This window comes from Actinophytocola sp. (assembly GCF_036378875.1).
GTDB lineage: Bacteria > Actinomycetota > Actinomycetes > Mycobacteriales > Pseudonocardiaceae > Actinophytocola.
In genome coordinates, this window is record NZ_DASUVO010000081.1 from 55291 (window position 1) to 112961 (window position 57671).

Here is a 57671-nt window from a genome sequence, read left to right on the forward strand (position 1 = left end):
GAAGTACTCCATGGCCCAGCCCAGCCCGTTGGCCAGCAACGCGCTGATCGGGTCCAGCGCGGACGCGGCGAGCTCGACCCCGAGTCCGGCGCCGGCGAGCGCGTCGTCGACCCAGCCGTCGGTCTTGATGGCGTCGACCAGGCCCTCGATGCTGTCCGCGAGGCTCGACCCGGTCCACACCTCGCGGGACGACTGGACCGGCGCGACGAGGGTGTTGTCGGTCATCGTGGTGCTCCCCGTCCGGTGAGTTCGCCCTCGATCTCACCCATCACGGTCGCCGCGCCGCCGTCGGAGTCCTCGTAGTCGTCGGCGCTGTCACGCAGCGACCGCGCGGCGAGGGACAGGTTCTCCTCGACGTAGGCGACCAGCTCGTCCTGCCGCCGGTGCCGACCTTCCAGCACGGCGGCGATCCACCCGCACAGCAGCCCGTACGCCTGGCTGTCCTGGGTGATGTGCGTGCTCGCGGACTTGACGGCCGCGAAGCGATCCCTCAGTGCCTCGAGTTTCGCGGCGTGGGCACGCAGCTCGTCGGGTTTGACCGTGTAACCGTCGCCCATCGGGTCACCGCCAGATGTTGGGGTCGTTGTTGTCGTCGTCTTCGTCGTCGCGGGCCCTGGGGCGCGGTGCCGCCTGTTCGGCAGGCTGGCCACGCAGGTGCTGGCCGACCCTTTCGGCGATGGCGCGTGCCGCGGGGGATTCCGTGCCCATGGTCTCCGCGATGATCTCCTGTGACCGGTCGGCCAGGTCGGACTTGGCATCGCGGATCGTGCTCATGATCGTGGCGGCGAGAACGTCCGGCGAGGACCGGTCGATCTCCCGGGACAGTTTCAGCGCGAGGAGCGAACCGGAGGAGTCCACGGTGACCTCGACCAACCCGTCACGGTCCTTCCTGGTCACCTGGAGCTGCTGGAAGCGGTCGCTCATGGTCTTGGTGTCCGCGGCGAGCTGGTCGATCCGCCCCTTCCACGCGGCAATGCGCTCCTTGGCGTCGTCGGGGTTCAAGACGCGGTCATCCATGACCCCGGACAATAGCCAGAAGGCACGGGCAAAAACGGCGAACGAAAAATCATTCACGACCGCGAAGACATCGCGATCAACGCAACGGACCACCCACCAATACGGACCAACCGGCGTCCACCCGAATGGCCGAACCGGTTGCCGTCCGCAGGTCGTCGCTCGCCGCGGCGGCGATGGCCGCCGCGACGTCCGCCGGTTCCAGTACTCTGCCGAGGACGGAGTTCGCGGCCAGTTTCTCTTCCGCCGCACCGGTGATGACGTGTGCGCTGGCCTCTGTGCGCACGGCGCCGACCACGACGGTGAGCACGGTGATGCCGTCCCTCGCGGTCTCGGCGGCGACGTGCCGGGCGAACGCGGCGAGTGCGTTCTTGGCGATGCCGTGTGCCATCCGCCCGCCACCGACATAGTCCGCCGCCGTGCTGCCGACGAACACGATCCTCCCTTTTCCGTTGGCACGCATGACTTCCACGACCCGCTTGGTGACGTGGAACGCGCCGGCCAGCTCACCGGTCACCTTCGTGTTGAACTCGTCCCACGTCAGCTCGGCGAGACTCGTGAACCGCGGCTGCACCGTGTTCGCGTTGACCACCAGGACATCGATTCGACCGTGCTCGGCGAGCACCCGGTCGACCATCCTGTCCACGTCACCCGCGTCCGTCACGTCCGCCTGGACGGCGCTGCCCACCTCCGCCGCGACCTCCTTGGCGCGGGCGGCATCCTGGCGATAGTTGACGACCACGTGGTGCCCGCGTGCGGCCAGTTCCCTCGCTGTGGCCGCACCGAGCCCGCGACCGCCTCCGGTGATCAAAGCGACTGTCATGGCGCCAAAGTAGGGTGGGCGCGCCGGGGGCGTAAGGGACTCACCCGGAGGTGAGCAGCGAACCGGCGGGTGAGCGCACAGGCCGGGCGGGAGGGCGGAGCGTGCGACGTGACGTGTTCAACACCGACTGTCCGGCGCGACATGTGCTCGAACACATGTCGAGCCGGTGGGCGGTGCTCGTGTTGCGGGCCCTGTCGGCGCGACCGCACCGCTACCACGAGCTGCGTGCCGAGGTGTCCGGCATCAGCGACAAGATGCTGGCGGCCACGCTCCAGACGCTCGCGGGTGACGGGTTGGTGCGCCGCGAGGTCGGTGACGGGCAACCGCCGTGGGTCACCTACTCGATCACCGAGTTGGGTCGGGGCGCGATGACAGCCCTGCAACCTTTTCTTGACTGGATCAGGGGCAACGCGGACGCCATCACCGCGCACCAGGCGACTTTCGCCAGGTCGTGAGGTCCGTGTGTGCGTGCGCGGCCGCGCGTCCCACTGTGGACGGTCACTCGCCCGATCGGGGTACTGTGGCCGGCAGAAACCCCTTTTCGTGAGGAAGGTCCATGGCAGAAGGACGCAGGACGCCCAGGCTCAAGGTCGCACAAGTGGACCGCGTCGAGCAGCTCACCCCGCACATGACGCGGCTCGTGCTCGGTGGTCCGGGGCTGGCGGACTTCGGCGCGGGTGAGTACACCGACCACTACGTCAAGCTGCACTTCCCTGTCGACGGCGTCGAGTACCCGCGACCGTTCGACCTCCAGCGGATTCGCGAGGAGCTGCCCCGCGAGCAGTGGCCCCGCATGCGCACCTACACCGTGCGGCGCTGGGATCCGGAGGTCCGCGAGCTGACCATCGACGTGGTCATCCACGGCGACGAGGGCGTCGCCGGGCCGTGGGCGAGCCGGGTGCGGCCGGGGGAGGACGTCTACTTCGCCGGCCCTGGCGGTGCGTACGCCCCGTCGACGGACGCCGCCTGGCACCTGCTCGTCGGTGACGAGAGCGCGCTGCCGGCCATCGCCGCCTCGCTCGAGCGGCTACCGGCCGGCGCGCGTGCCCACGTGTTCGTCGAGGTCAGCGACCCCGACGAGGAACAGAAACTGGAGACGGCCGGCGACGCCACCATCACGTGGCTGCACCGGGGCGACGCGCGGGTCGGCGACCTGCTCGTCAAGGCGGTCACCGAACTGGAGTTCCCGCCCGGCGCCGTCCACGCGTTCGTCCACGGCGAGGCCGGTTTCGTCAAGGAACTGCGCCGGCTCCTCTTCAAGGAACGCGGTGTCCCGCGGGACCAGGTGTCCATCTCCGGCTACTGGCGACTCGGCCACGACGAGGACGGCTGGCAGGCGACCAAACGAGACTGGAACCGCCAGGTCGAGGAGGAACAGGACAGCTAGATCGCGGGCGGGTCGAGGTAGAAGACCTCCTCGCGGGTGATCACGCCGCCGGCCACGGTGTAGAGGGACATCTTCGCCGAGGTCGTCCGCTGTCCGGTCGGCTTGTGGGTGACGTCGAAGGAGAACCGCACCGCGAACCGGTCATCCTGGACAAACGGCCCGTCGACCGTCACCCCGTGGATGTCCAGGTCCCGGTTGAGCCGTTCGGCGTTGGCCATGATCTCGGTCAGTCCACGCAGTTCGACGTGCTTGCCGTCGTTCTCGAGCGGCGCCACCCGCACCACGTCGGACGCGGCCAACCGGGTCGCCGCATCCATCCGGCCGGCACGGAAGGCCGCCACGTACTGTTCGGCGACCTCGCTCGCCGGTAGCGGGCGGAAGTCGTCGGCGTGGTCGTGGGCCCACTGCGTGAACGACCGGGCCGGGCGACCCGTGAGCTCCTCCACGGTCGGCAGCACCGGCTCGGGCGTCTCGATGATCGACTGCCAGTAGTCGAGCGCGGCGTCGGCCATGTCGCCCCAGCCGGCCATCGCGGCCCTGGCTTCCTCGCGGGACATCTCCTCGACGGTCGCGGGTCGTCCCACCGCGGTGCCGATGATGTGCACCTGTTCGGCCTGCGTGATCGCCGAGGGCCCGGTCAGCGGATACGTTCTGCCGGTGTGCCCGTCCTCGGTGAGCGCCAGGATGGCCACGTCGGCGATGTCGCGCTCGTGGATCAGCGAGCGGGACGCCTGTGTGTAGGGCATGCGCGCGGGCTGACCGGCGCGGATCGCGGACGCCCATTCGAAAGTGTTGGTGGCGAACCCGCCCGGTCGCAGGAACGTCCACTCGAGACCACTGTGGCGGATCAGGTCCTCCACCTCCTTCCACACGCCGCCGTTCTCGGCGCTGAGCGCCGACACGTACACCACGCGCCGGGCATGTCGCGCGACGACGTCGACCACCTCGGCAGCCCCATCCGCGGACATGAAGGGCCACAACAGAAACACCGTGTCTGTTCCCGACAGTGCACTGTGGAGTGTCGCGGGGTCGGTCAGGTCTCCGGTCACCGAGTCCGGTCCGCCAGGGAAGCGGGACAACGTGCGTAGGGCGTGGCCACGCTCGCGCAGCCCGGCCACCACGTGGCGGCCGATGTTGCCGGTAGCGCCAGTAACGAGGATCGTCATGTGTCCAGCCTCAAACTTAAACAAAGGTTCAAGTCAAGCTAGGCTGGTGTCGTGGTGACCGAGATCCCTTCCGAGCTGACGATCGGTCAGCTGTCCGAACGCAGCGGCGTGCCGACCTCCGCGCTGCGGTTCTACGAGCGCGAAGGGTTGATCAACAGCCGTCGCACCACCGGTAACCAGCGCCGTTACCACCGGACCACGTTGCGGCGGGTCGCGTTCGTCCGCGCGTCGCAGAGCGTCGGCATCCCGCTCGCGCTGATCCGCGAGGTGCTCGGCTTCCTGCCCGAGGACACGCCGCCGACCAAGGAGTTCTGGGCCCGCGCCTCCCACTGCTGGACCGAGGCGATCAACGACCGCATCACGAAGCTGGAACGCATGCGTGACCGCTTCACAGCCTGCGTCGGCTGCGGCTGCCTGTCGTTCACCGAGTGCGCACTGATCAACCCACAGGACAAACTCGCCGAACGAGGCCCGGGCGCCCACCTGCTCGCGTGAGCTGGTCATGTCTGGCGGCCGTGTAGCCAGGTCCGGTACGCGGGGGAGGAGTCCACGGCGGCACGGTGTGTGTCGATCAGGGCGTCCCGCAGTTTCGGGGCGTGCTCGGCCTGTGGGCCGCGTGTTGGCCAGATCAGGCGTTGCCGCACCCACATGGGGTCGCCTGCCAGTGGGCGGATGGCCACGTTGTCCCGCGCCGCCGCGAGGGGGTGGCACAGCGACACCCCGTGCCCCTGTCCGATCAGCGGGAAGCTGATGTTGTCGTTCATCCGTTGCACGCGGCGCGGGCTGAACCCGGCGCGCCGGCACGCGTCGTGGAACTGTGCGCGCATCCGGACGTCCTTGCCCTCGCCGGGAAACCACTGCTCCCCGGCGAGGGCTTCCAGTGGCACCTCCGCACGCGCGGCCAACGGATGGTCCTTGGACAGCAACACGAACACCGGTTGGACGGCGAGCACGGCCTCGTCCAGTCCGACCGGGATCGGGAGTTCGTAGCCGGGGTAGTCCATGCCCAGTCCGAACTCCAGCCTGCCGGTGGCGAGCAGTTCCAGTAGCTCCTCTTCGGACCCGTTGACGTGCAACGAAACCTCGGACACCAACTCGCGCGCGGCGGTGACCATCGCGGCGGTGAGCGGGCTCGGGGTCGACCCAAGACGGACCTCCACGAGTGCTTCGTCGGGGTCGCGGCGGCGCACGTCCCGCATCAGGTCGTCGTGCATGGCCAGTATGTTCTGCGCGTGGGTGAGGACGATCGTGCCGAGTGCGGTCGGCCGGGCGCCGCTGCCGTCGCGGGCGAACAGCGGGTTGCCGAGCGCGCGCTCGATTCGCTGCAGCTGCGCGGTGATCGCCGGCTGGGTGTAGCCGAGCGCCGCCGCGGCCTTGCTGATGCTGCCCGCCTCCGCCACCGCGGTCAGCACCCGGAGATGACGGATCTCCAGATCCATAACATGATCGTACGTGCCGCCGGGCACATCAACTGGAGCCGGCAGGTAGGAGGACTTTCCTTCCGGGCGTCGGCCGCGTGGCCGAGTACGCGCGTCCCACACGGACCAGCCACTCGATGTCGTCGTCGAGGTCGGTGGTCTCGAGCCGTTCCAGTTGGCTGGCGCCCGATTCCTCGTTGGGGCCCAGCCGGCGGACTTGGCGGCCATGGTAGGGGCGCTGGGCACCCGATGCTGGTGCATCTGGCCACCAACTCGGGCGGTGTGCTCGACGCGTAGGGTCAGTAGGTGACGACGGACCAGGGTCCGCGTCTGCGACCAGGCCCCACACCTCGATGCCGCACCGGCGACAGAACCGGAACTCGCCCGCTCGACGTCTCGATCGGTCGATCCGCATGACGCCCGCAGGGAAGGTGATGATCATGGACGACGTACCTGCCCCGAATGCCGCCCGACGCGACCAGTACGCCCAGATCGAAGCACGGTTGGTCGACGAGTACGGCGCCGGCCGTGCGGCTGCCGTGCGCCACGTGATAGCCGAGGAGCGACGCCGGTTCACCGACGCCCGGATACATGCGTTCGTTCCCATCCTGGTGGAACGCTCGGTGCGAGTTCGGCTCGGGCACCGCGCGGCGGTCGTGGCCGACAGCGCCCCGTGACAAGAAGCCGGTTCGTGTTCGCTTGGGCGCGCGGATCAGAGTGTGGAGGACGGTCGTCTGAGGGATTTGCGGCGGACGGCGCCGATCACGGCGGTTCCGACGAACAGAACGATGCCGACGATTCCCAGCCAGATCAGTCCCTCCATGGCGAACCCGACTATCGAGACGATGAGCCACGCGGCCAGTAGTACGACTACGAGTATGAGCATGTCTGCCTCCACAGTTTTCGGTCACTTCGTGTTACCGGCCGTGACGGGGCCTCCGCCGAGGTCTGGGGCAGCCTTTCCGGATACCCGTTGACCGTCGCGCCAAACGTGTACGACTCGTCGAGTCGCTGGACGGTGAACGAGGCGTGGGCCGTCGTATTTGGCGGTAGCCATCGGTGCCGCGGGGTAGTAGGTTCGTGTCGTTACCCCGGACCTCGGTGGCGCAGCCGACGAGTCTGGGGTCTTTTGCGCTCCGGGTGTCCTCTCTGTTCTTCGGGAAGGGAAGGCGCGCCATGCGACGCACCCCCGTCGGTTAGTCCCGTGTTGCGCGCCAACGACCGTTTGCGCGCGGGCTGGTCAATGCGGGGAAAGGTTCACATTCGTGCCTGCCATCGAAACCGGGCAGCTAGGAAAAGTGTTCGTCGGCCTGGCGCGACGGCATTGCGTTCCATCCGCCCAACTCGCCATCCATGTGGACGGCCGGACAGTGGCCATGACAGCCGGTGAGGTCAGCGCTGACGCCAAGTTCCCGGTTGGGTCGATCACGAAGGCGTTCACCGCCTCCTTGGCGATGCTTCTGGTAGCCGACGACGACCTCGATGTGGACGATCGGATCGGTACCCACCTCGCCGAGCTCGGAACCAATGCGGACAGTCTCGGCGGCAAACTGACCGTACGCCAGATCATGAGCCATACCAGTGGGTTGCCGTCGAGCTTCGGTGAGGGTCTCCAGGAGGCCGCGTCGCGACGCAGGTATCTGCTCGACTGCCGTGAGCAGAGCCTCGTCCACCCTCCCGGCTCCGGGTTCTCCTATTCCAACGTGGGATTCGTGCTCGTCGGACGGATCGTCGAGGAGATCACCGGGATGAGCTGGTGGGACGCGATCGATGCGCTCCTGCTCAAGCCGCTGAGTATCGTGCCGGCGTTCGTCGTGCGGCCGGACTCACGGTTTCCGCTCGACTCCTTCGTTTCCGGACATGCCGTGAGCGAATCGACCGGCAAGGCTCTCGCGGTCGCGCAGACGATTCGGGTGACTGATGCTCCATGCGGCGCGCTTGCGTTGAGCGCCAAGGATCTCGTCGCGTTCGGGCATGCGCACGTGACCGGCTGCACGGATCCTTCGGTTTCCGCGCCGCTCGATCCTGACGTGTTCCGAGAGATGCGGCGAGTCATCTCCGTCGCTGAACCGTTCGGTCTCGCCGATGGTTGGGGGCTTGGTTTGGCGGTGTTCCGGGGGCCCGACACAGACTGGTTCGGTCACGACGGCAACGCCGACGGCACGTCATGCCATCTCCGTATCGATCCGACGAACGACCGGGTGGTCGCGCTCACCACGAACGCGAACACCGGTGCGGCCTTGTGGGAGGACCTGGTCGATGAGTTGCGTGCGCTGGATATCCCGGTGGGTGACTACGTCGCTCCCGAACTGAAGCAGCGGATGCCGGCCTCCGGCGACGTGTTGGGCAGATACGCGAATGGCGACATAGAGTACGCGGTAGACGCGGGGGATGACGACAAGATCATCCTCAGGATCGACGGCGAGACCTACCCGGAGTTGATCCTGCACGAGGACTGGCTTTTCTCGGTCCAGCAGCCTGCTTCCGGACGTCGGATCCTCGGCGGGCGTTTCCTCAGGGATCCGTCGGGAGGACGGGTGAGCGGGATCCAGACCGGCGGTCGCGTCGCCAGCCGTAGGAAGAGTTCTACTCACGCATCTTGACGCCACGTTGCCGGTGCTGCCCGAAGGGCACTGGTCGCTCGACCACGCCCGGAAGGTTCGAGATCTGCCATGGCCCATCACACGCTGCCGCACGAGACGGTGACGGCACGGACGTACGGACTGCCTGTTCCCGCGGGCCTTGCGGAACTTCTGGACGCCAACGTGATCGACATAGTCATCGCCGCCACGGCGATCGTGCGGTCCCGTTGGACGGGGCAGCGCGACGTCGGAGTCGGTGTGCTGTTCGACGACGACGGTGGGCCCGACACCGCCGCTGACGCGATCGCGACGGTACGGTCCATAGTGGACGACACGCGCGAGTTCGCCGCTTTCCTGGCTCAGATAAGCGGCTCGGCGCACGAAACAGATCCGCACGACTCACCGCCGGCCGTGGTGGTCGTCTCGCGTCGGATCGCTGGTTCTCCCGCGTTCGCGGGACTGCGTCTCGCCGATCTCGATCCCCTCGCGGCGGAAAGGTTCGCCGGGCACCTGGCCCGAGTGCTCGAGCTCGTCGCCGGCAACCCGACTGTCCCGTTGGGCGGCATCGACATCCTGACCATGGACGAGTGTGATCAGATTGTGTTGGCGTGGAACGACACTGCTCGGGACGTGCCCGCGCTGAACTTGCCGGAGTTGTTCGAAGCGCAGGTGGCACGGACGCCGGAGGCTCCGGCCGTGGTGTTCGACGGCGGGTCGTTGAGTTTCGCGGAGTTGGACGCGCGGGCGAACCGGTTGGCGCATGTGCTGATCGGGCGTGGTGTCGGGCCGGAGGGGATCGTCGCGTTGGTCCTGCCGCGGTCGGTGGACATCGTGACGGCGCAGTTGGCTGTGACGAAGGCCGGCGGCGCCTACCTGCCGGTGGATCCCGCCTATCCGGCGGAGCGGATCACGTTCATGCTGGCGGACTCACGTCCGGTGTTGGCGATCACGACGGCGGAGTTCGCCGGTGTGGTGCCCGATGTCGACAGTGTCCTGCTCGATGACCTGTCGGCCGCTGTCGGTGTGGATCGTCGACCGACCGAAGCGGATCGGTTGACTCCCTTGACGTTGGCCAATGCCGCGTACGTGATCTACACCTCCGGTTCGACCGGACGACCCAAGGGCGTGGTGGTCCCGCATCAGGGGCTGGCGAGCTTCTCCGCCGCGGAGGCTGACCACTACCGGGTGGGTCCGGGAGATCGGGTGTTGCAGTTCTCGTCGCCGAGTTTCGACGCGTCGGTGTTGGAGCTGTGCATGTCGTTGCCGGTGGGAGCGGCGTTGGTGGTCCCACCGCCCGGGCCGTTGCTGGGCGAGTACCTCGCCGATGTCGTGGCGTCCCATGGCGTGACGCACGCGCTGGTGCCCCCGGTGGCGCTCGCGACCGTGCCGGAGGGCTCGGAGTTACCGGGTTTGCGGATGCTGACAGTCGGTGGGGACGCGTGTTCGGCGGAGTTGGTGGCGCGGTGGGCGCCGGGCCGGCGGTTGGTCAACTCGTATGGTCCGACCGAGTCCACGGTGGTGTCGACGTGGAGTGAGCCGTTGTCGCCGGGGGATGAGCCCACGATCGGCGGGCCGATCTGGAACACCAGGGTTTACGTCGTGGACGAAAGGTTGCGTCCGGTTCCGGTTGGTGTCGCGGGTGAGTTGTACGTGTCGGGCCTGGGACTGGCCAGAGGTTATCTGGGTCGACCGGGTCTGACGGCGGAACGTTTCGTGGCCTGTCCGTTCGGGCCGGCCGGGTCCCGGATGTATCGGACCGGGGATCGGGTGCGCTGGAACTCGTTGGGGGAGTTGGAGTTTCTCGGGCGGATAGATCACCAGGTGAAGGTCCGCGGGTTCCGGATCGAGCCCGGTGAGATCGAGACGGCGCTGCGCCGGCATGCGCTGGTCGTCGACGCCGTCGTCGTCGCGCGTGAGGACCAGCCCGGCGTCAAACGACTGGTGGCCTATGTGGTGGCGCCGGCCGGCGGTGAGGGCCTGGCGGGGGATCTCCGGGCACTGGCTGACGAGGTCCTGCCTCAGCACATGGTTCCTTCCGTGTTCGTGGTGTTGGACCGGTTGCCGTTGAGTCCCAACGGGAAGCTGGATCGACGTGCATTACCCGAACCGCCCGCGATCGTGTCGGGCACGGCACAGGTGGAACCAAGATCCGACACCGAACAGGTTCTGGCCGGGATCTGGGCTGATGTGCTTGGTCTGCAGCGGGTCGGGGTCGACGACAGCTTCGTCGGCCTCGGCGGCGACTCGATCCTGAGCGCCCAGGTGCTGGCACGCGTGCGTACGACCTTCGGGGTCGAACTGTCCGCGCGTGCGGTGTTCGACGCCAGCACCGTGGCGGAGCTCGCCGAGTTGCTGCCCGCCGCCGAGCACTCGACGGACATCGTCCCCGTCCGGCGAGACCGTGCCCTACCCCTTTCCTCCGCACAGCAGCGGCTGTGGTTCCTCGACCACCTGACCGGTGGGGGAACGGAATACAACACGGGTGTCGGACTCCGCCTGTCGGGCCGGTTGGACATCGCCGCGTTGCGCGCCGCGCTGACCGCGCTGAGTGCCCGCCACGAGTCGCTGCGTACCACGTTCCAGACAGTGGACGGTCGCGGAGTCCAGGTCGTGGCGGCGGAAGCCGAGCTGCCACTGCGGACCGTCGATCTGTCTAATGTGGACGACAGGCTGCGGGACAGTGTGCTGCGGGAGGAACTGTCCGGCGAGCTGACCCTGCCGTTCGACCTCGGGCGCGGCCCGCTGACCCGAGCGGTGCTGGTGCGGCTCGCGGCCGCCGACCACGTGCTGATGCTCAGCCAGCACCACATCGTGACCGACGGCTGGTCGGTCGGCGTGCTCGTGGCGGAGTTCGGCCGGCTGTATGCCGCGCAAACCCGAGGCGGCACGGCCGCACTGGCCGACCTGCCGATCCAGTACGCGGACTTCGCGGCGTGGCAACGATCTGCGCTGTCCACTTCGACCACGGCCCGTGACCTGGACTACTGGCGGCAGAAGCTGGCCGGCATCCAGGCGCTCGAACTCCCGACCGACCGGCCCCGCCCGCTGCTGCGGACCAGCTCCGGCGCCATCCACCGTGCGTCCCTGCCGCCCGGACTGCTCGGGCAGCTGACGGCGATGAGTCATGAGCACGGTGCCACCGCCTTCATGGCCCTGACCGCGGCCGTGCAGGTGCTGTTCTCCCGCTACAGCAACCAGCAGGACATCCCGGTGGGCACCGCCGTCGCCGGTCGTGGCAGAGCCGAGCTGGAGAACGTCGTCGGGTTCTTCGTCAACACCCTTGTCCTGCGTTCCCAGGTCGAGCCAACCCAGCCGTTCACCGAGTTCCTCGGTGCGGTCCGCGAAACCGTGCTGGCGGCGTTCGCCCACGGAGAGGTGCCCTTCGACAGCGTGGTCGAGGAGCTGCGACCCGAACGCGACCCCAGCCGGACGCCGCTCGTCCAGGCCCTGGTCGTGCTGCAGACCGCGATGGTCCGACCGCACGAGGCAGGCGGATTGCGGATCACCGAGCACGACCTGCCGCGCCCGTCGGCCAGGTTCGACCTCGTCGTCGAGTTCTGGCCCCGTGGCGACTCGATGGACGTGGCGATCGAGTACAACACCGACCTGTTCGACGCCGCGACCGTGGAGCGGATGACCGGCCACCTCCTGGTGCTGCTGAAGGGCATCGTCGCCGAGCCGGAACGGCCCCTCGCCCAGCTCCCGCTGCTGAGCGACGCCGAGCTGCATCGGGTGGTGGTGGAGTGGAACGACACCACACGGTACGCGCCCGTGGTGACGTTGCCGGCCCTGTTCGAGGCGCAGGTGGAGCGGACGCCGGAGGGCATCGCCGTGGTCTGCGACGACGTCCAGCTCACCTACGCGGAGGTCGACGAACGCGCCAACCGGCTCGCGCACCTGCTGATCAGCCAGGGTGTCGGTCCTGAGGCATGTGTGGCGTTGACGCTGCCCCGATCGGCCGATCTCGTCGTCGCGGCCATGGCGGTGCTGAAGGCCGGCGCCGCCTACCTGCCGATCGACCTCGCCTACCCGGCGGAGCGGCTCGCTCTGATCATCGACGATGCGCGGCCCGTGCTGGTGCTGACGACGACCGACGCCAGCGACCGGACGGACGTGGCTCAGCTGGTCCTCGATGAGCCGACGGTCATCGACGCACTCGCGGGGAGTCCGACCGGTGATCCGACGGACAGCGACCGGGTGCGTCCGCTCTCGCCGGCCAACGCGGCTTACGTGATCTACACGTCGGGCTCGACCGGCCGCCCCAAAGGCGTCGCCGTCGAGCACCAGAGTGTGGTCGACCTCGCGGCCTGGGCGACGGCCGAGTTCGGTCAGGCCGGCCTGTCGCGGGTCGTGGCGTCGACCTCGCTCACCTTCGACGTGTCGGTGTTCGAGATCTTCTGCCCCTTGTTCGTCGGTGGAACCGTCCACATCGTGCGTGACCTGTTGGCGCTCGGCGAGGTGGCCGGTCGCGTCAGCCTGATCAGCGGAGTTCCTTCGGCCTTCACCCAGCTGCTCGCGCACGGCGCGTTGCCGGTGACCGCGGACACCGTGGTTCTCGCCGGCGAGGCGGTGCCAGCGAAGCTGGTTCGGGACATCCACTCCGCCCTGCCCGGCAGCAGGGTCGCCAACATCTACGGTCCGACCGAGGCGACGGTGTACGCGGCCGCTTGGTACTCCGACGGCGGCGACCAGCGCCAGCCTCCACCCATCGGGTGCCCCATCGCCAACACCACCGCCTACGTGCTCGACGCGTCGCTGCGACCCACCCCGGTCGGCGTCTCCGGCGAGCTTCACCTGGGTGGTCGGGGCCTGGCCCGCGGTTACCTGGACCGGCCGGGCCTGACCGCGGACCGCTTCATCGCCGACCCGTTCGGTGCGCCGGGGGCGCGGATGTACCGCACCGGAGACGTGGTGCGCTGGAACGTCGCGGGCGAGCTGGAGTACCTCGGACGCCTGGACCACCAGGTGAAGATCCGCGGCTTCCGGATCGAGCTGGGTGAGATCGAGGCCGCGCTGCTCGGCCACGGTGACGTCGCGGACGCGGTCGTGACGGTGCGGCAGGAGGAGTCCGGACACAAACGCCTGGTCGCCTACGTCGTCGCGCCGGCCCTGGACGTCGCCGACCTGCGCGGGTTCCTCGGCCGGACGCTGCCGGACTACATGGTCCCGTCGGCGTTCGTCGCCCTCGACGAACTCCCGCTCAACACGAGCGGGAAGTTGGACCGCGCCGCGCTACCGGCGCCGGACTTCGGCGCGGGCCGGACCGGCTACACGGAACCCAGGACCGAGGTGGAGCGTGCGCTCGCCCAGGTCTGGGCAGACGTGCTCGGCCTGGAGCGGGTTGGCGTCCAGGACAACTTCTTCGGGCTCGGCGGCGACTCGATCCTGAGCATCCAGGTCGTGTCCCAGGCGCGCCGAGCGGGTCTGACGCTGCTGTCGAGGGACCTGTTCCTCCACCAGACCATCGCCTCCCTCGCACCGCACGTGACGGAGGCACCGGCCGCCGAGGTCGACCAGGGGCCGGTCGCCGGCCCCGTCCCGTTGACACCGATCCAGCACTGGCTGTTCGAGACCCGGACGACCCGACCGGAGCACTTCGACCACTCACTCGCCGTGGAGCTGGCCGACAATGTCGACCACGACACGCTTCGGCGCGCCCTGAACACCGTGATCGCCCACCACGACGCGCTGCGGATGCGGTTCGACCTCGTGGACGGTCAGTGGTCGCAGCACAACGCGGTCGCCGAAGAAGTGGACGTTCTCGAGGTGCGGGAGCACGCCGAGGTGACCGGCGCCGGACCCGCGATCTTCGACCTCGGCAAAGGGCCGTTGCTCAAGGCGGTGCTGTTCGGCGGTGGCGAGCGGCCCGTGTTGTTGTTGACCGTGCATCACCTCGTGGTGGACGGCGTGTCGTGGCGGATCCTCCTGGAGGACATCGACACCGCCTACCGGAACGTCGCTCTACCACCGAAGACCACCTCGTTCCAGGAGTGGTCGCGCAAACTCACCGAGCACACGCTCGGCGGCGGGTTCGACGACGAGCAGGCACACTGGGACACCTTCGTGCCGACGGACGGTGCCGAGCCGGACGTCGTCGCCTCGACCCGGACGGTGTCGTTGGGGTTGAGCGCCGACGAGACCACGGCGTTGGTGCAGGACGTTCCCGAGGTGTACCAGACGCAGATCAACGACGTGCTGCTGGCGGCGTTGGGTCGGGTTCTCGGTCGGTGGACCGGCCGTGACCGGGTCGTCGTGGATGTCGAGGGGCACGGTCGCGAGGACGTGCTGGCGGATGTCGATCTGTCCCGCACCGTGGGGTGGTTCACCAGCATGTTCCCGGTGTCACTCGACGCGTCGGCCGGCGACTGGGGCACGGCGGTGAAGGCTGCCAAGGAAGGGTTGCGTTCGATACCGCGCCGTGGCCTGGGATATGGCGCCCTGCGTTACCTCGCCGACTGGCTGCCGTGCCTTCCCGCGTCGCCTGTGCGGTTCAACTACCTCGGTCAGGCCGACTGGGTAACTGATGGTGGCATCTACCGTGGAATCCACAGTGGACTCGCGTTGGACGAGGACCCCGCAGCGACTCGTACCCACCTGCTCGACATCGTCGGCAAGGTAGAGAAGCGGTCCTTGGAGTTCACCTGGTTCTACTCGGAGAACGTGCATGACGAGGGCCTGATTCGTGCGATGGCCGAGGATTTGGTCGCGGCGCTGCGAGAGATCATCGCGCACTGTGCTCTGCCCGGAGTGGGCGGACGCACCTCGTCGGACTTCCCCCTGGCCCGCCTCGATCAGTCCACTGTGGATCTATTGGTCGGCGACGGTCGTGCGATCGAGGACGTCTACCCGCTCACGCCGGCGCAACGCGGAATGGTGTTCCACGGCGTCGCCCAGCACGACCAGAGCGTCTACTTCCAGCAGCTGACGTTCGTGCTCGACGGGGTCTCCGAGCCGAGGACCCTGGCGCGGTCGTTCCAACGCATGGTCGACCAGAATCCGGTCTGTCGCAGCAACGTCGTGTGGGACGGCGTGGACGAACCCCTACAGGTGGTCAGGCGCGACGTCGACCTTCCGGTGACCTTCCTCGACTGGACTGCATTCTCCCAGACTGATCGCGAGCAGGAACTCGCCCGTTTCCTGGCCGCCGATCGCGCCGAGGGACTGGACCTGAGCGCGGCTCCGTTGATGCGGCTCGCATTGGCTCGGTTGTCCGCCACCGAGGTCCAGGTGATCTGGACCTTCCACCACGTGCTGCTGGACGGGTGGAGCATCTTCGGTGTCCTCTCGGACGTGTTCGCCGCCCACGCGGCGCTTGCCGACGGACAGCAGCCGGAGCCGGTGGGCCGCCGGCCGTTCCGCGACTACCTGCGGTGGCTGTCCGAACAGGACCACGACGCGGCACAGGCGTACTGGCAAGACATCGTCGCGGACCGCGACTCACCAACACCATTGCCGTACGACCGCCAACCCGTGGATGCGCACCATGCCGAGTCCACCGAAACCGTGGGGACGACTCTGCCCGCCGACACGACCGACCGGTTGCGCGCGGTGACGCAGCGGGGCGGCCTGACGTTGAGTTCGGTCGTCCGGGGTGCGTGGGCGCTGGTGTTGTCGGCCTACAGCGGCCAACGAGACGTCGTGTTCGGGACGACGGTCTCCGGTCGCCCCGCCGAGCTGGTCGACGTGGACTCGATGGTCGGCATGTTCATCAACACCATCCCGACGAGAGTGCACGTTCACCCGGGCCAGCGTCTGCCGGAATGGTTGGGAGACGTGCAGTCCGGGCTCGCCGAGGCTCAGCGGTTCGGCTTCGTCTCGCTGGCTCGGCTGCAGAAGGGCGGCCGCGCCAACCTGTTCGACAGCATCGTGGTGGTGGAGAACTACCCCATCGACGACGAGGCCGCCGCCTCACACGGGTTGCGGCTGCGCGACCTGTCCGCTGTGGAGACCACGAACTACCCGCTGAACGTGATGGTGAGCCCGGGACAGCGGCTGTCGATCGACGTCGGCTACGACCCGGCGTTGTTCGACCGGACCACGGTCGAGCGCCTGGTCCAGCATTTCGTGTTGGTGCTGGGTGGTATCGCCGACGACGTGGATCGTCGGGTGTCGGAACTCCCGGTGTTGACGGCGGCCGAACGGCATCGGGTGGTCGTCGAATGGAACGCCACCACCCGCGCACTGCCGCCGGCCACGATCTCGGGCCTGTTCGCCGAGCAGGTTCGGCGCACCCCACAGGCGACCGCCCTGACCTCGGACACGGGCTCACTGAGCTACGCCGACCTGGACTCGCGGGCGAACCAGCTGGCGCATCGGTTGATCGGCCTTGGCGTGCGGGCGGAAGGTCTCGTCGGTGTGCTGATGGAGCGGTCGATCGACGTCGTGGTCGCCGAGCTGGCCGTGGCCAAGGCGGGCGGGGCGTACGTTCCGGTGGACGTGCGGGCCCCCGCCGACCGGATGCGTGCCATGCTGGCCGGCGTTTCGGTGCTGCTGGTGGACACACGGTGGAAGCACGCCGGGGATGAGATCCACAGTGGACACCGCATCGTGGTGGATGGTGACAGGTCGCTGTCCGAGGAACCGGTCGACCAACCCGACGTCGTCATCGATCCGGACAACCCCGCGTACGTCATGTACACGTCGGGGTCGACCGGGACCCCGAAGGGCGTGGTGGCACGTCAACGGGACGTGGTCACCTTCGCCCGGGACCGCCGGTTCCGCACCGGCGGGCACGAGTGCGTGCTGCTGCACTCACCGCTGGCCTTCGACGCCTCGACCTACGAGTTGTGGGTGCCGTTGCTGGGCGGCGGCCGCGTCGTGCTCGCACCGCCGGGCGACGTGGACGCCGACGTGCTGCGGCGCATGATCCGCGAACACGGGGTGACCGGGATGTTCCTCACCTCCGGGTTGTTCCGGATGGTGGCCCAGGACGGACCGGAGAGCCTGAACGGCGCGCACGAGGTGTGGACCGGCGGCGAGGTCGTGCCGGCAACCGCGCTTCGGCGGGTGGCGGCCGCCTGTCCGGGCCTGGTCGTGGTCGATGTCTACGGGCCGACGGAGACGACCACGTTCGCCACGCAGCGCAGCATGGTCGGCGCGGACACGGTGCCCGACATGGTGCCGATCGGGCGACCGCTGGACAACATGCGCGTGTACGTGCTCGACGACGTGTTGCGGCCAGTGCCGATCGGTGCGCCGGGAGAGCTGTACATCGCCGGCGCCGGGCTGGCCCGCGGCTACCTGGACCAGCCGGGCCTGACGGCGGACCGGTTCATGGCCTGCCCGTTCGCCGCTGCTGGTGAACGGATGTACCGCACGGGTGACGTGGTCGAGTGGACCACGGACGGCGAACTGGAGTTCGTCGGGCGGACGGACGATCAGGTGAAGATCCGCGGGTTCCGGATCGAACCAGGTGAGATCGAGGCCGCGCTGCTGTGCCACCCCGATGTGGCCGACACCGTCATGGTCGTGCCCGGCGACCCGACTGGCCGCAAGCGGCTGGTCGCCTACGTCGTGCCCTCGCCAGGGTCGGTACTCGAGACCCGCGTGTTGCGGGAGTTCCTGAGCGCCACGCTGCCCGACTACATGGTGCCCTCGGTGTTCGTACTGCTGGACCGGTTGCCGCTGAACGTCAACGGCAAGCTCGATCACCGCGCACTGCCCGAGGTCGACTGGGCCGCACTGGCGAGCGCCGGGAACGTGGCGCCCCGCGATGCCGCGGAGACCGAGTTGGCGAGGATCTTCGCCGAGGTCCTCCGGGTGGAACGAGTGGGCGTCGAGGACGACTTCTTCGAGCTGGGCGGTGACTCCATCCTCAGCATCCAGGTGGCGTCCCGTGCGCGCCAGGCCGGTCTGAACGTGCTGCCGAGGGACCTGTTCCGGCATCCGACCGTGGCGACGCTGGCCGTGAGCGGCGTCAACACCGAGGTGAAGGCCGTCGACCAGGGTCCGGTCACCGGGAATGTGCCGTTGACCCCGATCCAGCACTGGTTCTTCGAGACCCAGACCGTGCACCCCGAGCACTTCAACCAGTCGGTCCTCACCGAGCTGGAGCACATCGTCGAGCACGGCGCGCTGCGTGATGCGCTGGCCGCGGTGATCGCCCACCACGACGCGCTGCGGATGCGGTTCGACGTGGCCGGCGGTCGGTGGACACAGCACAACGCTCCGGTAGACCAGGTGGAGGTCCTCCAGGTCCGCGATCCGTCCACTATGGACGAGACGATCGCTGAGATCCACCGGAGTTTCGACCTGAGCCAGGGGCCGTTGCTCCGGGCGGCGTTGTTCGAGTCCGGCGCCGGTGAACGGCCCCTGCTCTTCCTCGCGGTGCACCATCTCGTGGTGGACGGCGTGTCCTGGCGCATCCTGCTGGAGGACCTCGACAGCGCCTACCGCAAGGTTGCCCTACGGCCGAAGACGACATCGTTCCGGGACTGGGCGTCGCACCTGACCGAACACGCGCTCGGTGGCGGGTTCTCCGGCGAGCTGGCGTACTGGGCAACGGTGACGGCGGACGCCGAACCCGCGCTACCGACCGACGACCACGGCGACAACACGAGCGGGTCGACGCGCGAGGTCGTGGTGCGGCTCGAGGGCGACGAGACCAGGGCGTTGCTGCAGGACGTTCCCGCCGTTTATCGCACGCAGGTCAACGACGTCCTGCTGAGTGCGTTGGCCCGGGTGCTGTCCGAGTGGACCGGCCGTGACCGGGTGCTCGTCGACCTCGAGGGACACGGTCGTGAGGAGCTGTTCGACGACGTGGACCTGTCCCGCACGGTCGGGTGGTTCACGACCATGTTCCCGGTGGCGCTCAACGCCGGATCGGGTGACTGGGGTTCGGCGCTGAAGGCCGTCAAGGAACAGCTACGCGCGGTTCCCGGACGTGGCCTTGGTTACGGTGCCCTCCGTCATCTCGCGGGCACCGCTGTCGCCGGGGGACCACCGCAGATCAGCTTCAACTACCTCGGCCAGTTCGACTGGACGACCAGCGGCGACAGCGTGTTCCACGAGATTCGCGGCGGCGTCGGCGGATCGGAGGGGCCGGAGGCAGCCCGACCACACGTGCTCGACGTGGTGGGCAGAGTAGAGCACGGAACACTCGAGTTCACCTGGTACTACTCGAAGAACCGGCACCACGAGGCGACCGTTCGGCAGTTGGCCCATGGCCTGCTCCACGCACTGCGCGAGATCATCGAGTACTGCGCGACACCGGGAGCAGGTGGCCGTACCCCGTCCGACTTCCCGCTGGCCGGACTCGATCAGTCCGCTGTGGACCAGTTGGCGGGTGACGGACGTTCTGTCGAGGACGTCTACCCCCTGACCCCGATGCAGGCCGGCATGGTGTTCCACAGTCTGATGGACACCGGCTCGGGCGCCTACTTCAACCAGGTGCGCCTTCAGCTCTCCGGTGTCGCCGACCCGCGAGCCATGGGAGCCGCCTGGCAACGGGTCGTCGACCGCACCCCGATCCTGCGCAGCAGCGTGCTGTGGGAGGGGTTCGCCGAACCCCTGCAGGTCGTCCGGCGAGACGTGGAACTGCCGGTTCGGTACCGCGACTGGACACAGTGGACACTGGTGCGGCGGGAGCGCGAACTGGCCCGCGTGCTCGCTGACGACCGTGACCAGGGACTGGACCTCGCCGAGTCACCGCTGATGCGCCTGACCGTGATCACGACCTCCGCCGACGAGGTCCTGTTGGTATGGACCTTCCACCATGTGTTGCTCGACGGGTGGAGCGCCGCCCAGGTGTTCGCGGAGGTGTGCGAGCAGTACGCGGCGATCGTCGCCGACCGCCCGCCGGAACTACCGGCCAGGCGCCCGTTCAGCGACTACATCGAGTGGCTGTCCGAACGGGACCTCGACGAGGCACAGGCCTACTGGCGGGCCGTTCTCGGCGATGTCAGCGCCATCACCCCGTTGCCCTACGACCGCCCACGCGGCGAGGAACACCAGACCCGGTCGTCGAAGACCGTGCGCATGACGTTGTCGACCGAGGAGTCCACGCGCCTGCGTGCCGTGGCGCAGCGGAACGGTCTGACGTTGAGCACGGTGGTTCAGGGGGCGTGGGGCATGCTGCTGTCGGCGTACAGCGGGCAGCGGGAGGTCGTGTTCGGGACGACGGTCTCGGGCCGGCCCGCCGAACTGCCCGGCGTCGAGCCCATGGTGGGCATGTTCATCAACACGGTGCCGACGCGACTGGACGTGCGGGGTGCGAAGAAGCTGATCCCGTGGCTGCGTGACCTCCAGGCCGGCCAGGCGGAGTCGCGGCGCTTCGACTTCGTGTCACTGGCCCAGCTCCAGAAGTGGTGCGGCACGAACCTCTTCGACAGCATCGTGGTGTTCGAGAACTACCCGTTCAACCCGCAGGACGCGGCAACGCACGGAATCGGTCTGGTGAAGTCGCAGGACGAGGAACCGACCAACTACCCGCTCACCGTCGTGGTGAGTCCTCATGGCGAACTGTCCGTTCGGCTCGACTACGACCCGACGTTGTTCGACGTCACCACGGTCGGCCGGATGGCGGCGAACCTCGAAGCCCTGTTGTCGAGCATGGCCACCGACTCCGACAGAGATGTGCGCGAGTTCGGCGCGGTGTCGCCGGCAGAGCGGCACCGGGTGTTGGTCGAGTGGAACGACACCGGCCACGGGACCGCGCCGGCGAACGTGCCGGAGGTGTTCGCCGTCCAGGTGACTCGTACGCCGGACGCGGTTGCGGTGGTGTCGGATGACAGGTCACTGACCTACGCGGAGCTGGACGCGTTGTCGAACCGACTGGCTCACCGGCTGGCGCGGCTCGGGGTTACCCAGGAGCTGCGCGTAGGTCTGCTGATGGAGCGGTCCGTCGATGTCGTTGTCGCCGAGTTGGCGGTACTGAAGGTCGGTGGAGCGTATGTCCCGGTGGACCTACGCGCGCCAGTCGATCGAATGCGGGCGATCCTGACCGAGGCCGCTGCCTCGATTCTCATCACAGACCAGGCGTGGCAGGAGACCGCGTCGTTGGTACACAACGGATCCGTCATCCTCACCACCGACCTCGACGACGAGCCGGCGGCGCCTCTCGCCGTGACGGTCGATCCGGACGCCCTGGCGTACGTGATGTTCACGTCGGGGTCCTCCGGGGTGCCGAAGGGCGTGGCGGTGTCCCATCACGACGTCGTCGGCCTTGCCGGGGATCGCCGGTTCGCGGGCGGTGCGCACAGTCGGGTGTTGCTGCACTCGGCGGCGGCCTTCGACGCGTCGACGTACGAGGTCTGGGTTCCGCTGCTCGCCGGTGGCCGGATCGTCGTGGCGCCCGAGGGCGATGTGGACGCCGACGTGTTGCGTGGGGCGGTTTCCCGCCACGGCGTGACGGCGGTGTGGCTGACGGCGGGGCTGTTCCCGGTGATGGCACATGATGATCCGTCGTGCTTCACGGGCGTGCGCGAGGTGTGGACCGGTGGGGACGTCGTTCCCGCCGACGCGGTACGCCGGGTGCTCGACGCCTGTCCTGGGCTGGTGGTCGTCGATGGCTACGGCCCCACCGAGACGACCACGTTCGCGACCGCCTATCGCGTGCCGAGCATGGTGCCGGACCTGGTGCCCATCGGGCGCCCACTGGACGGCATCCGGGTGTACGTGCTGGACGGTGGCTTCGGGCCGGTGCCCATCGGCGCCCCGGGGGAGTTGTTCATCGCCGGCACCGGCGTCACTCGGGGATACCTGGATCGTCCCGGGCTGACCGCCGAGTCCTTCGTCGCCGACCCGTTCGGCCCGGCCGGGGGTCGGATGTACCGAACCGGTGACGTGGCGCGGTGGACGGTTGACGGGAACGTGGAGTTCGTCGGCCGGGTCGACGACCAGGTCAAGATCAGGGGTTTCCGGGTCGAGCTGGGCGAGATCCAGGCCGCGCTGGTCGGACACGATGCCATCGGCAAAGCCGTGGTCGTCGTACGCCAGGGCCGATCCGGCGTCAAGCGGCTCGTGGCCTACCTCGTACCCGCCACAGAGGACGGTATCGACACCGAGGAGCTGCGGCGGGAGGCGGGCGTGCTGCTGCCCGACTACATGATCCCCTCGGCTTTCGTGGTCCTGGACGAACTGCCGTTGACCCGCAACGGAAAGCTCGACCGAGACGCGCTACCCGCGCCGGACTTCCAAGGCACGCCGGAAAGGCACGTGGCGCCGCGCAACGACGCCGAGGCGGAGCTGGCGAGGATCTGGGCCGAGGTTCTCGGGTTGGACCGGGTCAGCGTCGAGGACGACTTCTTCGAGCTGGGCGGCGACTCGATCCTGAGCATCCAGGTCGTCTCCCGAGCGCGCAAGGCCGGCTTCGGCATGACACCGCGAGACCTGTTCCGCTACCTCACCATCGCGGTGCTGGCGGCCAGCGTCAGCGAGGTCGTCACCGAGACGATCGACCAGGGCTTGGTGACCGGCCACGTGCCGCTGACCCCGATCCAACACTGGTACTTCGAGACCAATCCCGATCACCCCGATCACTTCGACCAGTCGGTGCTGGTCGAGCTGCGCGGCGGACTGAGCAGGGATGCCTTGCGCGGTGCGCTGGCCGCGGTGGTCGCCCACCATGACGCACTGCGGATGCGGTTCTACGAGGTCGACGACCAGTGGACACAGCACAATTCCCAGGCAGAGCAGGCCGAGCTGCTCACGGTGCATGGCCTGTCCGGTGTGGATGGTGGCAGGTCGGATGCGGCGATCGCATCGGTAGCGGCAGCGGTGCACACGAGCTTCGACCTCGCCTGGGGGCCATTGCTCAAGGCAGTGCTGTTCGACTTCGGTGGTAGTCGGCGGCCCGTGTTGTTGCTGGCCGTGCATCACCTCGTCGTCGATGGCGTGTCGTGGCGGATCCTGCTCGAGGACCTTGACACGGCCTACCAGCAGGTGGCTCGCGGCGACACCGCCGTGCTCGAGCAGAAGACGACCGCGTTCCGGGACTGGGCGTTGCGGCTGTCCGAGTTCACGCGGGGCGGCGGGTTCGACGACGAACTGACGTACTGGGCAGACGTCACGAGCCAGAGCGATCTCGGGTTGCCGGTGGACTATGCCGGTCCCAACACGGCTGCCTCGACGCGGTCGGTGTCGTTGGGCCTGAGCGCCGAGGAGACCGCGGCGTTGCTGCAGGACGTTCCCGGCGTGTACCGGACGCAGATCAACGATGTGTTGTTGGCGGCGTTGGGTCAGGTGTTGGGACGGTGGACCTGGCGCGACCGGGTCGTGGTTGACCTCGAAGGGCACGGCCGCGAGGACGTGCTGACGGGCGTGGACCTGTCCCGCACCGTGGGGTGGTTCACGACCATGTTCCCGGTCGTGTTGGACGTTGGTTCGGACGACTGGGGTTCGCTGCTGAAGGTGACCAAGGAGAGGTTGCGCTCGACACCGCGGCGCGGTGTGGGCTACGGCGCGCTGCGCTACCTCGCCGACGGCGAAGGCCCGGCGGGAACCTCCCTGCCGGCGGTCAGTTTCAACTACCTCGGCCAGTTCGACTGGACCAGCCTCGGCAAGGGCCTGTTCCACGAGATGCTGGGCGGCCTCGGATCCGACATCAGCGACGACGCCGCTCGCGGCCACCTGCTCGACATCGTGGGCAGTGTCGAGAACAAGCGGCTGGAGTTCACGTGGTACTACTCGGAGAACGTCCATGCCGAGGCCACGGTCCACGTTCTGGCCGAGCAGCTGGTGGCAGCACTGCTGAACATCATCGAGCACTGCGCCGCGCCGGACGCGGGTGGCCGCACCCCGTCGGACTTCCCGCTGGCGAAACTCGAACAGTCCACAGTAGACGCGCTGGTGGGTGACGGGCGTTCCGTCGAGGACGCCTATCCCCTGACGCCGATGCAGGCCGGCATGGTGTTCCACGGAGTGTCCCAGCAGGACCAGGGCGTCTACTTCGAGCAGGCGACCTTCGTGCTGGACGGCGTACCCGACTCAAGCGTGCTCGCCCGTGCGTTCCAGCATGTCGCCGACGCCACCCCGATCCTGCGCAGCGGGATTGTCTGGGAAGGCGTTGACGAGCCGTTGCAACTGGTCCACGGCGAGGTCGAGGTGCCGGTGACCTTCCTCGACTGGCACGGATCTTCCGAGGAGGACCGGCAGCGAAAGCTCGCGGAGCTGCTGGAGGCCGATCGGGCCGAGGGACTGGAACTGGACGCGGTCCCACTGACGCGGCTCGCGGTGGCACGGCTGTCCGCCAGCGAGGTCCAGGTGCTGTGGACCTTCCACCACGTGCTGCTCGACGGCTGGAGTGTCTTCCAGATCCTGTCCGACCTGTTCGCCGCCCATGCCGCGCTGTCCGACGAACAGCGGCCGGCGGCGCCCGTTCGCCGCCAGTTCCGGGACTATCTCCACTGGATGTCCGAACAGGACCACAGCGCGGCGGAGACGTACTGGCGCAAGACACTCGCGGGCTATGACTCGCCGGCGACCCTGCCGTACGACCGGTCACCGGTTCGGCAGTACGCCACCCGCTCGTCGGCGTGGCTGTCGTTCGAACTGGACGCCGAGCGCACCGGTCGGCTGCGTGACGTGGCCCAGTCGAACGGGTTGACCGTCAACACGGTCGTCCAGGGGGCCTGGGCGCTGCTGCTGTCCAGGTACAGCGGCCAACGTGACGTGTGCTTCGGCGCGACCGTGTCCGGCCGTCCCGCCACCCTTCCCGGTGCGGACGACATCATCGGCATCTTCATCAACACACTGCCCGTACGGGTATCGGTCGACGACGAGAGTCGCCTGATCGACTGGTTGCGGGAGGTGCAGGCCGGTGAGGCCGAGTCGCGACTCTTCGACTTCGTCTCACTGGGGGAGCTGCAGGGGTGGAGTGCCCTGCCGGGCGGGACGAGCCTGTTCGACAGCATCGTCGTGTTCGAGAACTATCCGATCAACGACCAGGCAGCCGCCACACACGGGTTGGGACTGCGTGCGCTGTCGGCCGTGGAGACGACGAACTATCCGTTGAGCCTGGTGGTGTCTCCCGGTGAACGGTTGTCGATCGAGTTCGGCTACGAGTCCGCTCTGTTCGACACCGCGAGCATCGAACGGATCGCCGGCCACTTCACCCGCGTGCTCGAGCTGGTCGCCGAGAACCCGATGGTTTCACTGGGTTCCGTCGACATTCTCGCCACGGCCGAGCGGGACCAGCTTCTGGGGGCGTGGAACGACTCCGGTCGCGAGGTGGCCGAGCTGACGTTGCCGGAACTGTTCGAGCAGCAGGTGGCCCGGTCGCCCAGGGCCTCAGCGTTGATCTTCGACGGCGGGTCGATCCGTTTCGCGGAGCTGGACGTGCGGGCGAACCGGTTGGCGCACGTGCTGATCGGACGTGGTGTGGGGCCGGAGGGGATCGTCGCGCTGGTGCTGGGACGGTCGGTGGAGATCGTGGTGGCGCAGTTGGCCGTGGCGAAGGCAGGCGGTGCCTATCTCCCTGTCGATCCGACCTATCCGCCCGAGCGGATCGCGTTCATGCTGGCCGACTCGCGGCCGGTGGCGGTGGTGACCACCGCGGACCTCGCCGGGACGCTACCCGACACGCACGCCGCCGACGTGGTGCTCGTCGACGAGATGTCCACAGCCGACGGTCGGGACGACAGTCCCACCGACGAGGACCGGGTGACTCCGTTGGCGGTGACCAACCCCGCCTACGTCATCTACACCTCGGGGTCGACGGGGCGCCCGAAGGGGGTCGTGGTGTCCCATGCGGGGCTGGCGAGCTTCGTCGCTGCCGAGGCCGACCACTACCAGGTGGGTCCGGGAGACCGGGTGTTGCAGTTCTCGTCGCCGAGCTTCGACGCGTCGGTGTTGGAGCTGTGCATGTCGTTGCCGTTGGGGGCGGCTCTGGTGATCCCGCCGGCGGGGCCGTTGCTGGGCGACGCCTTGGTGGAGATCGTGGTTTCCCAGAGCGTGACGCACGCGTTGGTCCCGCCGGTGGCGTTGGCCACCGTGCCCGAGGGCGTGACACTGCCGGGGCTGCGGATGCTGACGGTGGGCGGAGACGTCTGTTCGGCGGAGCTGGTGTCCCGATGGGCGCCCGGACGGCGGTTGATCAACTCCTACGGTCCGACCGAGTGCACGGTGGTGTCCACGTGGAGTGCTCCGCTGTCGGCGGGGGAGGTGCCCTCGATCGGCGGGCCGATCTGGAACACCCGGCTGTTCGTACTGGACGGCGGGCTGCGTCCGGTTCCGGTCGGCGTCGCGGGCGAGCTGTTCGTCTCGGGTGCGGGGTTGGCTCGCGGATACCTGGGGCGCGCGGGGTTGACGGCGGAGCGGTTCATGGCGTGTCCGTTCGGCCCGCCGGGCTCCCGGATGTACCGAACCGGGGACCTGGTGCGGTGGACCGCACACGGTGCGCTGGAGTTCGCCGGGCGGGTCGACCAGCAGGTGAAGATCCGCGGGTTCCGGATCGAACCCGGCGAGATCGAGTCCGTGCTTCGATCCCACGCCGAGGTCGATGACACCGTGGTCGTCGCGCACGAGGAAACGCCTGGTGTCAAACGGTTGGTGGCGTATGTCGCCACCTCGAGCGCCGACGAGAGTCTGGTCGAGACACTTCGGACGATGTCCGGCGAACGCCTGCCCGAGTACATGGTTCCGTCGACGTTCATGGTGCTGGACCGGTTGCCGTTGAGTCCCAACGGAAAACTGGACCGACGGGCACTACCCGAGCCATCCGGGGCGATGTCCGCGGTTGGCTATACCGAGCCACGCAACGACACGGAACGGGCTGTGGCCGAGATCTGGGCGGAAGTGCTTGGCGTCGACCAGGTGGGTGCCGAGGACAACTTCTTCGCCCTCGGCGGCGACTCGATCCGCAGTCTCGGCATCGCGGCCAGGACCAAGGTCGCGTTCGAAATCCCACTGACTCCTCGTGACGTCCTGGTCGCGGCAACGGTCTCGGCACTGGCCGAGCTGGTCGAGGAACGGGTCCTGCGCGAACTCGAAGAGCTTGTCGGAACGGAGTCTTCATGACGAGGCAGAGCCGCATCGACGCGTTGTCTCCCGAGGTGCGGGAGTTGTTGCGGCGTCGGCTTGCCGGACGTACCGGGCAGCCGGATGTCATCCCGCACGCGGACCGCGGCGGTTCGTTGCCACTCTCCTTCGCCCAGCAGCGGCTGTGGTTCCTCAACGAGCTGCGGCCGGAGGACTCCGAGTACAACAGCGCGGTGGGGCTTCGGCTGACCGGAGCGTTGGACGTCGACACACTCGCGGCCGCGCTGACGGCTCTGGCGGCACGCCACGAGTCCCTGCGGACCACGTTCGAGGACGTCGACGGCCATGCCGTCCAGATCGTCCACCCCGAGGTCGACTTCCCGTTGACGGTCACCGAACTGGGAAGCGACGAGCTGGACCGGCTGTTGTACGAGGAGTACTCCCGTACGTTCGACCTTCGGCGCCGGCCGCTCTGGCGGGCGCTGCTCGTTCGCGTCGCGACCGAGGAACACGTCCTGCTGGTCACGGCGCACCACATCGTCACCGACGGTGTGTCGATGGGTGTCGTCGTCGATGAGCTGAGCACCCGGTACGGGGCGATCGCCCACGGTGAGCCGGCCGACCTGCCGGCGGCCTCTCCGCAGTACGCCGACTTCGCGGTGTGGCAGCGGGCCAGGCTCGCCGGAACCGTCATGGACCAGCACCTCGACTACTGGACCACGCAACTCGCCGACATCGTCCCGCTGGCGTTGCCGACCGACCGGCCACGACCGGCCGTGCGCACCTCCGCCGGCGCGGTGCACGAGTTCACCGTCGGCGCGGACGCCCTCACGCGCCTGGCGTCGCTCGCTCGCGCGTACAACACGACGCTGTTCACCGTCCTGGTGGCCGCCTGCCAGGTCCTGTTCGCGAAGTACACGGGCCAACGCGACATCGCGCTCGGCACGGTGGTCTCCGGACGGGACCGGCCGGAGCTGGAGCGGATGGTCGGCTTCTTCGTCAACACCATCGTCCTGCGGTCCACTGTGGAGCAGTCGACGCGGTTCTCCGACTTCCTCGACGCGGTCAGGGACACCGTGCTCGACGCGTTCGCGCACGACGAGGCTCCCTTCGAGAAGCTGGTCGAGGCGCTGCACACCGACCGCGACCCCAGCCACAACCCCCTGTTCGACGTCATGGTGCTGCTGCACGGCACGCAGGGCGCGTCACCGCGGTTCGCCGACCTCGGCGTCGACCGGGTCGACCTGACCCGCAGGACGACCAACTTCGACCTCACCGTGGAGTTCCAGGAGTCCGGGGGCGTTCTCGGTGGCTCGATCGACTACAACACCGACCTGTTCGACCCCGCGACGATCGAGCGGCTGGCCGGGCACCTGGTGCGGCTGGTCGAGGCCATCGCCACCGACCCGGGACAGCCGATATCGCGGCTGTCGTTGATGTCCGCCGCCGAGCGGGACCTGGTGACGGTGGAGTGGAACGACACGTACCGCGAGTGTCCTGCTGGGACAGTGGCCGGACTCTTCGCCGAACGGGTCCGGCAGGCACCGAATGCGACGGCGATCGTCGCCGACGGGGTGTCGCTGACCTGTGCGGAGTTGAACGCGCGGGCGAACCGGCTGGCACACCGGCTGGTCCGGCTCGGCGTCCGGCCGGAACACGCGGTAGGCCTGCTCATGGAGCGCTCGGTCGATCTCGTCGTGGCCGCGCTGGCGATCGTCAAGGCGGGCGGCGCGTACGTGCCGTTGGACGTACGCGCACCCGCGGAACGGATGCGGATGCTGCTGCGCGAGACCGGCGCGAGGCTCCTGCTCGCCGACCGCGTCTGGCGGACCGTCGCCAACGAGATCCACAGTGGACAGGTCGTTTCGGGTGATGACCACCTTCTGACCGGCCCGGACACCGATCCGGAGGTCGCGATACGCCAGGACAACCTGGCCTACGTCATGTACACCTCGGGCTCGACCGGAGTCCCGAGAGGGGTGGCGGTCCGACAGCGGGACGTGGTCACGCTGGTCGCCGACCACCGCTTCGAAGGCGGCGGGCACGACCGTGTCCTGCTGCACTCACCGACCGCGTTCGACGCCTCGACCTACGAACTGTGGGTCCCGCTGCTGAACGGCGGCCTGGTGGTCGTCGCACCGCGAGGTGACCTCGGCGTCGACACACTGCGACGGGTGATCGCCGAGCACGGGGTCACCGGGGTGTGGCTGACCGCCGGGCTGTTCCGGATGGTCGCCCAGGACGGACCGGACTGTCTCGTTGGTGTGCGGGAGGTCTGGACCGGCGGCGACGTGGTACCTGCCGCCGCCATCCGTCGCGTGCTGGCCGCCTGCCCCGGCGTGGTCGTCTCGGACGGCTACGGGCCGACAGAGACGACCACGTTCGCCACGTCGCACGAGATGTCGGACGTCGGGTCGGTGCCGGACTCGGTGCCGATCGGGCGTCCGTTCGACAACGTCCGGGTCCACGTTCTCGACGGCGCGCTGTCACCGGTGCCCGTCGGCGTGGCCGGCGAGCTGTACATCGCGGGCGCCGGACTGGCCAGGGGATACCTGAACCGGCCCGGTCTGACCGCGGACCGGTTCGTGGCCGATCCCTTCGGCACGCCGGGTTCGCGGATGTACCGGACCGGGGACGTGGTGCGGTGGACCGCCGACGGCCTACTGGAGTACCGGGGCCGCGCCGACGACCAGGTGAAGATCCGCGGGTTCCGGATCGAGCCGGCCGAGATCGAGGGCGCGCTCACGCGGCATCCCGACGTCGCCGAGGCGGTCGTGGTCGTGCTGGACGACCAGGGACGCAAGCGGTTGGTGGCCTATGTGACGTCCACAGTGGCGGACGTGGGAGATCTGCGTTCCTGGCTGAAGCGGAGCCTGCCCGACTACATGGTGCCCTCGGCGTTCGTGGTGCTCGCCGAGTTACCGTTGAGTGCCAACGGCAAGGTGGATCGCAAGGCGTTGCCCGCGCCTGCCAGGGACGAGGAAGCGCGTTACACCGCACCCCGCGGCGAGGTGCAGACCACGCTGGCCGAGATCTGGGCCGACGTTCTCGGCGTGGACCGGGTCGGGGTCGAGGACAACTTCTTCGAACTGGGCGGCGACTCGATCCTGAGCATCCAGGTCGTGTCCAGGGCCAGGCGCGCCGGCCTGCGGCTGACCTCCCAGGATCTGTTCCTGCACCAGGTGATCACCGAGCTGGCGACGAGCGTCGAGACATCGGCGGTGGCGGAGAGCGACGATCGGCCGCTCACCGGCCCGACCCCGCTGACGCCGATCCAGCACTGGTTCTTCGAGACGGTGACGGTCGCTCGTGAACGTTTCGCCATGTCCATGCTGGTGGACCTGCCGGCCGAGGTCGACGAGAAGGCGTTACAGGACGGCCTTGACGCGGTCGTAGCGCATCATGAAGCACTGCGGACCCGGTTCTCACTCGTCGACGGACAATGGCATCAGGAGATCGCACCAGCCGAACAGACCGTGCTCCACTGTCGTGATCTGTCCACACTGGACGTCGAGGCGCAGCGGGTCGCGATCGAGACCGACGCGTTGGCCGCTCAGGCGGCCCTGAACCCGAGTGCCGGCCCGCTGATCAGGGCCGTGCTGTTCGACCTGGGCGTCGAGCAGCGGCCACGTCTGTTCCTGACCGCGCATCACCTCGTGATGGACGGCGTCTCCTGGCGCATTCTGCTTGGCGACCTCGAAACCGCCTACCGCCAGGCGGCATCGGGCGAGCCGGTGGAACTGGAACCGATCGGTACCTCGTTCGCCGACTGGGCGCGACGGCTGGCCGAGCACGTCGAGTCCGGCGCGTTCGACGAGGACCTCGCACGATGGACCGCCGTCTCAAGTGCGGCCGATCTTCCCATCGACCACGACGGCACCAACACCGTCGGCTCGCTGCGTACCGTCACCGTCCGGCTCGATCGGCACCACACCGACGCCTTGCTGCGCAAGGTTCCTGGCGTGTACCGCACTCACGTCAACGACGTCCTGCTCAGCGCCCTGGGCCGCACCCTGTCGAACTGGACAGGACGCGACGGTGTGCTCATCGACATGGAGGGACATGGGCGGGAAGATCTCTTCAGTGGGGTCGACCTGTCCCGAACTGTCGGGTGGTTCACGACCATGTTCCCGGTCGCGCTCACGGTGTCCCGTGAAGGTGGTTGGGGCCCGGTTCTCCAGTCCGTCAAGGAACAACTCCGTGCCGTGCCACACCGGGGACTCAGCTACGGCGCCCTGCGCTACCTACGTCAGAGCACGTTGAGCGCCTCACCACGGATCAGCTTCAACTATCTCGGCCAATGGGACATGGCGCAGGCCGCGAACTCGTTGTACCAAGCCACAAGTGACACCGTTGGACAGGACCATGCCCCGGAGCAACTCCGCGCCCACGAGCTGGACATCTCGGCCATGGTGCAGAACGGGGAACTGGAGCTGAGTTGGCTCTACTCCGACCAAGTGCATGACGACGCCACGGTGACACGCCTGGCCGAACAGATGCGCCAGGCGCTGCTGGAGATCGTCGACCACTGTGCCCACCCGGGCGCGGGCGGACGTACGCCGTCCGACTTCCCCCTCGCCACGCTCGACCAGTCAACCGTCGACCGGTTGGTGGGCAACGGAAAAGCGGTGGAGGACATCTGTCCGCTGACACCGTTGCAGGCCGGGATGGTGTTCCACAGCCTGATGGACGCGACGTCCGGCGCCTACTTCGACCAGGCACGGCTGAGGCTGACCGGTGTCTCCGATCCCCGGGCGCTCGGCGCGGCCTGGCAGCGCGTGGTGGATCGCACCCCTGTGTTGCGCGGCTCCGTGGTGTGGGAAGGCGTGGACGAGCCGCTTCTCCTGATTCATCGACAGGTCGCGGTACCCACGACGTACCACGACTGGCGTGATGTGTCCGATATGGACAGTGAACTTGCCTGGGTGGCGGCTGAGGACCGCGCGGCAGCCAAGGACCTGACCAAGGCCCCGCTGATGCGCCTGACCATCGCCCGGCTGCCCGCCGACGAGGTGATGCTCGTCTGGACCTTCCACCACGTCCTGCTGGACGGCTGGAGTCTTGGCCAGGTCTTCGCCGAGGTGTGCGAACAGTACGCGGCGATCGTGCACGGCCGTCGGCCGGAACTGCCCGTCCGGCGGCCTTTCCGCGACTACCTGCACTGGCTGCGTGGTCAGGACCAGTCCCTGGCCGAGGCCTACTGGCGGCGGCTGCTGGCCGGGTTCGAGTCACCCACGCCGCTGCCGTTCGACCGGCTGTCGTTGGAGGCCCACCGCACCGAGTCGTCCGAGTCGGTGCACATCGCCCTGTCCGCACAGATGTCCGGACAGCTGCGCCAGATGGGCAAGCAGAACGGGTTGACCGTGAACACGGTCGTCCAGGGCGCGTGGGCGTTGCTGCTGTCGCGCTACAGCGGCGAACGGGATGTCGTCTTCGGTACCACCGTGTCCGGCCGTCCGGCCGAGTTGGCCGGTGTCGAGTCGATGGTCGGCATGTTCATCAACACGGTGCCGACTCGCGTCCAGATTGACGACACCCAGCAGTTGGTGGGCTGGTTGCGGGAACTGCAGACTCAGCAGGCCGAGTCCCGGCGGTTCGAGTCGGTGTCGCTGGCCGAGCTGCGGGGCTGGAGCGACCTGTCCGGCGGTAACAATCTGTTCGACAGCTCGGTCGTCTTCGAGAACTACCCGTTCGACGACACGGCCACCGCGGGAGCCGGTATCCGGGTGGCCGAGGTGCGGGCGGTGGACACGACGAACTTCCCGCTCAGCGTCCGTGCCCACCTCGACGACCGGCTGCACGTCGCGTTCTCCTACGACCCGCGGTTGTTCGACGCCACCACCGTCGAGCGGTTGGCGGCGCACTTCGAGGTGTTGCTGACCGGGTTCGTCACCGACCCGGCTCGGTCCGTGGCGGACTCGCCGATGCTGACCGAGGCCGAGCGACACCAGGTGCTGGTGGAGTGGAACGGCTCTGCCCGCGATCTCCCCGCCGGCACCCTGCCGGAGCTTTTCGCGGCGCAGGTGGGCAGAACGCCGGCGGCGATCGCGGTCACCTGCGAGGGCGACAGCCTGACGTACACGGAACTCAACGCACGGGCCAACCGGCTTGCTCACCGGTTGATCGAACTGGGGGCCGGGCCCGAGCGGTTCGTGGCGTTGTCCTTCCCCCGCTCGATCGAGATGATCGTGGCGATCCTCGCGGTGCTCAAGGCGGGGGCGGCGTACCTGCCGTTGGACCAGGACCTCCCGCTGGAACGTGCCAGGGCGATGATCGACGACGTCCAGGCCATCACCTGGCTGAACGAGATCGGCGACAACGAGCGCTACGCGGACACTGATCCGCCGCTGTCGGCGTCTCCGGCGAACCCGGCCTACGTGATCTACACCTCCGGATCGACCGGCGTGCCGAAGGGAGTGGTGATCCCGCACAGCAACGTCACGCGCCTGTTCGCGGCCACCCGCGACCTGTTCTCGTTCGACGAGCACGACGTGTGGACACTGTTCCACTCCTACGCGTTCGACTTCTCGGTCTGGGAGATCTGGGGTCCGCTGCTGCACGGCGGGCGGCTCGTCGTCGTGCCACAGGCCGTGTCCAGGTCGCCGCGTGACTTTGTGAGACTCGTGGTGGACGAGCGGGTGACGGTGCTCAACCAGACCCCATCGGCGTTCTACGAACTGATGGACTCGCCCGAACTCGACGGCCTGCGGTACGTGATCTTCGGCGGCGAGGCGCTCGACATGGGACGGCTGAGGACCCGGCCCGACGGACCGGTGTTGGTGAACATGTACGGGATCACCGAAACCACCGTGCACGTCACCCATGCGGTGCTCGCGAGGGAGTCGGCCGGCACGATCGGCGTCTGCCTGCCCGACCTGAGGGTCTACGTGCTCGACACCGGCCTACGCCCGGTTCCGGTGGGGGTGGCCGGCGAGATGTACGTCGCAGGCGCGGGTCTGGCTCGCGGCTACCTCAACCGCCCCGGCCTCACGGCGGACCGGTTCGTCGCCGACCCGTTCGGCGTGCCCGGCACCCGGATGTACCGCACAGGCGACGTCGCCAGGTGGTCTACCAAGGGCCAGCTGGAGTACCTCGGCCGCGCCGACCGCCAGGTGAAGATCCGCGGGTTCCGGATAGAACTCGGCGAGGTGGAGGCCACGCTGCTCGCGCTGCCCCAGATCGCCTCGGCCGCGGTGATGGCACGCGAGGACGAGACCGGGCACTACCGGCTGGTGGCCTATGTCGTGCCAGTCGCCGACGGGGACCTGCCGAACTTCCGTGCCGAGCTGATGCGTTCACTACCGGACTACATGGTGCCGTCGGCTTTCGTGTCTCTGACGGAGTTCCCGTTGACCCGCAACGGGAAGCTGGATCGGCAAGCACTGAGTGCCGTGGACGTCGACGCGGTCGCCAGCAGCGGGTATCAGCCGCCTCGCACCGATGCCGAACGAACAGTCGCGGACATCTGGGCCGACGTGCTGGGTGTCGAGCGGGTCGGCATGGCGGACAACTTCTTCGAGCTCGGCGGTGACTCGATCCTGAGCATCCGGGTCGCCTCCCGGCTACGCGCGGCCTTCGGCACCGAGGTGTCGCCGCGTGCGCTGTTCTCCTCGCCGACACCCGCCGCGCTGGCCGCCGACCTACCGGCGGACCCCGGGGGACATGTCGCGCCGACGATTCCGGCAGTGCCCCGCGACCAGCATCTTCCACTGTCGTTCGCGCAGCAACGGTTGTGGTTCCTCAACGAGTTCGAACCGGACAGTGCCCAGTACATCACCGTGTTCGCTGTGCGTCTGCGTGGCGAGCTGTCCGTCGACGCCCTCAGCCGCGCGCTCAGCGCGCTCGTCGCCAGGCACGAGTCACTACGCACCACCTTCGTGTCGGTCGACGGCCGGCCGCGGCAGCTCGTACATCCGCCGTACGAGCTGGCCGTGGCCGTGTTCGACGCAACGGGGGAGGAGCAGCTCCGCGGGATGGTCCAGGACGACACCACCCGCCCGTTCGACCTCGGGCACGGCCCGCTGGTCCGCGTCATGGTGGCCCGGGTGGCGGCGGACGAGCACGTACTCGTCCTGTCCATGCACCACATCATCACCGACGGCTGGTCGATGGGCGTGCTGGCCGAAGAGCTGAGCGCGCTGTACAACGGCTCCGGCGAGCTGCCGGCGCTGCCGATCCAGTACGCGGACTTCGCCGTGTGGCAACGGGAACGCCTGGCCGACGACTCGATGCGTGAGCAGATCGAGTACTGGCGCCGCCAGCTCGACGGGGTTGCCGCCCTAGAGCTGTTGACCGACCGCCCCCGGCCGCCGGTCCAGACCACGGGCGGCGCCTCGCGTGAGTTCACCGTCCCCGCGGAGGTGACGGCCGGACTCCGGGAGTTGGGACGCCAGAAGGACACGACGCTGTTCATGACGCTGGTGGCCGCCTGCCAGCTGTTGCTGCAACGCCTGTCCGGTCAGGACGACATCGCCGTCGGCACCGTGACCTCCGGTCGTGAGCAGCCGGAGGTGGAGCGGCTGGTCGGCATTTTCGTCAACACGCTCGTGCTGCGGTCGCACATCGACGGCCGGCGTGGTTTCCGCGAGTTCCTCGCGGAGGTTCGTGGGACCGTGCTGGACGCCTTCGCCAACCAGGACCTTCCCTTCGAACGGGTGGTGGACGAACTTCGCCCTGACCGCGACACGAGCCGTTCGCCGCTGTTCCAGGCCATGGTCACGTTGCAGAACGCGGGCAACCGGCTGCCCGCGCTGAACGGTCTCGCCATCAGTGAGTACGCACTGCCGATCACAGCGGCCGCCTTCGACCTCGGCTTCGAGTTCGAGGAACACGACGGCGGTCTGCGCGGAGTGGTCGACTACAACACCGACCTGTTCGACGCGTCCACGATCGACCGGCTGGTCGGTCACCTCGGCGTGTTGTTCGAGGCCGTCGTGGCCGATCCCGACTGGCCCGTGGCACAGCTCGACCTGCTGGCGGACGAGGAGCAACAGCAGCTCCTGTTCGCCTGGAACGACACCGATGTCGACGTGCCAGAGACGACGTTCCCCGAGCTGTTCGAGGCACAGGCCGCACGGACCCCCGACGCCACCGCGTTGGTGTTCCAGGACACGGCGTTGAGCTTCGCCGAGCTGAACGCCCGCGCGAACCGGTTGGCCCGGCACCTGATCGACAACGGTGCGGTCGCCGAGCGGTTCGTGGCCGTGGCACTGCCCCGCTCGGCCGAGCTGGTCGTGGCGATCCTCGCCGTGCTCAAGACGGGAGCGGCCTACCTGCCGCTCGATCCCGAGCTGCCACCGGACCGGATCGACTTCGTGCTGCGCGACGCACGGCCGGTCCTGGTCATCGACGCGACCACGCCCCCGGCGCTCGACGGCTCCGAAGCCGACCTGACCGACCGCCCGCTGGCGGCCGACAACGCCGCGTACGCCATCTACACCTCGGGTTCCACCGGGCTGCCGAAGGGTGTGGTCGTCGACCATCGGGCCCTGACACACCTGTGCCACGACCACCGCGCCGAGTTCGGCGTGGCCGAGGGGACGGACCGGTTGCGCGTGGCCCTGACCTCGGCGTTCTCGTTCGACGCGTCGTGGGACGGCCTGCTGATGATGGCCGACGGCCACGAGCTGCACCTGATCGACGACGTCCTGCGGCTGGACCCCGAGGCGCTGGTGGACTACCTCGCCGGCCGGCGGATCGACGTCGTCGACTCGACCCCTTCCCATGTCCAGCAACTACTCCTGGCCGGCCTCCTCACGGGCGAGCGCCATCAGCCATCGATCCTCATGCTGGGCGGAGAGGCTGTCGACCACGTTTTGTGGCGTGAGCTGTCGGCCCTCGACGGCACGGTTTGCTACAACTACTACGGGCCGACCGAGACCACCGTCGACGTGGTGTGGACGCGGCTCGACGCCCACCCGAGTCCCATGATCGGCCGGCCGGGCCACAACGTGCGGGCCTACGTGCTCGACGAGACTCTCTGCCTGGTGCCGACCGGCGTGGCAGGCCAACTGCACCTCGCGGGCAGCCGGCTCGCCCGCGGCTACCTGAACCGGCCGGGCCTGACCGCGCAGCGCTTCCCCGCCAACCCGTTCGGCCCGCCCGGCAGCCGCCTGTACGGCACCGGTGACCGGGTGCGCTGGACGGCCGACGGGTCACTGGAGTACCTGGGTCGCGTCGACGAGCAGGTCAAGATCCGCGGCTACCGCATCGAACCCGGAGAAGTCGAAGCTGCCCTGCGTGGGAACCCGGAGGTCGCCGAGGCCGTCGTCGTCGCCCGCACGGACGACGGGCGCCTGCGGCTGGTGGCCTACCTGGTGCCCAGCGGTGACACAGCACCTGGCACGTTGGGACTGCGTGCCTGGCTGAAGCAGAGCCTCCCGGACTACATGGTCCCGTCGGCGTTCGTCGTGCTCGACCGGCTGCCCATGGCCTCCAGCGGCAAGGTCGACCGGCGTGCACTGCCCGCTCCCGTGCTCGGCCAGGAGCCGGGAGAGAGCGGGCGGGCCCCGCGAACGGCGGTCGAGCAGCAGCTGGCCGACATCTGGGCACAGGCGCTCGGCGTCGAGAGAGTGGGCACGGAGGACAACTTCTTCGCCCTCGGCGGCGACTCGATCCTGAGCATCCAGGTCGTGTCCCGTGCCAGGCAGGCGGGTATGCGGCTCACCTCGAAGGACATCTTCCGGCACCAGACCGTCGCCGAACTGGCGGTCGTCGTGGCGGGTTCGGCGCCCGAAGAGGCCGTGCCCGACCTGGTCACCGGCCCGGCACCCACCACCCCGATCCAGCGCTGGTTCCTGGAGACCGAACAGGACGATCCCCACCACTTCACCATGTCGACGCTCGCCGAGTTGCCCAGCGACCTCGACGTGGACGCGCTGTCGTCGGCGGTGGACGCGCTCGTGGCGCACCACGACGCACTACGCACCCGGTTCACCTGGACCGACGGGCACTGGCAGCAGGAACCCGAACCGGCCGAGCACATTTCCCTGACGCGGCACCACGATCTGTCCGCAGCGGCCATGAACGAGGCCGCGACCGCCGCCCAGTCCACTCTGGACATCTGCCGTGGGCCGCTCGTCGCTGCGGTGTTGTTCACCTTCGGCGACGGACGAGCACCTCAGCTCTTCCTGACCGTTCATCACCTCGTCGTGGACGGCGTCTCGTGGCGCATCCTGCTCGGTGACCTCGAGGTCGCCTACCACCAGGCGAAGGCAGGTCACCCGATCGACCTCGGCCCGAAGACGAGTTCCTACGGGCGGTGGGCGCGGCAGCTGACCGACCACGTGCTGGCGGGCGGCCTCGATGACGACCTGGCGCACTGGGTCGGGACCGACGCGTCACCCGGGCTGCCGGTGGACCGGCACGGGACCAACACGGTCGGCTCCACCCGCACGATCTCGACGCGGCTCGACCGGGACACCACCGACGCCCTGCTGCGCAAGGTTCCCGAGGTGTATCGCACGCAGGTCAACGATGTGCTGATGAGCGCCATCGGCCGGGTGCTGACGCGGTGGACCGGTCGTGACCGGGTCCTGGTGGCCATGGAGGGGCACGGCCGCGAGGAGATCCTCGACCAGATCGACCTGTCGCGGACCGTTGGCTGGTTCACCGCCGAGTTCCCGGTCGCCCTGGCGATGCCCGACACGGGGAACTGGGGCGAGGTCCTCAAGTCCGTCAAGGAGCAACTGCGCGCCGTCCCCACCAAAGGGCTCAGCTACGGCGCACTGCGCTACCTGAGCACCGCCAGCCCGCTGCGTGCCGACCGGTCGCCGGAGATCTCCGTCAACTACCACGGCCAGTGGAACGCCACGGCGGACGCCCACGGGTTCTACCGGTCCTGGGGCACCGGCCTCGGCCAGGACGCGGCCGCTGACATGGTCCGCACCTACCTGGTCGACGTGATCGGCGTCGTCGAGGACGGCGAGCTGGAGCTGGGCTGGACGTACTCCACCGCCGTGCACGACGAGAACACCGTGCTGCGACTGGCGGAACAGGTCATGGCGGCGCTGCGGGAGATCGTCGAGCACTGCGCCTCACCGGAAGCGGGTGGGCGCACCCCGTCTGACTTCCCGCTCGCCGCGCTGACCCAGTCCGACGTGGACGAACTGGTCGGGGACGGCCGTTCGGTCGAGGACATCTACCCGTTGACGCCACTCCAGGCCGGCATGCTGTTCCACACACTGGTCGACACCGAGTCGGACGCCTACTTCGAGCAGATCCACGTCCGGCTGTCCGGCGTGTCCGATCCGGACGAACTGGGTGCGGCGTGGCAACGGGTGGTGAACAGGACCCCGGCCCTACGCACCAGACTGGTGTGGGCAGGCGTCGACGAGCCCGTGCAGGTCGTCGACCGGGACGTCGTGTTGCCCGTCGTCCAGCAGGACTGGCGGGGCCGGTCCGGATTCGACCTGGACGGCCTGTTGGCGTCGGATCGTGCCGACAGGTTCGATCTCGCCACCGGACCGCTGACCAGGGTGACGATCGTCGCGCTGTCTGACGACGAGGTGCTGCTGGTGTGGACCTCGCACCACGTCCTGCTCGACGGGTGGAGCGCCGCGCAGGTGTTTTCGGAGGTCTGCGAGGAGTACGCGGCGGCCGTCGAGGGCAGCCGACCCGAGCTACCCGCTCGCCGGCCGTTCCGCGACTACCTGAGCTGGCTGTCCGACCAGGACGCGGGACAGGCGCAGGAGTACTGGCGGCGAGTGCTGTCCGGCTTCGAGGCTCCGACGTCGCTGCCCTACGACCGGCAGCCCGTGGCTGCCCACCGAACGCAGTCATCCGAGTCGATCCGGGTCGAACTCCCGTCCGCAGGGACCAGCCGGCTACAGGAGACCGCCAAACGCAACGCGCTCACCGTCAACACGATCATCCAAGGCGCGTGGGCGCTGCTGCTGTCCCGCTACAGCGGCGAACGGGACGTCCTGTTCGGCACCACGGTCTCGGGCCGGCCGCCCGAACTGCCCGGCGTCGAGTCGATGCTCGGCATGTTCATCAACACCGTGCCGACCCGCGTGCTGATCGACAGTGGCTCGACCGCGAACCGATGGTTGCGTGAGCTGCAGGCCGGGCAGAGCGAGGCACGGAACTACGACTTCACATCCCTGGGGCACTTGCAGGCGTGGAGCGACGTGCCCGCCGGGCAGAACCTGTTCGACAGCATGGTCGTGTTCGAGAACTATCCGATCACCGAACCCGCGACGGCGGGGGCACCGTCGGTGCTCGAGGTGGGATCGTCGGACGCGACGAACTTCCCGCTCTGCCTGCGTGCTTCCCTCGGCGACCGGCTCGCCCTCGACCTCGCCTACGACCCGAGCCTGTTCGACGTCCACACTGTCCGCACGATGGCCGATCGGCTGCGCATCCTGCTCGACGGCATCGCCACCGATCCGGACCGCCCGGTGCTCCTGCTGCCGTGGATGACCGACAACGAGCGTGTCGAGGTCGTCGCGGAATACCAGGGCGGCTGGCGTCGCGTGCCCGCGGCGACTGTTCCCGAGCTGTTCCGGGACCAGGCAGTTCGCACGCCGGACGCCCCAGCGGTCAGCCAAGGGACAACCACCCTGACCTACGCGGAGCTGGACGCACGCTCGAACCACGTGGCGAACCGGCTGGTGGCGGCCGGTGTCCGGCCAGAGGACCGGGTCGGCCTGCTTGCCGAGCCCTCGATCGACCACTGCGTGGCGGAACTGGCGGTGCTGAAGGCCGGCGGTGCCTACGTGCCGCTCGACATCCGCGCGCCACGGCCACGAATGCGCTCGATGCTGGCGGAGGCCGCCGCGTCGGTGCTCGTCACCGGCCCGGCCTGGCTGGCAGTGGCCGAGGATGTCCACGATGGACAGATCGTGCTGGTTGACACCGCCGAGTCGGCAACCGGTCCGGACGTCGTCGTGCACCAGGACAACCTGGCCTACGTCATGTACACCTCGGGATCGACCGGAACGCCGAAGGGCGTGGCGGTACGCCATCGGGACGTGGTGGCGCTGGCCTTCGACGGCCGATTCCTGGGTGGCGCTCACGAGCGGGTGCTCGCCCATTCGCCGCTGGCGTTCGACGCCTCGACCTACGAGCTGTGGGTGCCGTTGCTGGGTGGCGGTCAGGTCGTGCTGGCGTCCACCCCTGACCTGACCGTCGAGTCGTTGAGCCAGGCCATCTCCGAGCATGAGGTGACCGGACTGTGGCTGACGTCCGGCTTGTTCCGGCTGGTCGCTCAGGACGCGCCGGGCTGTTTGGCCGGCGTCCGCGAGGTGTGGACCGGCGGCGACGTGGTCCCGGCGGCGGCGGTGCGCCGCGTCATGGAAGCCTGCCCCGGCCTGGTCGTGGTCGACGGCTACGGCCCCACCGAGACCACCACGTTCGCCACCTCCCATCGGATAACCGGGCCGGTGGCCGAGCCCGTGCCCATCGGGCGTCCGCTGAACAACATGCGCTGCTATGTGCTCGACAACGACCTGCGGCCGGTGCCGCGAGGAGTGCCGGGAGAGCTGTACATCGCCGGTCTCGGACTGGCGCGTGGCTACCTGAACCGCCCCGGCCTGACCGCGGCGCGGTTCGTGGCCGATCCCTTCGGTCCGGCCGGTGAGCGGATGTACCGGACCGGGGACGTCGTCCGGCGGTACGCGAACGGCGCACTCGCCTTCCTCGGACGGTCCGACGAGCAGGTCAAGCTGCGCGGGTTCCGGGTGGAACTCGGTGAGGTGGAGGCCGTGCTGACCGGTCACCCCGGCGTGGACGAGGCGGTGGCGGTCGTCGGCGAGGGCAGACTGATCGCCTACGTCGTACCGGCGACCGTTGACCTCGCGGAGGTACGGGTACACGCCGAGGCCGCGCTGCCCGAGTACATGGTGCCGTCACTGATCATGGTCCTCGACCGGCTCCCGTTGAGCCGCAACGGAAAACTGGACCGGCAGGCGCTCCCGGAACCCGGCGCTCCCGCCACAGACGACTATGTGGCGCCGCGCACCGAACTCGAACGAACCGTCGCCGCGATCTGGGCGCAACTGCTCGGGGTAGCGCGGGTCGGCGTCGACGACAACTTCTTCGCACTCGGCGGCGACTCGATCCTGAGCATCCGCCTCGTGTCGAGGCTGCTCGCCGACCTCCGGGTGAACGTGTCCCCGCGGGCCGTGTTCACCAACCCGACGGTCGCCGGCCTGGCCGCCGCGATCGGCGCGGACCACACCGACGACCGGATTCCCGTGCTGCCCAGGGACGGGGTCGCGGCCGCGCAGTCGTTCGCCCAGCAGCGGCTGTGGTTCCTCGACGACTTCGAGCCCGGTGGCCTGGACTACGTCACCTTCACCGCCGTGCATCTGGTGGGGGAGTTGGACGTCGACGCGCTGTCCGAGGCGTTCACGGCACTGGTCGAGCGGCACGAGTCGCTCCGCACGACCTTCGACTCGGTCGAGGGTCGTGGTGTCCAGATCGTGCACCCGGCCGAGGACGTCGAGGTTCCGGTTGTCGACCTGGCCAGGTTGTCTCGCCCGCGCACCATCCCCGAGCTCGCACAGCTACTGGATCAGGAAGGCCGGCGCCCGTTCGACCTGCGCCGTGGTCCGCTGATGAGGCCAGGACTGGTCAGGCTGGCGCCCGACGAGCACGTCCTGACCCTGGCCATGCACCACATCATCACCGACGGCTGGTCGAACGGGGTGATCGCCGGCGAGCTGAGCGTGCTGTACGGGGCCGCCCTGCGTGGCGAGCGTGCGGACCTGCCGCCGCTTCCGCTGCGGTACGCGGACTATGCCGTCTGGCAGCGAGAACACCTGTCGGCGACCGTGCTCGACGAGCAGCTGTCCTACTGGCGCGGGCAACTCGCCGACGTACCACCCCTGGAACTGCCGACGGACCGTCCGAGGCCGCCGGTGCACTCGACGAGCGGCGCGGTGTGCGAGACCGTGATCCCCGCACCGGTCACCACCAGGCTCAGAGAACTGAGCAGGGAACGGAAGGGCACTCTCTTCACGACGCTGGTCGCGGCCTGTCAGGTCCTGTTCGGACGCCTGTCCGGGCAGGACGACGTGGCCGTCGGCACCGTGGCCTCCGGCCGTGAGCGCGCCGAGCTGGCCGGCCTCGTCGGGTTCTTCGTCAACACGCTGGTGCTGCGCTCCCACGTCCGCGGTGATCTCCCGTTCACCGAGTTCCTCGACGTGGTGCGCGGCACCGTCCAGGACGCCTTCGACCGCCAGGACCTGCCGTTCGAACGGGTCGTGGACGCCGTCCAACCCGACCGCGACACCAGCCGCACACCGTTGTTCCAGGTCATGGTCGTGCTGCAGAACACGCCGCGGGAGCCGGCGCGGCTACCCGGTCTCGAGGTCGAGGAGATGCCGCTGGCGGTGACGACGGCCAGCTTCGACGTCACGGTCGAGTTCCAGGAGGCCGACGGCGAACTGCTGGTCGCGTTGACCTACAACACGGATCTGTTCGACGCCACCTCGATCGACCGGCTGGCCGAGCAGTTGCGGGTACTGCTCGGCGACATCGCGGAGGACCCGGAGCAGCCAGTGTCCCGGCTGACGCTGCTGGCCGACGCAGAACGCAGGCGGCTGCTGGTCGACTGGAACGACACCGACCGGGAGGTGCCCGGTGGCATGCTGCCGGAGCTGTTCGAGGCCCAGGTGTGGCGTGATCCGGACGCCCCGGCGGTGTTCTCACGCCCGGCCACCGGCGTGGACGAGCTGGTGCGCTTCGTCGAGCTCAACTCGCGCGCCAACCGGTTGGCCAGGTTGCTGGTCGACCGGGGAGTCGGCCCTGAGCAGATCGTCGCGCTCGTCCTGCCACGGTCGGTGGACATCATCGTCGCGCAGCTGGCGGTACTGAAGGCGGGGGCGGCGTTCCTGCCGGTGGATCCGGTCTACCCGGCGGAGCGGATCGGCTTCATGCTGGCCGACGCCCGACCCGCGCTGGTACTCACTCGCCGCGACATGGTCGAGAACCTGACCGACACCTCGGACATCACCGTGCTGGTGCTCGACGAACCCGACTTCATGTCCGAAATGGACAGCATGCGGGCCGACAACCTGACCGACACCGACCGGATCTCACCACTCCTGCTGGACCACCCGGCGTACGTGATCTACACCTCCGGATCGACGGGACGACCGAAAGGAGTGGTGGTCTCGCACACCGGACTGGCGAGCCTCACCACGGCCGTCATCGAGCATTTCGACGTCCGCCCAGGCGATCGCGTTCTGGAGTACGCCTCGCCGAGCTTCGACGTCTCGGTGTGGGAACTGTGCATGTCGCTGCCGGCCGGCGCGGCGCTGGTCGTGCCACCGTCCGGTCCGTTGTTGGGTGAACAGCTCGCCGAGCTGCTGGCTGACCGCGGGGTGACACATGCGGAGATCCCGCCCGCCGCGCTGGCCACCATGCCGACGACACCACTGCCGGACTTCCGCACCCTCGTCGTGGGTGGCGACGTCTGCTCCGCCGACCTCGCGGCCCGCTGGGCGCCCAGCCGGCGGATGATCAACAGCTACGGGCCGACTGAGTCCACCGTGACGGCGACCTGGAGCGGGCCGTTGACGGGAAAGGGAAATCCACCCATCGGCCGGCCGATCTGGAACACCCGTGTGTACGTGGTCGACGCCGAGCTGCGGCCGGTGCCTGTCGGTGTTCCCGGTGAGCTGTACATCGCCGGCAAGGGCCTGGCGCGCGGTTACCTGAACCGGCCAGGGCTGACCGCGGACCGGTTCGTGGCCAACCCCTTCGGACCTGCCGGGTCGCGCGTCTACCGCACCGGCGACGTCGTCAAATGGACCACGGCCGGTGAGCTGGAGTTCATCGGGCGGACGGACGACCAGGTGCAGATCCGCGGCTTCCGCATCGAGCTGGGTGAGGTCGAGGCGGCGCTGCTACGGCACCCCGACGTCGGCGAGGCCGTCGCGGTCGTGCGGGCCAACCGCATGGCCGCCTACGTGGTGCCGGTGCCGGGTACGGCCGCACCCGACACACCTGCCCTGCGTGCGTTCCTGAGCCGGACGTTACCCGACTACATGGTGCCCGCCGCGTTCATGTCGTTGGACACGCTTCCGCTGAGCACGACCGGCAAGGTCGACCGGGACAAGCTGCTCCCGATGACCGCCGCTCCCGAACTGGCATCGTCCTATGTGGAACCAAGCAGCCCGGCCGAGCGTGCGCTCGCCCAGATCTGGGCAGACGTGCTCGGGTTGGCGCGGGTCGGGGTGCGTGACAACTTCTTCGACCTGGGCGGCGACTCGATTCTCAGCATGCAGGTCGTCTCCCGCGCCAGGCAGGCGGGTTTCGGGCTGACGTCGAAGGATCTCTTCCTGCACCAGACCATCGACGTGCTCGCCCCCGAGATCACCGGCGCGGAGGCGGTACAGAGGCAAACCGGACCGGTCGTCGGTGCGGTGCCGCTCACGCCGATCCAGCACTGGTTCTTCCAGACCCACACGGTCAACCCGCACCACTTCAACCAGTCGATGCTGTTGGAGCTGACGGCCGACCTGGACGAGAAGGCGTTCGAGCTGGCGCTGGCGGCGTTGTGGGAGCACCACGACGCACTTCGGATGCGGTTCGAGCGCGTCGAGGACCAATGGCGGCAACACAACCACGCCCCCGAGCCGGCCAGGTTGCTCCAGCGGCACGAGATGTCCGATGTGGATACTGACGGGCACATGGCCGCGATGGAGGAGGTGGCCGACGAGGTCCACGCGAGCTTCGACCTCGGACACGGCCCGCTGCTGAAGGCGGTCCTGTTCACGATGGGTGCGGACCGGAAGACGTATCTCCTCCTCGCCGCACACCATGTGGTGGTCGACGGAGTGTCCTGGCGCATCCTGCTCGACGACCTCGACGTGGCCTACCAGCAGGCAGTTCGGGGCGGACCCGTCGATCTCGGCGGGAAGACGACGTCGTTCCTGGACTGGGCCAACCGGCTCGGTGAGCACGTGGCGGCCGGCGGCCTCGACCACGAGCTCGACCACTGGGCCGGCTCGTTGGACGTGTGGGACCTACCGGTGGACCGCACGTCGCGGCAGTCCGAGTCGCCTGCCGACATGGTGTCGGTCGTGCTGAACGCCGAGGACACCGACACGTTGCTGCGCTCGGCGCCGACCGTGTACCGCACGCAGGTCAACGAAGTCCTGCTCAGCGCCTTCGCGTGGGCGTTGTCGAGGTGGACCCACCACGGCAGCGTGTCGATCGACCTCGAGGGCCACGGCCGGGAGGACATCCTCGACGACGTCGACCTGACCCGCACCGTCGGCTGGTTCACCACCGTCTTCCCGATCGTGCTCACCGTCCCGGACGGGGACGAGCCGCGCTGGCGGGAGCTGATCAGGTCGGTCCGCAAGCAGATGCGCGGCATTCCCGGCAAGGGGTTCGGCTTCTCCGCCCTGCGCTACCTCGGTTCACCGGCGACACGCGAACGGCTGTCCGGCAGTGGTGTCTTCGGAGGTCCGCAGATCTCGTTCAACTACCTTGGTCAATGGGACGGAACCGCGTCGGAGACCGGGGACGGGCTCTATCAGACGTCGTACTCCTCGCTGGGACAGGACCACGACGCGAGGGAACGCAACGGCCACCTGGTCGACGTCGTGGGTGCCGTTCAGGATGGCGAGCTGTCGTTCTCCTGGCTCTACCGGCCAGACCTGCACGATCAGTCCACTGTGGAACGAGTCGCGGCTGACTTCGCCGATGCTCTCAGAGGCATCGCGCTGGACTGCAGGGTCCGATGAGCGTCCCGCTTTCCCGAAACCGTGACTACCGCCTGCTGTGGGTCAGCCAGGCGTTGTCGGGGGCCGGTTTCAACGCCTCGATGATCGCTTTCCCGCTGCTGGTGCTCGCGGTCACCGGCTCGCCCGCGATGACCGGGCTGGTGCTGGGGGTGGGGGCGATCGCACAGGTCGTCGTCGGCCTGCCGGGCGGTGCGCTGGTCGATCGCTGGAACCGCAAGAGGATGATGCTGGTCGCCGAAGGAGCGCAGGCACTCGCCGTCGCCAGCCTCGTCCTCGCGTTGTGGCTGGACATCGTGGGCGTGCCGCACATGGTGGCGGTCGCGGCGGCGATGGGTGTGTGCAACGCCCTGTTCGGGCCGGCCGAGGACGCGGCGCTGGCCCGCATCGTGCCGCCCGGCCAGCTGTCGACGGCGGTGGCGATGAACTCCGCCCGCGGCTCCGTGGGACAACTGTCGGGCACGACGGTTGGCGGCTTCCTGTTCGCGATCGGAAGACTGGTGCCGTTCGCGTTCAACGTGGTCACCCACACGTTGTCGTTCGTGGCACTGTTGTTCGTCCGCGTGCCGCACACTCCCGTGGCGCGGCAACCGGGACACCACCTGGGCAAGGAGATGGTCGAGGGTCTGCGCTGGGTATGGCGGCAGCGCCACGTGCGGGTCACGGCGATGTGCGCGGTGAGCCTGAACTTCTTCTTCAGCGCCTACTACGTCGTCATCATCGTCCTGGCCACGGAACGGGGGGTGTCGTCGGGCGAGATCGGCGTCATGGTCGCGATGCTCGGGGTGGGCGGCATTGTCGGCGCCCTGCTCGCGCCCTACCTCCACCGCGGGATCACCCCGTACGTGTCGGTCATCGGGGTGTTCTGGGGACTGGCGGCACTGATCCCCGTGGCGGTGGCCATCGACAGCGGCTACGTGATGGGCGGGCTGTTCTTCCTGATGGCGTTGCTGCCGCCAACGGCCAACACGACGATCAGCACCTACCAGCTGCTGCTCACACCGGACGGGCTGCGCGGCCGGCTGACCGGGGTGATGGGGATGGTCTCGGGCGTGTCCGCGGCGGCCGGCCCGGTGTTCGGTGGCCTGCTGGTGCAGGAGGTGTCCGGCACCGGCGCGGTCCTCCTGATCGCCGCGGCCATCGCGGTGATCGCGGTGATCGCTACCTGTAGTCCCACCATGCGCACGTTCCCCCGCGACGAGAGCGTCGCGATAGACAGATCCGAACCGCAGACGACGAAAGGACGGCAGTGACATGGACGAGGACGTCAGGTACCAGGTCCTGATCAACGACGAGGAGCAGTACTCGCTGTGGCCGGCCGACCAGGACGTGCCCGCCGGCTGGCACAGCACCGGCACCGAGGGGAGCAAGGAGGACTGCGTCACCTACGTCGACGAGGTGTGGACCGACATGAGGCCGCGCAGCCTCCGTGAACGCATGGCAGCCGACCGGGCGACATGACGGTGACCCAGATCTGCCGACACGGCCCAGATCGTGCTCCTACCAGCAGAAAACGCTGACGGAGACACCAAGAACCGATGCCCCGACCGCGTCCCGGTTGGGGCATCGGTGCCAGGTTGTTCTCGTGTAGCGCGTGCAGGACGAGTTTTGCCCCGATGAAAGCCCAGGATCGCCGCCAGCCGTAGGTCCAGCCCGAGCTGGGTGGCCGCGGCCATCAGCTGTGCCCGGCCGGTCGGGATCGGTCGAGATGCTGTCCTGTCGGTCAGGTGTGGGGTTGCGCTCTTGGCTTCGGGTTCGGGCCCTTGCGGACTTGGTCGTCGTCGAGTGTTCCGTCGATGATGTGTGCGGCGACGTCGCTGAGGCGGCGGTTGTGGCTGCGGGCGTAGGCGCGCATCACCTGGAAGGCTTCGTCCATGCGGAGGCCGGCGCGTTGGGCGAGGACGCCTTTGGCTTGTTCTAGTTGGACGCGGCTGCTGAGTGCGGTTTGTAGTTGGGTGGCGAGTTGTTCGCTGGCGGCGATGGCGCGTTCCTGGATCAGTCCGACGGTGGCCACGTCGGCCATGGCCTGGCCGATGCTCAGATCGGTCTCGGTGAGTTGGCCGGGTTTGAGCCGGAACAGGTTCAGCGCGCCGATGGTCTCGGCGCGCAGGCGCATCGGGAGTGCTTGTGCGGAGTGGAACCCGAGGGCCTGCAACTGGTCGGTGAACGCTGGCCAGGAGGTGCGCATCGCGGGTAGGTCGTCGCGGGCCACGGGGCGTCCGGTCCGGTAGCAGTCCAGGCAGGGGCCTTCGTTGTTCTGCAGTTCGTAGAGTTCCAGCAGGCGGGCCTCCTCGGCGGAGGAGGCCATCACGTGCAGGCCGCCGCGCGGGTCCGCCAGCATGATCCCGGCGGCGTCGGCGTCGAGTAGTTCGACGCTGCGGGTGGCCAGGGTGTGCAGGAAGTCGATGACGTCGAAGCCGGCCACCAGGGTGTCGGCAAGGCTCACGAACGTGCTGGCGAGGAGTTGTTCCCGGCTTGTCATAAGCCCACCGTCTGTGTCTTGTTGGGGGTCATGGCTGGTCGCGCTGCGTGGTGGCGCCGGGCTCGCTGTCGTCGAACTGCAGGCGTCGGTTGACCACGTCGGCGGCGACGGCCGACACCGTCTGGTCCGTGGCGTATGCGTGCGCGCGCAGCCGCAGCAGCGCCTCGGCGAGGCTGACCCCCAGCTGGATCGTGATCATCCCGGTCGCCTGGTGAACCTCGGCCCGGCTGTCGATCGGCCCGGTCAGTGCGGCGCTCGCATCACCGTGCTCGTCGTGGTCCTGCAGGTGTAGGACCACGACGGTGGCCGCGTCGGCGAACGCCAGCGCGTCGGCGAGGTCGATGGCGCTGAGAGATCCCGGGGTGTCGCGGTAGAGGTCCAGGACACCGACCTGGATGGCGCCGACCCGCAGCGGGAACGCGAAGATGGCACGCACTCCGGCATCGAGCACGGCGGCCCCGAACCGCGGCCACCGCGCCGACCCGGCGGTCGCGAGGTCCGGTTCCAGCACGGGGCGCCCACTGCCGGACGCCTCGACACACGGCCCCTCACCGAGGGCGAACTGCAGTTCCTCCAATTGCCTTGCGCGCCCGTCGGTGGCGGCGAGCACCACCCCGCTGGGTCCGTCGGGGGTCATCAACGCCACCCCGACTCCACTGACCGTCAACGCGGACAAGCATTCCACGCACAGTCGGGTGGGCAGCGTGCTCTGCTCACCTCCTCGGTCCGCGATCACCGACAGGATCTCGGCCACTCGGGGGTTGCGCATGGCGGGTTATCCGTCTGGACCGCAGCCGACACGGAACAGGGCGTGGGTGAGGTCGGGGCTGATGTCGAACACCCTGTCCAGGCCGGTGATCGTCAGTGGCAGCAGAACCGGGCGGGTGGATGCGACCAGGCAGAGCGTGGTGCCCGCCACCGTGGCCGCCTCTCTGGCGTTCACGAGGACGGTGAGACCGGCGGCGGCGAAGAACCACACGCTGGTGAGGTCGACGATCACGTGCCCGCCGGTGTCCCGCATGTGCGGGAGCAGATGGTCGCTCAGCTGAGTGCTGGTGAGCGCGTCCACCTCGCCGCGTACCGTGAGCACGATCGCCGCGGGTGGGGCGGTGTGCGTGGTGATGGTCAGTAACCGCGAGGTGGAGCGCAGGTCTGGCGGGGCGATGTTTGCCGGTGGGGAACGGTCGGTCGTTGCGTAATCGAAAATGGTGGTCACGGTTTCATCCCTCTTGTTGGGCAAGGAGAGTGCCAGAGCCGAGCTCACTGTTCGTGGCGGGCACACCGTCCGGAATGGACAGCGACGACGCGACCGGTAGCGCGGTCAGGTGCGCGCTGATTCTGGCGATCATCGCGTCGGCTTCGGCCGCGGTGAACAGTCCGAGCTTCACACCGCGCAGGATGGTCGCGACCGTGCTCTGGTGGGGGCCTGCGATCCCGGCGACCGGGGCGGCTCCGAGAAATGGATCGATATGCGCCATATGGGTTGGTCCCTCGGTTGGCTGAGGTCATACCGGGGGCCCGGGCATCTACCCCGAAAGGATACGCGCTCACCGGAGGTGATGCCTCGCGGCCACTCCAGGACGGCGCGCTACGGCTCTAGCGCACGGCTGCGCCGGCCGGTCATCGCCGAGCCGGCCAGACACCGCGCCCGCGTCTGGATCTACGGTTGGCTCCGCGGCCGCGGTTGGTGATCGCGTGGTGGATCAGCAGCAGGACGACCGCCCCCACGATGGCGATGAGCGTGGAGACTTCGAAGAAGTCACCGGTGGTTTCGAGGTCGAGGAACTCCGTGGCCGCCCAGCCGCCGACCAACGCCCCGGCGATGCCGACCAGGATCGTGACGGTGACGCCGTGTTTCGCCCGGCCGCCCAGCAGCGACTTCGCGACGATGCCGGCGATCAGACCGAGCACGATCCAGCCGATGACGCTCATGCTCACGGGGACTCCTTGATGCGCTAGATCGAGAGTCGTGACTGGGCCAGATACCGGGGACGGCGATTCCCAGCTACACGGCCGCCGACCGACCGCGTATGTCAGCTGGAACGGTTCGGGAGAACATGCCCGCGACCTCCTCGTGGCGTCGACAGGCGCGACATGTTCTTCGCCAAGGTCCGGGGCGATGCCCGATCGCACCAGATCGGTTCCGGTCGAACCATCAAGGACTTCGACGGAACGTGGTGACCCGGGTGCACCATCAGTCTAGACCCCTAGGGGACCGCAGGACAGGACCAATGCGAGACCGATACCCACAGGCCGGTCGTCACGGTGGCGAAGCCGGCAAGAACTACGATCGATGTCAGCCGCACCAGCCCGTCGGGTTCAGGAGGTTCCACCGCCGCCGGTCTGTGGGGCCCCAACGGGCTTCACGACTTTCGTCGGCGGACCGCCGACGATAAGGACTGTGTCAAGGGATTCCCCGATGCGCATGGAACAGTCACCAGCGAACAGTCCGATTATGACCTTCTTGTGTTGCATGGCTTTCCCACCGGTCGAAACGGCCACCGCAGGTGATCAGACGCAGTTCGGGAACAGGTGTCTCGCCACACACTTCTTCGGTGGGGAACTGCGCCTTGGGAACCTGGTCCACTTTCCGTACGACGAACCTGGCGACTGATCCGTCCACTCTTGAGATCTCGACACTCTCGCCTGGTACCAGTTCGTGGAGGCGGTAGACGATGCCGGGTTTCCGGTTGCCGTCGAAGGTGGCTGTTCAGATGGTGCGGCGCAGGCGGCCAGCATTGCCATGGAAAACATTCCGAGCACGACCCGCATCACGACAACCACATACTCGTCACGGTAGACGCCAGAAGTGCGGGCTGAGCATTCAGTGGCGGACTCTTGTTTCCAGTGTGCGGCGGCGGGTGGCCACGTCGTCGGGGTCGTCGCCGAACACGACCAGTTGGAGGGTGCTTTGTCTGATGGGGTTGTCGGTGTGGACGGTGTCGTGGCCGGCGACGACGAGCAGACCGCCGGCGGCCAGGGCCGGACGCAGGTCGGCGAGGAGTTCCTCGAGCGGCGCGGGCACTGTCAGGTTCACGGACTCGGCGGGGCGGTCGAGGGCGTCGGGTCGGACCGACTGCAGCGCGAGCAACGGGATCGAGCCGCCGGTGATCCGGAAGTTCAGGTCGAGCACGACCAGTTGGCCGTCCCTCGTTTGGGCGCAGTCCAGGCTGCACATGCCCCGGTATCCGATGTCGGCCGCGCGCCCCGCGATCGCAAGACACTCGGTGAGTAGTGCGGCCGGCGGCGAGCTGACCAGTCCGAACAGGCCGCCGGTGTAGAGGCCGGCTGTGTCGATTCGTTGTTCGGTGACGGCCAGTAGCCGGGCTGTCGCGTCCGGTCCGATGTAGAGCTGGATGCCCCAGTTGCGAAGGATGTGGAGGTACTCCTCGACCACGAACTCGCTGAGCACGTCGGTGAAGGCCGGCAGTGTGATCGGCTCGCCGGCCCGGTGTAGGTACACGTCGAGGTTGCCGCGGTGTGCGTCGTTGGTCGCGGCCTTGAGAACCCAGGACTTTTCCTCTGGTGTCGCTTCGGCGAGGTCCTTACGGGTCACGACGCTGCGGCGCGCCTGGAAGACCGGGTCGACGAACGTGTCGATGCTGGCCTTGTTGTTCAGGTAGCCGACGAGTTGTGCGCTCTTGACCATGTGTTCTTCGGGGCACAGCGTGGCCGGTTGCGGGTACTCCATCGAGATCAGCAGGCCGTCGTCCATCGCCGCTGCCACGCGTGCCGTGAACTCCGCCTCGCTGCGGAACTCGCGTAGGTCGGTGCCGACCGGGAGGCCGCCGTCGCGCAGCTGCGCCAGCAGTGACGGGTCTGTGCCGCCGGAGCTGCAGATCAGCGGGGTGTCCGCGGCGACGGCGATCGGTCTGGCGGAGAACACGTCGCGTGTGTGGCGGTGCCTGCTCACCGGCGCGGTGGCTTCCAGCGGCGGTCGGGCGCAGACGGCGACACCAGGACCGTACACATCGCTGAGCGTGCGGGGAGCGACTATTGACGGCGAGAAAGGTGTGGAAAGAGTAATGGAGGATCTCCCGAGAGGTGAGTACAGCCCGCCACGTTCCAACGGGTACGAAGGGCGTGACGGCTTGGGCTCTGCCGAGCAGACGAAAATGGGCCGTGGCGGTGGCGTCCACTAGCTGGGTCCGCTCGATGCGCGCGAGCCGGATACGGGGTAACCGTGGGCGAACAGCCCGGATGCGGGCCGTATGGCCTGATCGTCTCACGTTTCGACCGACTGACCCAAACACGGTCAGGTGAAATCTTGGCGGTGAGCTGAGCCTCACATGAGGTACAGCTCGTGCGCACCGCCCGCACCCCGTCGGGTGCGGCTGAGGCTCAGGTCGCGTTCGCAGGGGTTGTACCAGCTGTTGCGCCCGGTCGTGGGGCAGGTCGTGGAGGGCGGTTGGACTTCGAGCCGGTTGTGCTGCTCGCCGCCGTGCGTGACGGGTTCCCCACGTCCTTCGATGGCGCGGGGTTTGCCTGAGTTGGGCCTGAGGCGGCTCTCCCGCACTCCCGGCTGCGTGATCGTTGCTGTCAGCCAAAAGTATGGTGGTTCCGCAAATCGTCTGGCGATTCGGTCCCAGGTTTTTCGGGTTCGCGAGGATGGGTACGACGGTGCCCGTGGTGGGGCGTTCCCCACCACGGGCACCGTGATCAATCAGCAGTTGACCAGGGTTTCGAAGTTCATGCAGGTTTCGCCACCGACGCCGCCGCCGGTGCCACCGAAGCCGGTGTCGTTCCCCGCGCCACCGTCGATGTCGTCGATGCCGTCACCGCCGAACACCCTGTCGTCGTGGTCATTGCCGCGGACGATGTCGTTGTTGTCGCCGCCGCGTACTTCGTCGTCGCCGCCGGTGACCATGTCTTCGCCACCTTCGCCGTCGACCACGTCGTCGTTGTCGTTGCCCGCGAGGTCGTCGTTGCCCTCGCCGCCGAACACGTTGTCCACGCCCTCGTTGCCCGACATGGTGTCGTCCTCGGTGCCGCCCGCCATCGCGTCGTCGTCGTCGCCGCCCGTCACGGTGTCGACACCCTGACCGCCGGCCGCGGTGTCGTTGTCGGCGTCACCGTTGACGTTGTCGTCGCCGAGGTTGCCGGCCACGTTGTCGTCGCAGTTCTCGCCGGACACGTAGTCGTTGCCGGCCCCGCCGTCGATGGTGTCCTGTCCGTTGCCGCCGAAAAGCACGTCGTTGCCGTCGCCACCGAGAATGACGTCGTTGCCGCCTCGGCCGTTGATGATGTCGTCACCGTCCCCACCGGTGAAGATGTCGTCGCGCGGAGTTCCGACCAGAAGGTCGTCGCCGTCCGTGCCGGGGAAGTTTTCGCCTGTGCCTTGCGATAAGCACCACTCGGCGTCCGCCTGTGCCAGCGGCCCGCTGAACGTCGCCAGTCCGATGGCGGCCAATCCGGTGGCCACCGAAATCGCGATGGTTCTACGCGCACTCATTGAATGTTTCCCCTTTGAGTATTGTCGGGCTCCGCCTGGAGGTCCCCGTCCGCCGCTCGGCGATTCCCTCATCCTTCGGACGGGGCGTTGCCCGAGCGCTAACCAGATCCGCCAGCGCGCCCTGTGGGACACGGGATGCGTCCGAGGAGGCCCTTCTGATGAGGCTGTCGTATGTCCGGGAGCTTGATGAGTATCCGGAAGGTCTGCGCCGGCTGTGGCTTCTGGCGATGGCGGTCCTGGCGGTTCTCGTCGGGTCGTACGAGGCCCAGATCGCCCCGGTCGTACCGCTCCTGCTCACCGATCTCGACATCGACCTGACCACCTACGGTTCGGTGTCGGCCGTCGCCGCGGTCGGTGGCGCGGTCGCGGCAGCCCTCGGCGGCCGGCTCACCGATCATCTGGGCAGGGTGCGGCTGCTCGTCCCGTTGATGCTGCTCACCGCGCTGTGCTGTCTGGCCATGACATTGGTTCACTCCACGCGCGACCTGCTGATCGTCCGGGTGCTGTTGGCTTTTGTCGACGGCATGGCGCTGGCGAGCACCGCCCCGCTGGTTCGGGACTTCTCTCCTCGGTTGGGGCGAGCGCAGGCGTTCGGGTTCTGGACCTGGGGGCCGATCGGGGCGAGCCTGCTCGCTTCCGGGCTGGCCGCCTGGACGTTGCCGATCTTCCACGACTCGTGGCGCTCGCAGTTCGTCATCATGGCCGTCATCTCGCTGGTGCTGTCGGTCGTGATCGCTATCAACATCGCCGATCTGTCCCCGGGTCTGCGGGCCCGGATACGGCAGACCGAGCGGGAGGTGGTGGGGACGGCCGACTCGACACGCCCGGTCCGCGGACGTGACCTGCTCGCGCGACCGCGACTGTGGGCTCACGCGGTGGGGATTTCGATGTGGCTGGTTCTGTATCTCACGCTCGCGTTGTACGGGCCGGCGATGCTCGTGGACAGCTTCGGGGTGAGCGCAGCGAGAGCGTCGATGATCATGTCCGCGTTCTGGGTGTTCGACCTGGTCGTGCTGGTCGCCGTCGGTCGCGTGTCCGACCGGCTGCAGCTGCGCAAACCCTTCGCGCTCGGCGGAACTCTCGCGGGTGTGCTCGTGGCCGGCTACCTCGCCGTCCTGATGGGACGTTCGTCGGTGCCAGACGGTCAGCTGATGCTGACCGGGGCGTTGCTCGGTGCCGCGCTCGCGACGGCTTTCGGCCCGTGGATGGCCAACTACTCGGAGGACGCCGAGGATGTGGACCCGAGGCTGCAGGGCACCGCGTGGGGGATCTTCGGCTTCGCCAGCAGAACCGTGGGGGTGCTCGTGCTCCTGGTGGTGCCACCGGTGGTGGCGGCTACCAGTTGGCGGACGTGGTTGTTGGTTTCGGGGGTGTGCCTGCTGCTTTTCGTGCCGGCCGTGTTCGTGTTCGGCGGACGTTGGCGGCGTGTCCGGGATTGACGTTCATCGCCGCTGTGCTGGGGGCAGCGCTTGGCGGAGCAGGATCGCGGTGGCGGCGTCGGGAGGCGCCGCGAGCTGCCGCAACGCGGCCAGGACTCGCCGACGGGCCGTCGCGATGTGGGCGGCGTTGTGGCTGCGGAGCGCGGTGGCGAGGGCGAGGCGGTGGCCGCGCGGATCGAAAGGTTCCAGTGACAGGGCGCTGTCGGCCAACCGGCCCGCCTCCGCCGCCGCACCCGCCACGAGGCGCAGCTCGCCGAGGTCCAGTAGGTCGCGGACGTGCCGGGTGCGGACCCGGTCCATCTCGATCGCGATGTCCGGGTCGGCCAGGCTGTGCAGATCGGACAGTGGGTCGCCGCGCCACAGCGCGATCGCGTCGCCGAGCAGTTCGGCGACGCGGTCCATGTCTCCACCGGCACGCGCCCGGCCGACGTCGACATCCAGTTGGTTGAGGGTCCACAGGTCGATGGACAGCGAGCCGGAGGGGACGAGTCGGATCATGTCGCCGTCGGTGCGCAGGTGGAAGCTCGCGTCACCGCCGGCCCGGTCGGGTTCGAGGAGTCGACGAAGGTGGGTCAGGGTGACGCGCAGGTTCCTGGCCGCCTTCGCCGGGTCCAGTCGCGGCCACAGCAGGTCGATCACCTGGTCCCGTCCCAGCACCGGGCGGAGTGCCAGCACACCGAGCAACTGTCGAACCCGCATCCGCCGTAGCTGCGGTGCGTCGACCGGCACCCCGTCTCGCGTCAACCGCATCGTTCCCATGACCTCGACATGGGTCCGATGTGCGGGAGGCGCCGGGAGCACGGCAAGCAGATGTGCCGCACCCGCCGCCACGGAGCGTTCGGTTGCCCGCGCCGTCAGGCGGAACTGCCGGTGGGCCGCCGGCCCGAGAACGTCGGCCAACAGCCGAGCCAGCTCGAGCCCTCCGCGATCACCGGCGGCGGTGAGCCGGGCAGCCAGCTCCACCGACCACGGCAGCGGCAGAAAACACAGCACGTGCGCGGGAACCGGTGCGACAACCGCCGTTGAGTCGCCTGCGCGGGCCTGGAGCAGAGCACGGGCGGCCGCTCGTGCCGCGCGGTGAGAGGGGCCCAGCGCAACGCTGTCCCAGTGCGTCCGTAACCGATCGCTCAGGACGTAGCCGAGAGCCAGGAACCGACGCAGGTGCCGTTCGCCGAACCGGACCTCGATCGGCCACCTGGCAAGGTGGCCGGCGTAGGCCTGCCGGGCGGAACCCTCCTCGCCACGGGCGACCGCGACCGCGGCCTGAGCCACACTCGCCAGTACGGAGTCCCG

General features: G+C 68.5%; 26 protein-coding genes (2 of these 26 only partly in view). 10 read left to right on the plus strand and 16 right to left on the minus strand.

The features are described 5' to 3' along the window. The 4 genes from VF106_RS23280 to VF106_RS23295 all read right to left on the minus strand — a co-directional run. Window positions 1–225, minus strand: the 5' portion of a protein-coding gene (locus VF106_RS23280) for a WXG100-like domain-containing protein (protein ID WP_330841921.1). 477 nt of this gene lie to the left of the window's left edge; the window shows 225 of its 702 coding nt (coding positions 1–225); it begins with the start codon at window positions 223–225; the stop codon falls past the left edge of the window. Then, window positions 222–557, minus strand: a complete 336-nt coding sequence (locus VF106_RS23285; protein WP_330841922.1) for a type VII secretion target — start codon at window positions 555–557, stop codon at window positions 222–224. Before VF106_RS23285 ends, VF106_RS23280 begins: the two co-directional genes overlap by 4 nt. A gap of 4 nt (window positions 558–561) precedes the next feature. After that, a complete protein-coding gene (locus VF106_RS23290; protein ID WP_330841923.1) occupies window positions 562–1017 on the minus strand; it encodes a YbaB/EbfC family nucleoid-associated protein in 456 nt (151 codons plus the stop codon). 76 nt (window positions 1018–1093) lie between these two features. Next, window positions 1094–1837: an SDR family oxidoreductase gene (locus tag VF106_RS23295; RefSeq protein ID WP_330841924.1), complete on the minus strand. Its 744-nt coding sequence runs from the start codon at window positions 1835–1837 to the stop codon at window positions 1094–1096. Between the two features lie 101 nt (window positions 1838–1938). Here VF106_RS23295 and VF106_RS23300 point away from each other — a divergent pair, with 101 nt between their 5' ends. Next, a complete protein-coding gene (locus tag VF106_RS23300) occupies window positions 1939–2292 on the plus strand; it encodes a winged helix-turn-helix transcriptional regulator (RefSeq protein WP_330841925.1) in 354 nt (117 codons plus the stop codon). Between the two features lie 101 nt (window positions 2293–2393). Continuing rightward, the gene (locus VF106_RS23305; protein ID WP_330841926.1) at window positions 2394–3224 is read left to right on the plus strand and encodes a siderophore-interacting protein; all 831 of its coding nucleotides are present in this window, start codon (window positions 2394–2396) and stop codon (window positions 3222–3224) included. Here the strand turns inward: VF106_RS23305 and VF106_RS23310 are convergent. After that, entirely contained in the window at window positions 3221–4390 is a 1170-nt protein-coding gene (locus VF106_RS23310; protein WP_330841927.1) for an NAD(P)H-binding protein, read from the minus strand. The two genes, VF106_RS23305 and VF106_RS23310, sit on opposite strands and share 4 nt — an antisense overlap. Before the next feature lie 54 nt (window positions 4391–4444). Between VF106_RS23310 and soxR the strand changes: the two genes are divergently transcribed. Then, on the plus strand, window positions 4445–4885 hold the full coding sequence (gene soxR / locus VF106_RS23315; protein ID WP_330842028.1) for a redox-sensitive transcriptional activator SoxR: 441 nt from the start codon (window positions 4445–4447) through the stop codon (window positions 4883–4885). A 5-nt stretch (window positions 4886–4890) separates the two neighbouring features. On the opposite strand, the gene VF106_RS23320 is transcribed toward soxR, so the two are convergent. Then, window positions 4891–5829 (minus strand): LysR family transcriptional regulator, encoded by a 939-nt coding sequence (locus VF106_RS23320; protein ID WP_330841928.1) that lies wholly within the window; start codon window positions 5827–5829, stop codon window positions 4891–4893. A gap of 419 nt (window positions 5830–6248) precedes the next feature. On the opposite strand from VF106_RS23320, the gene VF106_RS23325 reads away from it, so the two are divergent. Further along, on the plus strand, window positions 6249–6485 hold the full coding sequence (locus tag VF106_RS23325) for a three-helix bundle dimerization domain-containing protein (RefSeq protein WP_330841929.1): 237 nt from the start codon (window positions 6249–6251) through the stop codon (window positions 6483–6485). A gap of 35 nt (window positions 6486–6520) precedes the next feature. Here the strand turns inward: VF106_RS23325 and VF106_RS23330 are convergent, their stop codons facing one another. Beyond that, a complete protein-coding gene (locus VF106_RS23330; protein WP_330841930.1) occupies window positions 6521–6694 on the minus strand; it encodes a hypothetical protein in 174 nt (57 codons plus the stop codon). A 379-nt stretch (window positions 6695–7073) separates the two neighbouring features. On the opposite strand from VF106_RS23330, the gene VF106_RS23335 reads away from it, so the two are divergent. The 5 genes from VF106_RS23335 (at window position 7074) to VF106_RS23355 (ending at window position 48466) form a co-directional block, all read left to right on the plus strand. Continuing rightward, window positions 7074–8411, plus strand: coding sequence for a serine hydrolase domain-containing protein (locus VF106_RS23335; protein WP_330841931.1), 1338 nt, complete (start codon window positions 7074–7076; stop codon window positions 8409–8411). 69 nt (window positions 8412–8480) lie between these two features. Next, the gene (locus tag VF106_RS23340; protein WP_330841932.1) at window positions 8481–27344 is read left to right on the plus strand and encodes a non-ribosomal peptide synthetase; all 18864 of its coding nucleotides are present in this window, start codon (window positions 8481–8483) and stop codon (window positions 27342–27344) included. Further along, window positions 27341–47008, plus strand: a complete 19668-nt coding sequence (locus VF106_RS23345) for a non-ribosomal peptide synthase/polyketide synthase (protein WP_330841933.1) — start codon at window positions 27341–27343, stop codon at window positions 47006–47008. The genes VF106_RS23340 and VF106_RS23345 overlap by 4 nt, the downstream gene beginning before the upstream one ends. Further along, on the plus strand, window positions 47005–48258 hold the full coding sequence (locus VF106_RS23350) for an MFS transporter (protein ID WP_330841934.1): 1254 nt from the start codon (window positions 47005–47007) through the stop codon (window positions 48256–48258). The genes VF106_RS23345 and VF106_RS23350 overlap by 4 nt, the downstream gene beginning before the upstream one ends. A gap of 1 nt (window position 48259) precedes the next feature. Beyond that, a complete protein-coding gene (locus tag VF106_RS23355) occupies window positions 48260–48466 on the plus strand; it encodes an MbtH family protein (protein ID WP_330841935.1) in 207 nt (68 codons plus the stop codon). Window positions 48467–48728: 262 nt separating this feature from the next. Here VF106_RS23355 and VF106_RS23360 read toward each other — a convergent pair whose 3' ends face one another. From VF106_RS23360 to VF106_RS23395, 8 genes are all read right to left on the minus strand, one after another. Next, window positions 48729–49487, minus strand: coding sequence for a GAF and ANTAR domain-containing protein (locus VF106_RS23360; RefSeq protein ID WP_330841936.1), 759 nt, complete (start codon window positions 49485–49487; stop codon window positions 48729–48731). Between the two features lie 28 nt (window positions 49488–49515). After that, window positions 49516–50256 carry a GAF and ANTAR domain-containing protein gene (locus VF106_RS23365; RefSeq protein ID WP_330841937.1) on the minus strand — a complete coding sequence of 247 codons (741 nt, stop codon included), beginning with the start codon at window positions 50254–50256 and terminating at the stop codon, window positions 49516–49518. 6 nt (window positions 50257–50262) lie between these two features. Next, window positions 50263–50703, minus strand: a complete 441-nt coding sequence (locus tag VF106_RS23370; RefSeq protein ID WP_330841938.1) for an STAS domain-containing protein — start codon at window positions 50701–50703, stop codon at window positions 50263–50265. A 4-nt stretch (window positions 50704–50707) separates the two neighbouring features. Next, a complete protein-coding gene (locus VF106_RS23375; protein WP_330841939.1) occupies window positions 50708–50965 on the minus strand; it encodes a hypothetical protein in 258 nt (85 codons plus the stop codon). A gap of 142 nt (window positions 50966–51107) precedes the next feature. Then, window positions 51108–51419: a GlsB/YeaQ/YmgE family stress response membrane protein gene (locus VF106_RS23380; RefSeq protein WP_330842029.1), complete on the minus strand. Its 312-nt coding sequence runs from the start codon at window positions 51417–51419 to the stop codon at window positions 51108–51110. Window positions 51420–51921: 502 nt separating this feature from the next. Beyond that, the gene (locus tag VF106_RS23385) at window positions 51922–52164 is read right to left on the minus strand and encodes a sortase domain-containing protein (protein ID WP_330842030.1); all 243 of its coding nucleotides are present in this window, start codon (window positions 52162–52164) and stop codon (window positions 51922–51924) included. Window positions 52165–52311: 147 nt separating this feature from the next. Next, window positions 52312–53457 (minus strand): ATP-grasp domain-containing protein, encoded by a 1146-nt coding sequence (locus VF106_RS23390; RefSeq protein WP_330841940.1) that lies wholly within the window; start codon window positions 53455–53457, stop codon window positions 52312–52314. Between the two features lie 693 nt (window positions 53458–54150). Continuing rightward, the gene (locus VF106_RS23395) at window positions 54151–54939 is read right to left on the minus strand and encodes a calcium-binding protein (protein WP_330841941.1); all 789 of its coding nucleotides are present in this window, start codon (window positions 54937–54939) and stop codon (window positions 54151–54153) included. Between the two features lie 158 nt (window positions 54940–55097). Between VF106_RS23395 and VF106_RS23400 the strand changes: the two genes are divergently transcribed. Then, window positions 55098–56378 carry an MFS transporter gene (locus tag VF106_RS23400; protein WP_330841942.1) on the plus strand — a complete coding sequence of 427 codons (1281 nt, stop codon included), beginning with the start codon at window positions 55098–55100 and terminating at the stop codon, window positions 56376–56378. A gap of 3 nt (window positions 56379–56381) precedes the next feature. On the opposite strand, the gene VF106_RS23405 is transcribed toward VF106_RS23400, so the two are convergent. Further along, window positions 56382–57671, minus strand: the 3' end of a protein-coding gene (locus tag VF106_RS23405; protein WP_330841943.1) for an AfsR/SARP family transcriptional regulator. 1842 nt of this gene lie beyond the right edge of the window; only the last 1290 of its 3132 coding nucleotides appear in the window; its start codon lies beyond the right edge, outside the window; its stop codon occupies window positions 56382–56384.

What these genes read in the sequence shown, in the direction of transcription:
- VF106_RS23285 (WP_330841922.1), bottom strand. Translation starts at nt 557, where the DNA reads ATGGGCGACGGTTACACGGTCAAACCCGACGAGCTGCGTGCCCACGCC.
- VF106_RS23290 (WP_330841923.1), bottom strand. Translation starts at nt 1,017, where the DNA reads ATGGATGACCGCGTCTTGAACCCCGACGACGCCAAGGAGCGCATTGCC.
- VF106_RS23295 (WP_330841924.1), bottom strand. Translation starts at nt 1,837, where the DNA reads ATGACAGTCGCTTTGATCACCGGAGGCGGTCGCGGGCTCGGTGCGGCC.
- VF106_RS23305 (WP_330841926.1), top strand. Translation starts at nt 2,394, where the DNA reads ATGGCAGAAGGACGCAGGACGCCCAGGCTCAAGGTCGCACAAGTGGAC.
- VF106_RS23310 (WP_330841927.1), bottom strand. Translation starts at nt 4,390, where the DNA reads ATGACGATCCTCGTTACTGGCGCTACCGGCAACATCGGCCGCCACGTG.
- VF106_RS23320 (WP_330841928.1), bottom strand. Translation starts at nt 5,829, where the DNA reads ATGGATCTGGAGATCCGTCATCTCCGGGTGCTGACCGCGGTGGCGGAG.
- VF106_RS23325 (WP_330841929.1), top strand. Translation starts at nt 6,249, where the DNA reads ATGGACGACGTACCTGCCCCGAATGCCGCCCGACGCGACCAGTACGCC.
- VF106_RS23330 (WP_330841930.1), bottom strand. Translation starts at nt 6,694, where the DNA reads ATGCTCATACTCGTAGTCGTACTACTGGCCGCGTGGCTCATCGTCTCG.
- VF106_RS23340 (WP_330841932.1), top strand. Translation starts at nt 8,481, where the DNA reads ATGGCCCATCACACGCTGCCGCACGAGACGGTGACGGCACGGACGTAC.
- VF106_RS23345 (WP_330841933.1), top strand. Translation starts at nt 27,341, where the DNA reads ATGACGAGGCAGAGCCGCATCGACGCGTTGTCTCCCGAGGTGCGGGAG.
- VF106_RS23350 (WP_330841934.1), top strand. Translation starts at nt 47,005, where the DNA reads ATGAGCGTCCCGCTTTCCCGAAACCGTGACTACCGCCTGCTGTGGGTC.
- VF106_RS23355 (WP_330841935.1), top strand. Translation starts at nt 48,260, where the DNA reads ATGGACGAGGACGTCAGGTACCAGGTCCTGATCAACGACGAGGAGCAG.
- VF106_RS23360 (WP_330841936.1), bottom strand. Translation starts at nt 49,487, where the DNA reads ATGACAAGCCGGGAACAACTCCTCGCCAGCACGTTCGTGAGCCTTGCC.
- VF106_RS23365 (WP_330841937.1), bottom strand. Translation starts at nt 50,256, where the DNA reads ATGCGCAACCCCCGAGTGGCCGAGATCCTGTCGGTGATCGCGGACCGA.
- VF106_RS23375 (WP_330841939.1), bottom strand. Translation starts at nt 50,965, where the DNA reads ATGGCGCATATCGATCCATTTCTCGGAGCCGCCCCGGTCGCCGGGATC.
- VF106_RS23380 (WP_330842029.1), bottom strand. Translation starts at nt 51,419, where the DNA reads ATGAGCGTCATCGGCTGGATCGTGCTCGGTCTGATCGCCGGCATCGTC.
- VF106_RS23395 (WP_330841941.1), bottom strand. Translation starts at nt 54,939, where the DNA reads ATGAGTGCGCGTAGAACCATCGCGATTTCGGTGGCCACCGGATTGGCC.
- VF106_RS23400 (WP_330841942.1), top strand. Translation starts at nt 55,098, where the DNA reads ATGAGGCTGTCGTATGTCCGGGAGCTTGATGAGTATCCGGAAGGTCTG.